Raw genomic sequence first — 57,671 nt, forward strand, 5'->3', positions numbered from 1 at the left:
GCGGAGCGGCACCGCGTGGTGGTCACCGTCGAGGACAACGGCCGTACCGGCGGCGTGGGCTCCGCCGTCGCGCAGGCGCTGCGCGACGCGGGGGTCGACGTGCCGCTGCGCGACTTCGGGATCCCGCAGCGCTTCCTGGACCACGCCCTGCGCAAGGAGATCATGGCCGAGATCGGCCTGACCGCGCCGGACATCGCCCGGCAGGTCACGGGCCTGGTCGCCAAGCTGGACGGGCGCTACGAGAGCGAGCCGGCCACCGCAGTCGACTGACTCCGGCCGTAACCGGTCACGACCGATCGCGCGGTTGCACGTCACGGGCCGGGAGATCACCCTTGAGGGGTGGGCCTCCCGGCCCGTTCGCGTACGTCGTCGCCCGTCGGAGGTGCGTCGGTGAGCAAGGACCTGAACAGCGTCTTCCGCACCAAGACGGTGGAGCAGTCCATCCGTGACACGGAGGAGCCGGAACACGCACTCCGCAAGTCGCTCTCCGCCTGGGACCTGACGGTCTTCGGTGTGGGCGTCATCATCGGCACCGGCATCTTCGTGCTCACGGGCATCGCGGCCCGGAACAATGCCGGACCCGCCACTGCCCTGGCCTTCGTGGCGGCGGGCATCGTCTGCGCCCTCGCGGCGCTCTGCTACGCCGAGTTCGCGTCCACCGTGCCGGTGGCCGGATCGGCGTACACCTTCTCGTACGCCTCGATCGGCGAGCTGCCCGCCTGGATCATCGGCTGGGACCTGGTGCTCGAATTCGCGCTGGGCACAGCGGTCGTGGCGGTCGGCTGGTCCGGGTACGTGCGCCACCTCATGCACACCAACCTCGGCTGGGACCTGCCCAAGGCGCTGGAGGGGCCGGACGCGGGAGGAAGCTTCGACCTGCTGGCCTTCCTGCTGATCCTGGTGCTGACCGTGATCCTGGTCGTCGGGACGAAGCTCTCGGCGCGGATCACGGCGATCGTGGTCGCGATCAAGGTCGCCGTGGTGCTGCTCGTCATCATCGCGGGCCTGTTCTTCATCAAGGGCGACAACTACTCGCCCTTCATCCCGCCGGCCCAGCCACAGGAGGCGGGCAACGGTCTGCACGCGCCGCTGGTCCAGTTGATGTTCGGTTACGCGCCCACCAACTTCGGCGTCATGGGCATCTTCACGGCGGCCTCCCTCATCTTCTTCGCCTTCATCGGCTTCGACGTCGTGGCCACCGCGGCGGAGGAGACGCGGAACCCCCAGCGGGACATGCCGCGCGGCATCCTCGGCTCGCTCGTGATCTGCACCTTCCTCTACGTCGCCGTGACGCTGGTGGTCACCGGCATGCAGAAGTACTCGGAGATGTCGCCGACCGCGCCACTGGCCGAAGCCTTCAAATCGGTGAACCAGCCCTTCTTCTCCGGCGCCATCAGTCTCGGTGCGGCCGTCGGTCTGATCACCGTGAGCATGATCCTGCTGCTCGGCCAGACCCGCGTGTTCTTCGCGATGAGCCGTGACGGACTGCTGCCGCGCGTCTTCTCGGTCACCCACCCCAAGTACCGGACCCCCTACCGGGCGACCATCCTGCTCGGCGGGATCATCGCCGTCGTCGCGGGCTTCACCAGCCTGGAGAAGCTCGCGGAGCTGGTGAACATCGGCACGCTGTTCGCCTTCGTGCTCGTCGCCCTCGGCGTGATCATCCTGCGCCGGACCCGCCCCGACCTGCACCGGGCGTTCCGTACCCCGTGGGTGCCGGTGATCCCGATCCTGTCGATCGCGGCCTCGCTCTGGCTGATGCTCAACCTGCCGGCCGAGACCTGGATCCGGTTCGGCATCTGGATGGTCATCGGCTTCGTCGTGTACTTCCTGTACGGCCGGCAGCACAGCCGCCTCGGCAAGTCCGGCCAGGAAGCGGAGTTCTAGGCCCGCGCCCGAGGGGCCGACGCACGAAGAAGCGGGCCGTACGGGAACAGTTCCCGTACGGCCCGCTTCCGTGTGGCCGTGCCGCGGTCTCAGCCCTTGGCGGGGGAGTTCTTGGCGTCGGCCGGGATCTTCTGGTCGGTGCGCAGGGCCTCCCAGAGCTTGCCCGCCTGCGGTTCGGCGACGACCACGCGGTTCGGGTCCACCTTGTCGTAGGCGACCGGGAGCATGATCGTCTCCATGGTGTCCGGGTCCACGCCCTTCATGCTCTGGGCGAAGTCGGCCAGGGAGGTGAGGGAGGCCAGGTCGGAGTCGGTCGTCAGCGACTTCGTACCGGCGTCGGCCAGCTTGTAGAGCCGGGCCGGGTTGCCGAGGGCGTCCTGCTTCTTGATCTCCGACAGCATCGCCATCATGAACTGCTGCTGGAGGCCTATGCGCCCGAGGTCGCTGCCGTCCCCGTAGCCGTAGCGGGTACGGACGAACTTGAGCGAGTCGGTGCCGTTCAGCCGGTGCGTGCCGGCGTCCAGCTTGAGCCCGCCCTTCGCACCGCTCATCGGCTTGTCCAGGGTGACGGTGACCCCGCCGAGCGCGTCCACCAGGCCCTTGAACCCGGCGAAGTCGACCTCGACGAAGTGGTCCACGCGGATCCCGGACATCTGCTCGACGGTCTTGACCACGCAGGCCGGACCGGCCAGCGAGTAGACCGAGTTGAACATGACCCGGTTCGCCGGCTTGACCGTCTTGCCGTCGGCGTCCTTGCATTCGGGCCGGCTGATCAGGGTGTCGCGCGGGATGCTCACCGCGGTGGCCTTGGACCGGCCCTCGGGTATGTGCACCAGCATCGCGGTGTCCGAGCGGGCGCCGCTCACGTCGCCGTGGTCGAGGTCCCCGTTGGCGCCGGCGCGCGAGTCGGAGCCGAGCACGAGGACGTTCTGCGCGCCCGCGACGACCTTCTTCGGGCGGTTGTCGCCGAGGGCCTGGTCGAGGTCGACGCTGTCGATGTTGCCGTTGAGGTGGCTGTACGCCCACCAGCCGCCGCCGGCGGCGGCGAGGACGAGCAGGGCCACCGTCAGCAGCACGATCCGCAGGGCACGCTTGCCGCCGCGCCGCCGCCTGCGCCGGGAGGAAGGAGAGGTGGCAGAGGGCAGGTCGGTCATGGAGGCAGGGCCCTTCTATTATCGATGGGGTGCATCATAAGACACACTTTCGAGTGGCTGGTTCTCTCCGGTGAGGAACCGGGCCGCTTGAGCAGGACATTCTCGGCAGAAGGGTGAAGAGCGGCGTGGTCCGAGGCAAAAGCGGAGGCCGGGGTGCCACTTCCGCCCGCGCGACGCAGGACGCACCCCCCGGCGGACCAGGGCCCCGCCCGTTCGCGCCACCGGCCGGAAACTGGCTGTTCAAGGGTGGCGACGGCCGCCTGACGGCCTACGCCTGCACCCCGCACGGCCTGCTGCGCTGGACCGAGGCCGCGGCGCCCCGCACCGGCTGGACCGGCCCGGAGGTCTTCGAGGCCGCGGGCTGGACGGGCTCCGCCGCGATGGCGCAGAGCCGCGAGGGGTACGTCCACTTCGTCGCCGTACGGGCCGGCCGGGCCGGTTCGCAGGGCCCGGACGGCCCGGATGGCCCGGACGGTTCGGGGCGGCCGGAAATCGTCGTCGCCACCCAGTTCCAGTCGGGCCGCCCCCTGACCGACTGGCACAGCCTCGGCACCCCCGCCCTGCGCGGCGGCCCCGCCGGCGACCGGCTCACCGGCCCGCCGCGCATCGCCGTCAACCAGCGCTCCGGCTCCACGCACGTCCTCGTCTCGCTGCGCCGGGGCGGCGTCCTGCGCCGCAGCCGCAACGCCGAGGGCGCGTGGGGCGGTTGGAAGCAGGTGGCCCCGGAGCCGTACGAGGGCGACGTGGCCCCGCTCATGTCGGAGGGCGGGCCGCTCGAACTGCTCGCGCTCGGCCCGGCCGGCGCCGACCGCTGGGTGGGCGTCGGCCAGGGCCGCTTCCAGCTCGCCGACCGCATCCCCACGCCGGTCCTCCCCGGCACCCCGGTCCTGTGCGAGACGGGCCCGCGCCGGGTGACGTACTTCTGGCGCTACCCGGGCGACGGGTCGCTGGTCGCCTGGCGGGCCGGGCACCAGGGCGCGCCGGGCGGCCTGATGGGCCTCGGCGGGGCCGGCGGCAAGGGCGCGCCGGGCGTGGTCCGGTCCGTCATCGGCGGCTACGACTGCACGGTGCTGGCGCAGACCGGCGCCGAGGGCGACGTCGAACTCACCGCCTACGTCACCGAGAACGAGGGCTACGGCGCCTGGTGGGCCTCCCTCGGCGGGCACGGCGCGTACGCCCCCCAGGTCGCGGTCGACGCGGCGGGCCGCATCGTCGTGGCCGCCTTCGACGCGCGGGGCGCGCTGATCTGCACCCGCCAGGACACCACTCAGCAGGGGCTGGTGTTCGGGCCCTGGGAGGCCGCCTGAGGCCGTGCGCGTGGACCTGAGCATGGCCACGCGCACGGCCTCGGAGGCCGCGCCTCAGGCCTGCCGCGGCAGCGGCGTCCGCCGGGACACCTCGATGCTGAGACCGCCGGACTCCGTGTAGTACGGGGTGGCCGTCAGCTCCATGCCCTGCGCATCGGGCGCCGCCGCGATCCGCACCGGCATCCGGGCGGTGGTGTCCAAAGCGGCGGAGCGCTTCGGGCCGAGCCGGACCTCCTGCGTCACGCCCTCGAACCCGACCGCGAGGTGGAGGTCCCAGGTGCCGGGCGGGAGCGGCCAGCCACTGGACGTCTGTCCCAGGTTGACCCGGCAGGAGAACCGGCCCATCGCCCGGGGCCGGCCCTTGGCATTGGTCAGATCGTCGTCCCGGCGGGCCGTGACGGAGCAGCTCTCCTGCGCCCCGCTCGTCCGCTCGCGCAGGACGACACGGGTGGCGCGGTCCTTCGTCGACAGCTGCTCGAAGAAGGCGAAGCCCTCCAGCAGCAGCATCGGCCCGTCCCACTGGGCCTTCTCCAGCTGATGGGTGACCGTCATGTCGGCGGTGATGTCGAACAGCTCGTCCGGCAGGGCGACCTGCGGATCGCGGAAGAACGGCAGCGTCGTGAACACCCGGCCGTTCTCGACCGTCTTGCGCACCGCCGGCCGGTCCTTGTCCGCCTCGAAGGCCGCGATCCGCTGCGCCTCGGCGAAGCGGCCCTGCGCCAGCAGGGCGAACCGTACGGCCACCATGCGCGGCAGCAGCGCCAGCGCGCCCGGGGAGGCCTGGGCGCGCAGCACCTCGGCGGCCGCCCACAGCGCCTGGTCCCGCTCCGCCGGGTCCGCGGCGGAGAGCAGCGCGGCCGCGGTCGCCCTGCCGAGTTCGACCTCCAGGTGGCGCGACTGGAGCTTGTCGCGGCGCGGCCCCTCGGGCAGCTGCGAGGCGACCAGCGCCAGCATCCGCGAAGCCAGGGCCACCCGGTCCGGCAGCGTCGCCCGCTCCGCCGGTGAGGCGCCCTTGACCACACAGGTCGCCTCGCCGACGACCGCGACGTTGTCCGCGCCGACGAGGGCGCGGGCCGTGAAGGCCTGGTCGTCGCCGATCGGCATGTCGGTGGGGAAGGCCAGCCCGCGGCGCTGGAGCAGGCTGGTGCGGAACAGCTTGTCCGGGGTCAGCGACCAGTAGACGCGCGAGGCGTACAGGTCGGTGTAGGCCTGGCTCTTGCGGAACACCGCCGTCTCGGCCGCAGGCCGGCCCGGGCCCTCCGGCTTGCCCAGCACGACGTCGGCCTCGTACGCGTCGGCCGCCGTGACCATCCGCTCCAGCGCGTCGGGCGCCAGCCGGTCGGTGGCCTCCAGGAAGATGACGTACCGTCCGCGCACCTGGCTCAGCGCCCAGTTGCGGGCCCCGGCCCCGCTCAGCCCGGGCGAGACCTGTCCCGCGCGTACGAAGGCGGGGTACTGGTGGGCCACCCGCGCCAGCACGGACCCGCTCTCGTCCGTCGACCCGTCGTCGACGCCGATGAGCTCCAGCCGGTCCGTGCCGATGGTCTGTACGAGGACGGAGGCGAGGCAGGCGTCGAGCGCGGCGGCCTGGTTGCGGACCCGGACGGCGACCGTCACGTCCTTGACGCCGGTGGGCCCGACGACGGCGGTGTTCATGATGGGGGGATCCTCGTCAGTTCTGCGGAGCGGCGGGACGGGGCCAGGGCATCTCCCCGGTGAGTTCGGGCCATTGCCAAGGCCGCGGGGCGCTCTCCGCCGGATGCTGCGGGAAGGCGCCCGGGATGTGCTCCAAGGAGCCCACGAAGACGTTCACGTGCGAGCTCAGCTGGCCGGCCGAGGCGGTGCCCACCGTGTACTCGAACCGGTCGTAGCCCGTGAAACCGGAGGCGGGGGCGTAGGTGACCCAGCCGTCCGGCGAGAGCTGCGCGCTGCCGCCGCGCGGCTGCGTCACGGAGACGGCCGTGCTGCCCGCCGGGGCCGCCGAGAGCACGTTGACGGTGCCCGGTGCGCCCGGCGCGGTCACGAGCCGCAGGCCGCGCGGGGCGGACGGGCGCACCGGCACGGGTTCGGCGGCGAGCTTTCCGGTGCGCACCAGTTTGCGGCCCGAGGCGTCCGGGATCCCCACGACCATCCGGGGCCGGATGCTGCGCGCCGCGGCCGGGTCGCCGACGCGCAGGTGCAGCACCCCCGTCGTCTGCTCCCCGGCGTCCGCGCGGGCCCGGAACCAGCGCTGGCGGGGGAAGTACTCCAGCCCCTGTACGCCGACGATCTCGCCGACGGCGCTCAGCGGCTCCTCCGGCAGGTACGCGCAGCCGCGCGCGGCGCCCTGGTCGGGGGCGACGGACAGGCCGAACTGGACGGTCTCGCCCGGGGACACGCCCCGGCGCGGGTCGGCCGAGACGTACAGGGCCGCGTACACGGTGCCCAGCGACGGGGTGTCGCCGACGGCCTGTCCGCGGAGGAGGAGGTTCACGCGCTGGACTCCTTGCGTGCCGCGGGCTCGGACACCCGGGACTTCGTACGGTGCTCGAACGTCTCCTCGTCCAGCCAGCCCATCTCCTCGTAGGAGAACCGGCGGCGGTCGAGGTCGCGGACCCACGGACGGGGGACGGCGCCCTGCTCGGTGAGGGCGCCGGCGACGAACCGGGCGCACTCGATCGCGCCTTCCGCGCGCAGGTGCACGTTGTCCCCGTCCTGGACCTTCTCCAGCAGCGGCTCACCGGGCCGCAGATGGGTGAAGACGAGCTTGGACGGCTCCGGCCCGAGCTCCTCCCACCACCGCAGGCTCTGGCCGTAGAGGTCGACGACGGGCACGTGCTCGTCCTCGGCCAGCTGCCGGGCCGCGAGCGGATAGTCGCCGAGGAAGCGGGCGACGTTGCCGTGCGCGTCCACGCGGCGCCGCTCGTACGGCAGCACGATCACCGGGTGGGCCCCGCGCTCGCGGGCGCCGTGCACGTACGCGGCCATGTGCTCCTGGAACGTGGAGAACGGCTTGGTGTGCAGGCCGGGGTCGGTCTTCCAGTCGATCTGGCCGAAGCCGAACAGCAGGCGGTCGTCCGGCTCCAGGTTGTCGAGGATCCACTGGAGCCGGCCGCGCTCGCGGAAGCTCTTCGAGCTCGCGCGGGCGCGGGCACAGTTGACCACCTCGACCGCGTCGGTGAGGAAAAGGGGCAGGGCCTGGGCCCAGCCCGCCATCGGCAGGTAGCTGTGCGGTCGGGTGACCGCCACGGAGTCGCCGGCCACGAAGATCCTCCGTGGCGCGGGCGGCCGCTCCTGCTGTCCGGGTGCGTACGTCACGCCTAGACCCCCTGGTCCTCCGTGGTCTGGATCAGTACGGACGCCAGCGCCGCCTCGAACCCGGAGCGCTGCGCCGGCGTCGTGGTCGGGTCCTGCTTGCGTACGTCGATGACGTGGCCGGTCATCTCGGAGAGCAGTACGTCCAGGGAGGTCAGGGCGACCGACTCGGACGTGAGCAGCGAGGCCGAGGGCTCCTGGCCGAAGGCCTTGGTGCGCATCGGGGTGGCCGTGCGCTCCGGGTTCACGCAGTTGACGCGGATGCCGTCCTCGGCCCACTCGTCGGCCAGCGCCTGGGTCAGGTTGACCATGGCGGCCTTGGTGGAGGAGTACAGGCTGTACTCGGCGCGGCCGCGGGTGTAGCTGCTGGAGGTGAAGAGCAGCAACTGGCCCCGGGTCTCGCTGAGGTACTTGAACGAGGTCCGGGCGATGTTGACCGGGGCGAGGTAGTTGACGTCGAGCGCCTCGCGGATCGTGGCGTTGTCGGTCTCGTCGAGGCGGCCGACGCGCAGCACGCCCGCGGTGTTGACGACGTAGTCGATGCGGCCGGTCTCGGCGTAGGCGAGGGCCAGGGCCTCCTCGACGTGGTCGAGGTTCTCCACGTGCGTACCGGTGGTGGAGCGGCCGAGCGCGAAGACGCGGGCGCCGAAGCCCTCGGCGATGCGCGAGATGTCGGCGCCGATGCCGTACGAGCCGCCGAAGACCACCATCGTCTTGCCGGCCAGCTGCTCGCGGTAGGCGGCCTCGCCGGCCTGGGCGGGCGCGGCGTGGGAGGCGAGCTGGAACAGCTTGTCGGCGATGAAGACGTCGACCGGCTGGGTGACCTTCATGTTGTAGTCGTCGCCGGTGACGATGTGGACCGGGACGTGGGGCAGGTACTTGACGACGACGGAGCAGTCGTCGGTGGCCTGGAAGAACGGGTCCGCGGCCGCCCGCTCGTAGGCGGCGCGGATCGTGGAGAGCCGGAATCCCTGCGGGGTCTGGCCGCGGCGCAGCCGGGAGCGGTCGGGGACCTCGGTGATGAACTCGCCGTCGTTGCCGTGGGTACGGGTCACGATGACGGTGTCGGAGGAGGGGATGGCGACGTCGACGGCCTGGTAGCGCTCCAGGGACTCCACGCATTCGCGCACCACGCGCTGCGAGAGCAGCGGACGGACCGCGTCGTGGAACAGGAGGTTGCAGTCCTCGCCCTCGCCGAGTCCGGCGGCCGCGGCCTCGATGGCGATCCGGGTGGTCTCGCTGCGGGTGGAGCCGCCGGCCATGACCCGGGTGACCTTGCCCAGCTTGGCCCGTTCGACGATGCGGCGGGCGTCCTCCACGTACGCGGGCGTCATCAGGAGGATCACCTCGTCGACGTCCGGCGCGTTCTCGAAGACGTGGAGCGTGTGCTCAAGGATCGGCTTTCCGGCGATCTTGAGCAGCTGCTTCGGTATTTCGAGCCCGATGCGCTGGCCGGTTCCACCAGCGAGGACGACGGCGACGGTGCGGTGGGGGACGGGCCTGGAGGACAAGGCTCCTTCTTCCTGAGTGAGGGGTGCGGCACGGCGGTGGTGCGGGGCGGCGGTCGGTTGACGGGCGGTGCGACTCGACTGCCCGGAGGAGGTCCGCCTACACGGGGTGGGGAACCTGCTCCGGGTATTCGATGGGGAAGTCGCGCAGCCCCCGCCGGTAGAGGTTGTTGGCGGCCGCGTCGAAGCGGACGATCGAGGGCGGGTACTCCTCGCCCAGGAGGTATTCCTTCAGCTGCTCGCGGTAGGGCGCCATGACGTCCTCGCGCGGGTTCAGCGTGGCCTCGATGGCCTCGGCCAGGCCGTTGCAGTCGCCGTCGAGCAGGTACGAGGCGTACGCCGTCCGCTGCTCGTTGCGGAACTGGTCGTCGGGCAGGCCGTCGAGGTTGAAGATGGCGTACGGCTTCAGGGTCGCGACGAAGTCGGAGACCACGCTGGACATGTCGCCGATGAGCAGGTCGGACTGGTTGAAGCAGTCGTACAGGGCCGGGATCCGCTCGGTCACCACGTGGTGCGCGGCCTCGGGCAGGGCGCTCCAGTACAGGGCCCCGGCCTGGTTGCGGCTGCGCCGGATGCGCGCGGTCCGCTCCTCCTCGGTGAGGTCCGGGTACTTGGAGCGGACGCCGCGCTCGGAGAGGTCGGCGATGCGCTGGTCGATCCGGGCGAGCTTCTTGGCGGCGGCCTTGGAGTCGGTGAGGTTGCGGCCGAAGCGCCGGGCGTTGTCCTCTTCGAGGAGGGCGATGACGCGGCGGTGCGCGGCGGCGGCCTCGGCGGAGCGCGAACCGGTGAGCGGGTGCGGCTTGTAGATGATGCGGATGTCGCGCTCGTAGTCGAGCAGCGCCTTGATCAGCTTCTCGCCGGCCGGGATGACCGAGGTGTAGCAGGCGTCGTCGGTCCAGCCCTCCCAGGTGGGGGCGTAGATGACGGTGGGGACGGGGGCGGCGACCTTGCCGGTCCAGCGGTGCAGGGGCATCAGCTGGGGGCGGCCGACCTCGACGATCTGGTGGTGCGACACGGCGTGCTTGATGCGCTCGTAGCGGTCGCGGCCGGCCCGGCCCGCCACCCAGATCTCGTCGAAGACCTTGCTGACCCGGTTGCTGCTCGCCAGCTTGTCGCTGTCGCCGTGGCCGATGAAGACGTGCTTGACCTCGGCGCGCTGGAGCATGTGCACGTTCTTGCCCGCGTTGCCGGGGTAGAGGGCGACCCGCAGCTCGTTCATTTCGATGCGGGCGAGGTTGTCCGCCTTCGGAATGCAGATGACGGGGACCGAGGTCGCGTCCAGGTAGCGCAGGGTGGCCCGCTCGCGCAGCACGATGATGGGCCGCAGCTCCAGCGACTCCAGTGACTCCAGCCACATGTTCACCTGGTACATGAAGTCTTTGGAGACCGCGGCGAACGTGAAGTAGAGGGCGACCTGGGGTCGATATTCGGCCAGCTGGTGGTTGAGCTCCTCGATGGCCTCGTCGGTGGTGGGCAGCTTGAGCGCGTTGCGCGCGTCGGGCACCAGCACCAGCAGCGAGAAGTAGGCGAGGAAGACGGTGGTGATCATGCCGTACGTGACGAAGCGCCAGTCGTCCGTGGCGATGGTGGCGAGGGCTCCGGCCACCAGCGGGATGTCCAGGTGCAGCGTCTTGCGGACGTGCTTGTTCATCAGGAAGGGGTGCGGCATGCGGCGGATGCCGAGCGCCTCCAGGTCCAGCCCGCGCGTGGTGAACGGCAGTTCGTTGCGCATCTTGCGGACGTGCTTGAGGAGCGCGCCGTACGCGAGCTGCAGGATGAACAGCAGGAGCAGGCCGATGGTGGTCATCTGCGACACGAACGACTCGATGTCGGCGATGGCCCCGCACAGGCCCAGCAGCAGGAACTGCCGGATGAGGAAGCGCATCGTGAGGCCGAAGCGCGAGTCGCGCAGCTTCTCCAGCGTCGGCGACTCGGTGGTGTGGAGCATGAGGTCGGCCACGTAGCTGAGTGCTGCGCAGCCGGCGAACAGGGGGAGGGAGACGAACGCGACGGCGACCAGCATGCCGACGAAGCTGAGGATGAGCCCAGAAGTGATCAGAACGCCGAGCACAGCGCGCAGCCGCTTGGAGCCCATGGTGCGGTTCCTCCCCCATGGAGGTATAAGGATCCTGTGAAGTGTCGCAGTAGTATAAGCAGCAATATGGATGGCCCTAGAACGCAGGGTTAACCGAAGGCCAATGCGCTCAGGCCGTGAAGCGATACAACGCCAGCTCACGGCGGTCCTGCGTCTTCACGGAAAAACCCACGCACAATGCCGGCCGGCCGCCGGCCATGGCGACCGCGATTCCCTCCGGCTCCCGGTACACCAGATCCGGTGCCACGGTCACGTGATGACGCCCCTGCGCCTTCCCCGTGCGTACGTCAATTGCGGAGACATAGGTATTTCCGCCGGACTTCCGCGGATTGTCCCCGTCCTTGCCGGTGTACGGGCCGCCGGTCAGCACGTAGACGTGGTCCCCGTACAGCGCGCAGCCCTGGAACCACTCCTCCTGCTTGACCTGTACCCCGGCTCTCAGGACCTGTGCGGCCTCGAAGCGCCCCGCGAGGAAGTCCGCCATCGCGTACACCGAGAACCGGTGCACCCCCTCCTCCTCGTGGCTCACCAGCACCCGCCCGCCGGGCAGGTCGAGCGCGGGGGAGACCTCGGTGGAGCCGGGCACCGGATCGAAATGGCGGACCGAGTCGTGCGAACTGTCGAGGACCGAACCGTCCTTGAACGGCACCCGGACCACGGTGCGCCCGTAGCCGCTCTCGGCGTCGGCGCGGCCCTCCACCCATATGTACGTACGCGGGCCCGTGGGCTCGACACCACAGGAAATGCCGTGGCCGAAGCCGCGCAGATACATATGCCCGAGCATTTTTCCCGAACTGCTGAGCCGGGTCACACACATATCGCCGGAGGTCTTCCGATCACCCGAGTCGACCGGCTCCTCCTCGTCGTCGAGACGGATACCGCCCTCGACGGTCTGCAGTACGTAGACCTGGCCGTTCGTATCGTCGAACGCGAAGGACTGCGGGCCCGTCGTATTGAACAGCGGAGCCTGGGGGAGCAGTTGCGCACCGGTCCGCATGTCGAACGCGCCGGCCTTCGGGCCCGTCGCCTTCGGGATGTCGTCCAGCTGGGCGTCGGCCCCGTCCCCGGCCCCGGTGCCCAGCGCCCAGGACAGCCCGCCCGCCGTGAGGCCGGCGGCCACCGCGCCGCCCGCGAACAGCAGGTTCCGGCGGCTGAAATGTGTCGTGCCATCCGCCATGGGCCGTATTCTGCCAGCCCGGACCGGAGGGTTCCGCGCCGGGCCCCCGCACCGTCCCGCGCAACGGCGGACGCCCGCCCCCCGAGCGGGGGACGGGCGTCCGGGGCGTTCAGGCGTACGGGCCTCAGGCCGGGACGCTCGCCAGGCCCGGGGCGAGGAACTTCTTGCCGTTCACGCGCTCCGAGACGCCCTCGCGGTCCAGGTACGGCGTGATGCCGCCCAGGTGGAAGGGCCAGCCGGCGCCCGTGATGAGGCAGAGGTCGATGTCCTGGGCCTCGGCCACGACACCCTCCTCCAGCATCAGGCCGATCTCCTGCGCCACCGCGTCCAGGACGCGGTCGCGGACCTGCTCCTCGGTCAGGACGGAGTCGCCCTGGACCAGGAGCGCGGCGACCTCGGGGTCCAGCTCCGGCTTGAAGCCGTTCTCGGCGGAGTAGACGTAGAAGCCGCGCTTGCCGGCCTTGACGACCGCGGCGAGGTTCGGCGAGACGGTGAAGCGCTCCGGGAAGGCGCGGTTCAGGGTCTCGGAGACGTGCAGACCGATCGCCGGTCCCACGAGCTCCAGCAGCACCAGCGGGGACATCGGCAGGCCGAGCGGCTCGATGGCCTTCTCCGCCGTGACGACCGGGGTGCCCTCGTCGATGACGTTCTGGATCTCGCCCATGAAGCGGGTCAGGATGCGGTTCACGACGAACGCCGGGGCGTCCTTGGTGAGGACCGCGGTCTTCTTCAGCTTCTTGGCGACACCGAAGGCCGTGGCCAGCGAGGCGTCGTCGGTCTGCTCGCCGCGGACGATCTCCAGCAGCGGGAGGATCGCGACCGGGTTGAAGAAGTGGAAGCCGACCACGCGCTCCGGGTGCTGGAGCTTCGAGGCCATCTCCGACACCGACAGCGAGGAGGTGTTGGTGGCGAGGATCGCGTGCGCCGGGGCGACCGCTTCGACCTCCGCGAACACCTTCTGCTTGACGGACATCTCCTCGAACACGGCCTCGATGATGAAGTCCGCGTCCGCGAAGCCCTCGGCCTTGTCCAGGACACCCGTCACCAGGGCGGTCAGGCGGTTGGCCTTGTCCTGGTTGATGCGGCCCTTGCCGAGCAGCTTCTGGATCTCGGCGTGGACGTAGCCCACACCCTTGTCCACGCGCTCCTGGTCGATGTCGGTGAGGACCACCGGCACCTCCAGGCGGCGCAGGAAGAGCAGCGCCAGCTGCGAGGCCATCAGACCCGCGCCGACGACGCCGACCTTGGTGACCGGACGGGCCAGCGACTTGTCCGGGGCACCGGCCGGGCGCTTGGCGCGCTTCTGGACCAGGTTGAAGGCGTAGATGCCCGAGCGCAGCTCGCCGCCCATGATGAGGTCGGCCAGGGCCGTGTCCTCGGCGTCGAAGCCGGCCTGGAGGTCCCCGTCCTTGGCCGCGGCGATGATGTCCAGCGCGCGGTAGGCGGCCGGAGCGGCGCCGTGCACCTTGGAGTCGGCGATGAAGCGGCCCTTGGCCACGGCCGCGTCCCAGGCCTCGCCGCGGTCGATCTCCTCGCGGACGACCTCGGTGGTGCCGTTCAGGACGTTCGCGGTCCACAGGAGCGACTGCTCCAGGAAGTCCGCGCCCTCGAACAGCGCGTCGGCGATGCCCAGGTCGAAGACCTGCTTGCCGCGCAGCTGCTTGTTCTGGTTGAGCGAGTTCTCGATGATGACCGAGACCGCGCGCTCCGCGCCGATCAGGTTCGGCAGCAGGGCGCAGCCGCCCCAGCCGGGAACCAGGCCGAGGAAGACCTCGGGGAGCGAGAAGGCCGGGATGGCCTTCGAGACGGTGCGGTAGGTGCAGTGCAGACCGACCTCGACACCGCCGCCCATCGCCGCGCCGTTGTAGTACGCGAACGTGGGGACGGCCAGCGCCGCGAGGCGCTTGAACACGTCGTGGCCGCCCTTGCCGATGGCGAGCGCCTCGTCGTGGTTCTTCAGCAGCTCGACGCCCTTGAGGTCGGCGCCGACCGCGAAGATGAACGGCTTGCCGGTGATGCCCGCGCCGACGATGGAGCCCGCGAGGGCCTCCTGCTCGACCTGGTCGATCGCCGCGTTCAGGTTGGCGAGGGACTGCGGGCCGAAGGTGGTCGGCTTGGTGTGGTCGAAACCGTTGTCCAGCGTGACGAGCGCGAAGCGCCCGGCGCCGAACGGCAGGTCCAGGTGGCGCACGTGCGCGGACGTGACGACCTCGTCCGGGAACAGCTCGGCCGCGCCCTTCAGGAGCTCAGCGGTGGTGCTCACTTGGAGTCTCCCTCGGCGTTGAAGTTGGGGTTCTCCCAGATGACCGTGGCGCCCATGCCGAAGCCGACGCACATGGTGGTCAAGCCGTAGCGGACGTGCGGCTGCTCCTCGAACTGGCGGGCCAGCTGGGTCATCAGACGGACGCCGGAGGAGGCCAGCGGGTGGCCGAACGCGATCGCGCCGCCGTACTGGTTGACGCGGGCGTCGTCGTCGGCGATGCCGTAGTGCTCCAGGAACGCGAGGACCTGGACGGCGAACGCCTCGTTGATCTCGAACAGGCCTATGTCCTCGATGGACAGGCCGGCCTGGGCGAGGGCCTTCTCGGTGGCCGGGATCGGGCCGTAGCCCATGACCTCCGGCTCGACACCCGCGAAGGAGTACGCGACGAGGCGCATCTTGACCGGGAGGTTGTTCTCGCGGGCGAAGTCCTCGGAGGCGATGATCGCGGCGGTGGCACCGTCGTTGAGACCGGCGGCGTTGCCCGCGGTGACCCGGCCGTGCGTACGGAACGGGGTCTTCAGGCCGGCCAGGTTCTCCAGCGTGGTACCCGGGCGCATCGGCTCGTCGGTGGTGACGAGGCCCCAGCCGGTCTCGCCGGCGGCCTCGTTGGTGTTGCGCACCGAGATCGGGACCAGGTCCTGCTGGATCTTGCCGTCGGCGTACGCCTTGGCGGCCTTCTCCTGCGAGCGCACGGCGTACTCGTCGGCGCGGAGCTTGGTGATCGTCGGGTACCGGTCGTGCAGGTTCTCGGCGGTCATGCCCATGAAGAGGGCGGACTCGTCGACCAGCTTCTCGGAGACGAAGCGCGGGTTCGGGTCGACGCCCTCGCCCATGGGGTGGCGGCCCATGTGCTCGACACCGCCGGCGAGGGCGACGTCGTACGCACCGAAGGCCACGCCGCCCGCGACCGCGGTCACGGCGGTCAGCGCGCCGGCGCACATGCGGTCGATGGAGTAGCCCGGCACGGACTGCGGGAGGCCCGCGAGGATGCCGGCGGTACGGCCCAGCGTCAGGCCCTGGTCACCGATCTGCGTGGTCGCGGCGATGGCGACCTCGTCGATCTTCTTGGGGTCCAGGTCCGGGTTGCGGCGCAGCAGCTCCCGGATCGCCTTCACGACGAGGTCGTCGGCGCGGGTCCCGTTGTAGATGCCCTTCGGGCCCGCCTTGCCGAACGGGGTGCGGACGCCGTCGACGAAGACGACGTCCCTGACGGTACGAGGCACGTTGGCTCTCCTCCAGGTGCGGGTGTGCACTGCTGCGCGGGGGCGGTCGGCCGATGGCTGAGCGCCCGCTCACCCGGCCATGCTACTTGCCGGTAACCGGCGTGCACACCCCCTCCGGGAGGAGCGGCGAACGTCACACTCCGGCGGGGCCGGCGGGAGCGGGAGCGGGGGCGGTGGTGGCGGAGGCCGTGGCGGGTTCGGTGCACATGGCCCTGGCCAGGGGGGCCGAGGACCGGAGCACGTCCGCCGTGAAGCGGCCGCGCCGGACGCCGAGGTGGCGCAGGGCCGGGCCGTGGTCCACCGCCACGACCGCGCCCGCCCCCGCGAGCAGCCCCTGCCAGGCCAGCGTCGCCGCCCGGCGGGCCGGCGCCGGCAGGGGTGCCAGGGCCTCCCGCAGCCGCCGGCAGTGGAAGGGGACGTGGCGTTCCTCGTCCGCCAGGATCCGCCCCGCGACCTCCGCGACCAGCGGATCCGGGGCCCCGTCCCGCACCGCCCGGTAGTACCGCAGGGCCACGGCCTCCGCCACCATCAGGACGAGCAGCTCCACCCGCAGTCCCAGCAGCCGGCGCAGCCGTACGAACACCGCGTCGCTCCAGTGTCCGGCCAGGGTCCCGGCCCCGCCCGCCGCCAGGAGCAGCGCCAGCATCCGCGCGTGGTTCTGCTCCTCCGCCACGAAGAGCCGTACGGCCCGCGCGTACACCGGGTCCCCGGCCCGGTCCGCCTTGCCGATCAGGGCCGAGCCGTCCCCGTCCTCGCCCACCTGGAACCGCTGGAGGCTGCGCACGAGCGCCGGATCGAGGGCGGCCCCCCGCTCCCACCCCGGGTCCCCGATCGCCGCGCGGCGCTCCCGCTCGGCCTCGAAGTCCCCCACCCATGTTTCGTATCCGCTATTGAGCATGTTCAAAAGCTAGTCGTGTTTGAGCGCGTTCAAAAGATGTCGGGTGGCCCTGTTGCGGAACCGGGACGAAAAGAGCCCCCGGCCAACGGCCGGGGGCTCTGCGTGATGTGGTGCCGCGTCAGGCGGTCGCCGCCAGTGCGCGTACCAGCGCCGGCGTCACCTGCTCGATCTGCCACGGGCGCGCGCCGTGACCCGCGAGGGTCTGCGCCACCGCCTCCGGCTCCAGCCGCTGCGGCGGCTCCCAGCACAGCCGGCGGACCGTGTCCGGGGTGATCAGGTTCTCCTGGGGCAGGTTCAGCCCCTCCGCGAGCGCCGACACGGCGGTCCGCGCCGCCGCCAGCCGCGCCGCGGCCGCCGGGTCCTTGTCCGCCCAGGAGCGCGGCGGCGGCGGACCCGCCGGGGTCGCCCCCGGCTGCGGCAACTCGTTCTCGGACAGGGCCTTCGCCCGGTCGACGGCCGCCATCCACTGCTCCAGCTGGCGCCTGCCCATCCGCTGCCCGTACCCGGGCAGGGCCGACAGCGCGTGCACGTTCGCCGGCAGCGCGAGGGCGGCCTCGACGATCGCGGCGTCCCCCAGCACCTTGCCGGGCGACACGTCACGCCGCTGCGCGATCCGGTCCCGGGACTCCCACAGCTCCCGTACGACGGCCATCTGCCGGCGCCGGCGCACCTTGTGCATCCCGGACGTACGGCGCCACGGATCCTTGCGCGGCGGCGCGGGCGGGGCGGCGGCGATGGCGTCGAACTCCTGGCGGGCCCATTCCAGCTTGCCCTGCCGGTCCAGTTCCTTCTCCAGCGCGTCCCGAAGGTCCACCAGCAGCTCCACGTCGAGCGCGGCGTAGCGCAGCCAGGGCTCGGGGAGGGGGCGGGTGGACCAGTCGACGGCGGAGTGGCCCTTCTCCAGCGCGTAGCCGAGCACGCTCTCGACCATCGCGCCCAGTCCGACGCGGGGGAAGCCGGCGAGGCGGCCGGCCAGCTCGGTGTCGAACAGGGAGGTGGGCACCATGCCTATTTCGCGCAGGCACGGCAGGTCCTGGGTGGCGGCGTGCAGGATCCACTCGGTTCCGGACAGGGCCTCGCCCAGCGCGGACAGGTCGGGACAGCCGACCGGGTCGATCAGCGCGGATCCCGCGCCCTCGCGGCGCAACTGCACCAGGTAGGCGCGCTGGCCGTAGCGGTAGCCGGAGGCGCGCTCGGCGTCGACGGCCACGGGCCCGGTGCCCGCGGCGAAGGCCGCGACCACCCGGGCGAGGGCGTCCTCGTCGGCGACCACCGGAGGGATCCCCTCGCGGGGCTCCAGCAACGGAATCGGCGCCTTTTCGACGTCGTCCGGGGGGCCGCCCCCGGTGGTGGTGCGCAGGTCTGCTGCGGTCTCTTGGGCGTCGGTCACCGCTCAAGGGTATCCGTGGATACGGCGCACCCGTCGCCGGAACGTTCCGGCGACGGGTGCGGGGCGCGGGCGAGGGTGTTTCTCCGGGTTCGCCGGGAGTTCGCCCGGGAGCCGCCGGCCGGTGCGGGGCGCCGGCCCGGGTGAGCCGGCCCGGGCGTGCCGGCGGGCGGGTTGTCAGTGGATGATCCCGGTCCGCAGGGCGACGGCGACCATGCCGGCGCGGTCACCGGTGCCCAGCTTGCGGGCGATGCGGGCGAGGTGGGACTTGACGGTCAGGGCGGACAGGCCCATCGAGACGCCGATGGCCTTGTTGGACTGGCCCTCCGCGACGAGGCGCAGGACCTCGACCTCGCGGCCGGAGAGCTCGCGGTAGCCGCCCGGGTGGCTCGGGGCACCCGGGGGGCGGCGGTGCATACGGGCGGCGGCGGCACCGATGGGGGCGGCGCCGGGCCGGGTGGGGAGCCCGATGTTGGTCCGCGTGCCGGTGACGACGTAGCCCTTCACGCCGCCCGCGAGGGCGTTGCGCACGGCACCGATGTCGTCGGCGGCGGACAGGGCCAGGCCGTTCGGCCAGCCGGCGGCCCGCGTCTCGGAGAGCAGGGTGAGACCGGAACCGTCGGGCAGGTGTACGTCGGCCACGCAGATGTCGCGCGGGCTGCCGACGCGGGGGCGGGCCTCCGCGATGGACGACGCCTCGATGACGTCACGTACTCCGAGGGCCCACAGATGGCGGGTCACGGTGGAACGGACGCGCGGGTCGGCCACGACGACCATGGCCGTCGGCTTGTTCGGGCGGTAGGCGACCAGGCTTGCGGGCTGCTCGAGAAGAACGGACACCTAGGCCTCCTGGGGGAGTGGCGGGACGGCCGGCTCGGGGAAGGAAGCCGGTGCGAACCGTGCGGATGGTCACTGACTCCTTCGGCACGTCACCCGCCCGGCTTTAGGGAATGATCACGATTTGGTGAGTAACAATTCGGGCAATTCGGACGCACGATCGATCATCGGGTGATCAGAAGCCCACAACGGGCGCCCGGTTCCGACACGCGGCCGCCGGAGCTCGATCGGCCGTTCTACGGGGCGCAGCGCATTCGGCGGCCTCGGTGGCCGGTGGCGACCGCGCCGCCGCCGTACGGGCGCACGGCTACGGGTGGTGCGGTCCGCGCCGCTGTGGCAGGGACACCACGCCCGTCCCGGAGTCCGTCGGCCCGACCGGCGGCAGCCCCGCGATCTGGCACAGCAGCTCGCACCACGCCGACAGGTGCGCCGAGGTGTCCGGGACCCCGCCGACGCCCTCGCGGGGCGTCCACGAGGCCCTGATCTCGATCTGGGTGGCCGGCCGCCGCTCCGAGAGCCCGCCGAAGTAGTGCGAGCTCGCCATGGTCACGGTCCCGCTCGCCTCCCCGTACGCCAGGCCGCGCGCCTCCAGCGCCCCGGTCAGCCAGGACCAGCACACCTCGGGGAGGAGGGGGTCGGCGGCCATCTCGGGTTCGAGTTCGGCGCGTACGAGCGTCACCAGGCGGAAGGTCCCGTGCCAGGCCTCGTGGCCGGAGGGGTCGTGGAGCAGGATGAGCCGGCCGTCGGCCAGATCGTCCTCGCCGTCCACGACCGCGGCTTCGAGGGCGTAGGCGTGCGGGGCCAGGCGCTGGGGCGGTCTGGCGGGGTCGATCTCGATCCCCGGCCGCAGGCGGGCCTTCTTCAAGCCCTCGACCGCCCGCCGGAACGGGAGCGGGACGGAGCTCTCCTTCGCGCTGTCCATACCGTCAGCGCCATCTGAAAATCGTCCCTGAGCCGCAGCCATGCGGGGAAGACTAGGCGGAACGAGCGTCCGTGCGGCGCAGGGACACCCGCGCCGGGCCGGGCACTTCTTCATACGTGCGAAGATTTGGCGCGTGAGCGCCAACGACCTTCCCCTCGCGCACGGCTCCGCCGGCGCCGGGGAGACCCCATTCCAGGGCCAGCCGAGTCAGACGTACGATTCCGCCTTCCTGAAGGCGTGCCGACGGGAGCCGGTGCCCCACACCCCGGTGTGGTTCATGCGGCAGGCCGGGCGCTCGCTCCCCGAGTACCGCAAGGTGCGCGAGGGGACCCAGATGCTGGAGTCGTGCATGCGGCCCGACCTGGTCACGGAGATCACGCTCCAGCCGGTCCGCCGCCACAACGTCGACGCGGCGATCTTCTTCTCCGACATCGTGGTCCCGCTCAAGGCCATCGGTGTCGACCTGGACATCAAGCCGGGCATCGGCCCGGTCGTCGCCCAGCCCATCCGCCGCCGCGAGGACCTCGCACAGCTGCGCGACCTCACCCCGGAGGACGTCTCGTACGTCACCGAGGCGATCGGCATGCTCACGGGTGAACTCGGCGCCACGCCGTTGATCGGCTTCGCCGGTGCGCCTTTCACCCTCGCGAGCTACCTGGTCGAGGGCGGCCCGTCGAAGAACCACGAGCACACCAAGGCCCTGATGTACGGCGACCCGCAGCTCTGGGCCGACCTGCTGGACCGCCTCGCGGACATCACCTCGGCCTTCCTCAAGGTCCAGATCGAGGCCGGCGCCTCCGCGATCCAGCTCTTCGACTCCTGGGTCGGCGCGCTCGCCCCGGCGGACTACCGCCGCTCGGTGATGCCGGCCTCGGCCAAGGTCTTGGAGTCCGTCTCCTCGTACGGGGTCCCGCGCATCCACTTCGGCGTGGGCACGGGCGAGCTGCTCGGCCTGATGGGCGAGGCCGGCGCGGACGTCGTGGGCGTCGACTACCGGGTCGCGCTGGACGAGGCGGCCCGCCGCGTCGGCCCCGGCAAGGCGCTCCAGGGCAACCTGGACCCGGCGGTGCTCTTCTCCACCGAGGAGGCCGTACGGGCGAAGACGGACGAGGTCCTCGCGGCCGCGTCGGGCCTGGAGGGCCACGTCTTCAACCTGGGCCACGGCGTCCTGCCCACCACCCCCCCGGACGCCCTGACCCGCCTGGTCGACTACGTCCACACGCGGACGGCCCGCTGAACCGGACGGGCTCGGCAAGATCGCAGACGTCGGTACCGTGCCCTGCATGACATGGCACGGACCGACGTTTCGCATATCCGACGGAGAACAGATCGACGGGACCTGGTGTCTCGTGTGGCGCAGGTACGACCTGATCGCCGAGGACCGCCCCGATCACCACCCCGAGCACCTCTTCGTCTACGCGGACGGCCGTGTCACCCCCGGCCGCTTCGATTCGACCGACCTGGCCGGGCTGGGGAAGCTGCTGGCATCGGGGGAGATCGCGCTGGACCCGGCGGCCGAACGGCAGTGGCCCGCCGATGCGCCGAAGTGGAAGTCCCGCCGGCCGGAGCCGCGGACCGACGGGAGTTTCCTCCGGGAGGTCGCCGACGAGATCGCGCGGCTGGCCGGCCGGCCCACGAGCGCCGACCTCCTCCGGGAGGCCGTCCGCGCCCACCTGCGCGAGACGACCGAGACCAGCCGGGCCCAGCTCCGGGACGCCTATCTCGCCGTCCCCGCGCACCGGCGGGTCTACGTCCTGGGCGACATGGAGCGCCAGGACCGGCCGCTGCGGATCCTCACCACGGACATCGGGCGGGCCGTCGACGGGGACGGACCGGTGGTGACGCAAGAGATGCACCGAAGTGCGCTCGATTACTTCGCCGCAGTCGACGACGCCGTCGAACGCGCCGAAGCGGAGGGGACCGCCCGCTACGCCGACGAACCCGACGGAGCCCCGCGGCCCCCGGTCGTCCTCCGCGAGGTCGTGTACCCGAACGGCAAGCCCGCCGAACCCGGCGACTTCGTCCTGCGCAACGACCACGAGTCCCCGCTCACGTACGCGGGACGGACCTACCCCACGGTGCTCCACGGGTACTGGGCCCTCTCCTCGGCCGACCCCGCCGACCACGACCGGATCCGCGCCTGTGCGACGGCCCGGGAGGCGCAGGAGACGGGCGGACGGGCGGCGCGGCGCGCGGACTGGCCGGCCGTGCGGCTCGCGGTCATGGCCGGGCTGCTGCGGGCCAAGTTCGAGCAGCACCCCCGGTTCGCCGAGATCCTGCTCGCCACGGGGGAGGCGGGCATCCACTACACCGGCTTCTCCGAGGCCCCCTTCTGGCGCGCGGACGGCCCCCGCGGTGGCCCCAACTGGACCGGCCGCCTGCTGGAGCTGGTCCGGTCCGAACTGCGCGCCGCGAGCCCGGGCCGGGCCGGGCCGGGCGGACCGGGGCCTCAGGCGGCGGCCCGCACCGCCGAGACCGCCTTGCGGGCCGCCACCAGGACGGGGTCCCAGACCGGGGAGAAGGGCGGGGCGTAGCCGAGGTCCAGGGAGACGACCTGGTCCACCGTCATGCCCGCCGTCAGGGCGACCGCCGCGATGTCCACCCGCTTCGCGGAGCCGGCGCCGCCGACGATCTGGACTCCGAGCAGGCGGCCCGTGCGGAGTTCCGCGAGCATCTTCACCGTCATCTCCGTGGCCGTCGGGTAGTAGCCCGCCGTCGTCGTCGAGGTGATCGTTGCCGTCACGAAGCGCAGCCCCGCCGCCAGGGCGTCCTTCTCGCGCAGGCCCGTACGGGCGATCTCCAGGTCGCAGACCTTGCTCACCGCCGTGCCCACCACCCCGGGGAAGGTGGCGTAGCCGCCGCCCACGCCCGAACCGATCACCTGGCCGTGCTTGTTGGCGTGCGTGCCCAGCGGGATGTGCCGCATGCACCCCGCCACCAGGTCCAGGACCTCGACGCAGTCGCCGCCCGACCAGATGTTCTCGTGGCCCCGCACCCGCATCGACAGGTCCGTCAGGATGCCGCCGGACCCGCCCAGCGGCAGCCCCGCCGCGCGCGCCAGCGCCGTACGGGGCTCGACGCCGATGCCGAGCACCACCACGTCCGCCGGGTACTCGTCGCCCGCCGCCGTGGCCACCGCGCGCACCGCGCCCCGGTCGTCCGTGAGGATCTTCGTGACCTCCGCCCCGGACACCGTGCGGATCCCCATCCGGTTCATCGCGGTGTGCACGAGGGCGCCCATGTCCGGGTCCAGCGTGGCCATCGGCTGCGGTCCGCGGTGCAAGGCCGTGACCTCGTACCCGCGCCCGACCAGCGCCTCCGCCATCTCCACGCCGATGTAGCCGGCGCCGACGACGACCGCCGTGCGGCCCTGCGCGGCCTCCGTCCGCTCCAGCGTGTCCATGAGGCGCTGGCCGTCGTCCAGGGTCTGGACGCCGTGCACCCCGTGCGCGCCGATCCCGGGCAGCCGGGGCCGGACGGGCCGGGCGCCCGTGGCCAGGACGAGCTTGTCGTAGCCCGTCCAGGCCTCGGATCCGGAATCCAGATCGCGGGTGCGGACCCGGCCCCCGGGGACATCGAGCTCGACCACCTCCGTGCGCATGCGCAGGTCGATGTCCCGGGCGCGGTGCTCCTCGGGCGTACGGGCGATCAGGTCGTCCCGGCCGGGGACCTGGCCGCCGATCCAGTACGGGATCCCGCACGCGGAGTACGAGGTGAAGTGCCCGCGCTCGAAGGCCGTGATCTCCAGCTCCGCCGGGCCCTTGAGCCGCCGGGCCTGGGACGCGGCGGACATCCCCGCCGCGTCACCACCGACCACCACCAGTCGTTCCGTCGCCATCGTCCGCCCCGTTCTGCGTGCTCCGCGCGCACGCGCACAGCCGTCTCGTGGAGAACACGCTACGGGCGGAAGGCCTGTTCAGTCGGAGACCCCCGCGGTTTCCGTCGGGTCAGCGGGCCGGGCCGCCGGGATCGTCTTCGGGGTCAGGCCCGTCTTCGGCTTCGCCGGGCGCAGCCGCCGGTACACGCGCAGGGCCACCAGCACCAGTGCGGCCGTCACCGCGAACGGGAGCACGACGGCGACCGCCAGGGCGAGGTAGCGCAGGATCGTCGTGAAGGCGTTCCAGCCCTTGCCCAGGGCGGCCGTGAAGGAGGGCTCCTCGTCCTTCTTCTTCTCCGCCTTCGGGGCCGGCTCCGAGACCTCCATCGTGATCGTGCCCATCGAGGTCTGGTCCTTCAGGGCCGTCTGCTGCGCGAGCAGCGACTCCAGGTCCGACTGGCGCTTGCTCAGCTCGCTCTCCAGCATCACCACGTCGGCGAGGGCCGTGGCCTTGTCCATCATGTCCCGCACCCGGGCCACGCTCGCCTGCTGCGATTTGACCCGGCTGTCGACGTCGGCGACCTTCTCCGTCACGTCCTGCGCCTCGACCTTGCGGTTCAGCAGCCTGCCGCTGCCCTCCATGGCGCCGAGCACCGCGTCGAAGCGCTCGCCCGGCACGCGCAGGGTCAGCGTCGAGGTCATCCGGCCGTCCGTGCCGCGCCGGGTCGACTCGTTGCCCACGTACCCGCCCGCGCCCTCCGCCGCCGTACGGGCCGCGGCCAGGGCCTTCTGCGCGTCCGCCGTCTCCAGGGCGAGCGTGGCCGTACGGATGACGTGCGGGCGTACGGCGGCCGGCTGCTGCCCGTTCTTGGCCGCGTCGGAGCCCGCGGACCCGGCGGCCGCCGGGGGAGCCGCGGCGGCTCCCGGCTTGCCCGGGGCCGCCCCTTCCGGGGCGCGGACCGCGGCCTTGTCGGCGGAGGCGGAGCCCGCCGCGTCCTGGCCGGCGGAGCACCCGGTGAGCGCGAGCGCCCCGGCCAGGGAAAGCCCGGCCACAGCGGCGGCGCCGCGGCGGCGTACCGCGGTGCCTCTGGTGCTGAGGATGGTGCGCATCGGTGGTCCCCCCGAGGGTCGGCTGATGTCGCCGGTGAGACGCAAAGGGTCCCGCCGCGGGTTTCGCTCCGGCGGTTCCGGGCTGATCCCGATGCGGTCACGGTCCGGCCTCGGTGATCGTCCGCAGCACGGTCTGAGACGATGTGTCCATGCACGAAGCGGACATGCGTACGGACGGCCCTGCCGCCGCCACCGGCGAAGGCGCCCCGGCCCGCCACGCGGTCGTCATCGGCGGCGGCATCGCCGGTCTCGCGGCGGCCCACCGGCTGCTCGCCGACGGCCTGCGCGTCACGCTCCTGGAGGCCGGCCCGCGCCTCGGCGGCAAGCTGCTCGCCGGCGAACTCGCCGGCGCCCCCGTCGACCTCGGCGCCGAATCCGTGCTCGCCCGCCGCCCCGAGGCCCTGGAGCTGGCCCGGGCCGTGGGCCTCGGCGAGGCCCTCCAGCCGCCCGCCACCGCCACCGCCCACCTGTGGACCCGCGGCGCGCTGCGGCCCATGCCGCGCGGCCATGTCATGGGCGTCCCCGGCGACCTGGCCCCACTGGCCGCCTCCGGGGTGCTCTCCGCCGAGGGACTGGCCCGCATCGAGGCCGAACGCGAGCTGGCGCCCACCGAGATCGGCGAGGACGTCGCGGTCGGCGAGTACGTGGCCGCCCGCCTCGGCCACGAGGTCGTCGACCGCCTGGTGGAGCCCCTCCTCGGCGGGGTCTACGCCGGCAACGCCTACCGCATCTCCATGCGCGCCGCCGTCCCGCAGCTCTTCGAGGCCGCCCGTACGCACGCCTCGCTGGGCGAGGGCGTACGCGAACTCCAGGACCGGGCGGCCGCGCAACAGGCCGGGCAGGCCGGCCGGCCCGTCTTCTCCGGCATCGACGGCGGCATCGGCCGGCTCCCGCAGGCCGTGGCCGAGGCCTGCCGGGCGGCCGGGGCGCGGATCGCCACCGGTACCCCGGTGCGCGAGCTCGTCGGTACGGACGGGGGCTGGAAGGTCGTCACCGACGGCGAGGCGATCGACGCCGACGCCGTGGTCCTGGCCGTCCCGGCCGGGCCCGCCGCCCGGCTGCTGGACGGGCTCGCGCCGGCCGCGGCCACCGAGCTGCGGACCGTCGAGTACGCCTCCATGGCCCTGGTGACGATGGCCTTCCGCCGCTCCGAGCTGCCCGCCGCGATCACGGACGGCGGGGCCAGCGGATTCCTCGTACCGCCCGTGGACGGGCGGACCATCAAGGCCTCCACCTTCTCCAGCAACAAGTGGGCCTGGGCCGGGGCCGATCCCGGGCTCTTCCTGCTGCGCACCTCGGTCGGCCGGTACGGCGACGAGGGGGACCTGGGACGCGAGGACTCCGAGCTGGTCGACGTCTCGCTGCGCGACCTCGGCGAGGCCGTGGGCCTCGCGGCCCGGCCGGTCGCCGCCACCGTCACCCGCTGGGACGGCGGACTGCCCCAGTACCCGGTCGGCCACCTGGCCCGGGTCGAGCGGATCCGCTCCGCCGTCGCGGCCCTGCCCGGCCTCGCGGTGTGCGGGGCGCTGTACGACGGCGTGGGGATCCCGGCCTGCATCGCGAGCGCCGGAAGGGCCGCCGACGTGGTGAAGGCCACGTTTGCCGCGATTTCCGCGTAAGGCACCCCTGGCACCGACCACTGATCAGCACACGGGACAATGGACACATGACTGCACCAGAGAAGATTCCCAACGCGGGGAAGAAGGCGAAGGACCTCAACGAGGTCATCCGCTACACCCTGTGGTCCGTCTTCAAGCTGAAGGACGTTCTCCCCAGTCTTGACGCTGACCGCGCCGGCTACGCCGACGAGGTCCAGGAGCTGTTCGACCAGCTGGCCGCCAAGGACATCACCGTCCGCGGCACCTATGACGTCTCCGGCCTGCGCGCCGACGCGGACATCATGATCTGGTGGCACGCCGAGACCTCGGACGAGCTGCAGACCGCGTACAACCTGTTCCGCCGCACCAAGCTCGGCCGCGTGCTGGAGCCGGTGTGGTCGAACATGGCCCTGCACCGTCCGGCCGAGTTCAACAAGTCGCACATCCCGGCCTTCCTGGCCGACGAGGTCGCCCGCGACTACGTCAGCGTCTACCCCTTCGTGCGCTCGTACGACTGGTACCTGCTGCCCGACGAGGACCGCCGCCGCATGCTCGCCGACCACGGCAAGATGGCCCGCGGCTACCCGGACGTCCGTGCCAACACCGTCGCGTCCTTCTCGCTGGGCGACTACGAGTGGATGCTGGCCTTCGAGGCCGACGAGCTGTACCGCATCGTCGACCTCATGCGTCACCTGCGCGCCTCCGAGGCCCGTATGCACGTCCGTGAAGAGGTGCCCTTCTACACCGGGCGCCGCAAGTCCGTCGCCGATCTGGTGGCCGGACTCGCCTGATACCTCCCCTGGGGGGAAGGAACCGGAAGACGCCCTCTTGACTGGGGGGCGGCCTCCGGTGGATCGGGAGGCTGGTCCGGATGACGGCCTGACCCCCGAAACGGCGCAGCCGGAGATCCCGCCCGGAAGTTCAGACGACAGGCGGCAGCAGAGCCCTGGGTACCTTCCCGGTGCCTCTTGCTGCCCGGTCGTCCAGCGACACCGGTGCGGGCTCCGGATGCGGCGCACACGTGACACGCCACCCTGAGGTGTCACCCGTCAACAAGTACCGCTCCACGTGACGGTCCACGCAGTCATTGCGTCCGCCGACCACTCCGTGGGCACCCGCCCCCTTCTCCGTGACCAGCGCCGCCTCGGCGCCGAGCCGGCGCTGCAGCTCCAGCGCACCCGGGTACGGGGTGGCCCCGTCCCGTTCCGCCGCGACGATCAGCGTGCGGGGGAGCGCCGCCGCTCCCGCGCCGACCGGGGCCGGCCGCGCGCCGACCGCCACCGGCTGCTGCCGTCCGTGGACGGGCCAATACGCGCACGGCAGGTTCAGGAAGGCGTTGGCCCAGGTCTCGAAGGGTGCCCGGCGGGCCAGTTCGGTGTTGTCGCGGTCCCAGGTCTCCCACTCGGCGGGCCAGGCGGCGTCGTTGCACAGCACCGCCGTGTACACCGCCCGCGCGTTCTCGCGCGAGGCCGCCGACTCCGGGTCCGGGCGGGCCTGTTCGGCCAGCGGGCCCGCATCACCGGCCAGGAACGCGCTGAGCGCGGCCGCCCGCTCCGGCCAGACGTCGTCGTAGTACGCCGCCTGGAGGAAGGCGGCCTGGAGCTCGCCGGTCCCCACCGCCCCGCCCGCAGGAGTGCGGGCCACCGCCTCCCGGACGCGCTCGTAACTCGCCTGCACCGCCTCCGGGGTGGTGCCGAGGCGGTACGCGGCGTGGTGACGGGCGGCCCAGGCGCGGAAGTCGTACCAGCGCCGCTCGAACCCCGCGGCCTGGCCGAGGTTGTTGACGTACCAGATGCGGCGCGGGTCGGGGTCGACCGCGGAGTCGAGGACCATCCGGCGGACCCGGCCGGGGTGGACGGTGGCGTAGACGGCGCCCAGGTAGGTGCCGTACGAGGCGCCGAAGAAGGTCAGCTTCTCCTCGCCGAGCGCGGCGCGCAGTACGTGCAGGTCGCGGACGTTGTCGAGGGTCGTGTAGTACGCCAGCGCCGCGCCGGCCCGCTGCGCGCAGCCGCGGGCGTACTCCCGGGCCCCGGCGACGCGCTGCTGCTTGTACGCGGCCGAGGGCTCGGCCGGGACCTGGGTCGGTCCCTTCGCCCGGACGGCGGGGTCCTCGCAGGACAGCGGGGCGGAACGGCCGACTCCGCGCGGGGCGTAGCCGACGAGGTCGTACGCGGCGCCGATCCGCTGCCACTCGGGGAGGTCGGCGACGAGCGGGAAGAACATCCCGGAGGCGCCGGGGCCGCCGGGGTTGTAGACGAGAGCGCCCTGCCGTGCGGCCCCTCCGCGCCGGGTCGCGGCGACCCGGCTGACGGTGAGCGAGATCCGGGGACCGTCGGGCCGCGCGTAGTCGAGCGGCACCCGCAGGGTCGCGCACCGCACGGACGAGGGCAGCTCCTCGACGGCGGGGCAGGCCCGGAAGTCCAGCGCGCCGCTCGGACGGGCTCCGGCCGCCTTCGCCGCACGGGCCGCCACGAGTTCGGCCCCCGCGTCCGCGGCGGCCGTACTGGCCGCGGTGGAGTGGGCGTGGGCGTGGGGGGACGGGATGCACAGGGTGAGGGAGAGGACCGCCGCGGCGACTCCGCAGCGGGCGAGCGGAGTCAGCATCACGGACCGCCTTCATCTCTTCGGATGAAGCGATCAGATGCGCTGAACGGGGTTCTTGTACAGGACCGCCGCCCGGTGTCGGGAGCAATCCCCCCGTTGCCTAGGCCAGTGCCGCCCGGAGGGCGGGATCCGTCAGCACGCGGACCCCGCGCAGCGCCACCGCCGTCAGGGAGTCCCCCTCGCCCTGCTCCCGGTCCAGCGCGACGAGCAGCCGCTGCCCGGCCGGGGAGGCCCACGCGGAGTACGGGTAGGTCTCGAAGCGGGCGATGGCCAGGCACCCCAGCGTGAGCAGCAGCGGCATCGAGAACCAGCTCAGGATCACGGCCCAGGTGGTCCCGTCCGCCGGAAGGCACAGCGCGGCCGTCGCCGTCGCCGCCACCATCGCGGCCGCCCGCCGCACTGCCCGGACCCCGCCGGCCACGGCGCTGCGGGCGGCGGCCGGCAGCGCCAGGCCCGCCGCGTCCAGCCGGTCCGCGAGGATCCGTACGGCCTCGTCCCGGGCCGCCGCGCCGCGTACGGCGACCACCGGAGCCTGCCCGTCCGGCCCGAACGCGCCGAGCACCGACCGCTCGTGCGGATCCCGCCCCAACGGGTCGACGACGGTCGCCCAGCCCGTGTGGGCCAGCAGCAGCCGGCTGCCCCGCTGCATGGAGAGCAGCGTCAGCTCGGCGACCCGCCGGGGGCCGCCGGCGAGGTAGGCGGCCTCGTACAGGTTCAGTTCGTCAGGGCGGTGTCCGGCGCCCGCACCGCCGTCGGGCGGAGCGGGCGCCGGCACCGAGGCCACGACGGCGGCCCTCAGCAGGAGGGCGCACGACGCCAGCACCCCCGCCCAGGCCGTCAGGAGGAGCAGGACCCAGAACATGGCTGACTCCCACGAGGTGGAGAAGTGCCCGGTCAGGAACTGCTGCCGCAGCTCGAACCGGACGAACTGCCGCAACTCGAACTGCTGCTGGAGCAACTGGAACCACTGGAGCAACTGGAACCGCTGGAACAACTCGATCCGCTGGAACAACCCGAACCACCGGAACCGCCGGAGCAGCCGGAACCGCTGCTCCCACAGCTGCTGGAGGAGGAGCCGCCGTCACTGCTCGCGCACCATACGACGGGCAGGACCGCCGCGGAAGACCCGCAGTGGTCACCCGAGGACGAGGAGGACGAAGACGAGGAGGACGAGGGGGAGCCGCGCCGGGCGCCCCGTGCCTGCGCCGCCGCCAGCCCGGTGCTCCGCGCGGCCGGTACCAGCTGCTCCCGCAGGTGCGGATCCCGCAGCCCCCTGAGCCCGTACAGGGCCGTCTGCACGTGCGGGGTCCGGTCGTTCACGTAGTGCGTGCGGATCTCGCGCAGCGCGGCCTGCCCCGCCGGGGCGAGCCGCTGCCGGGCCTTGGCGGCGAGGACGCATCCCAGGACGATCCCGCCCGCCAGCGCCGGGAGCACCTTGAAGACGAACGGCACCTGGGGACCGGGATCGAGCGCCAGCGCCACGAACGTGAGCGGCAGCGAGACCACCACCCACACCGCGCAGACCACGACCTGGGCCAGCGCCCAGCGCCGCCACTTCCGCCCGGAGCCGGGCACCGCGAGCAGCCCGCGGGCGGCGAGCGCGTCGCCGGTCTCCTGGACGGCGGGGTCGAGCATGGCGGCGTACCGCACCTGGTAGAGCCAGCCGGACGGTGCCCGGCGCAGGGCCTCGAACACGGCCCGTTCGGCGATGTCGCCGGCCCGGGCTCCGGGCCGCAGCGCGACGATCCCCGGACCGCCGACCACCAGCCGGCCGTCCCCGAGCAGCGAGACGAGCGCGCTGTCCACGACCGCGCCGGGGCCGCCGGCCATGAAGGCGGCCTCGGACAGATCGTGCAGGCGCGGCGCGGGGCCGGCCGGGCGCGGCCGGGAGCGCCGTACGCCGCGGACCAGCAGGAGGGTGGAGACGACGACGGCGATCCAGATCGCGAGGGCGAGAACGTTCATGCCGCACGCCCCACGAGGGCCCGGGCCCAGCGCACGATCCGGCGCGGCGGCCGCGCCCCGACCCGGTCCCGCCACCAGGAGGTCAGCCGGCGCCGCGCGGCGGGGTCGGCGGGCAGGTCCCGGATCAGCAGGTGCTCGGCGAAGTCGAGGGCGTCGCGCCGGTATCCGGCGGTCATGGGCCGGCTGCGGGCGTACCCGACGAAGGCCTCGCGGTACGGGGCCTCACCACCCAGGATCCCGGGCAGCTCGGGCGCCAGCTTCGCGACGACCCCGGCCCGCTTGGCGGCCAGCGCCCGCGCCTGCACCCGTACCCGCTCCCGGTCGAACCCCTCGGGCGCCTGCGCCCCCGCGACGAGCGCGGCGAGCAGCGCACCCTGCTCCTCCCCGACGCGGGCCCGCTTCCGCGTCCCCGCCGGCGTGAGCGGCGAGGCGCCCGGGGCGGAGCCCCGGGGCACGGCGCAGGAGCGGGCGGGGGAGTGCTCAGCCGGGTCCACCGGGTCCACCGGGTCCACCGGGCTCACCGGGCCCACCACCCCACGGATGGCGGCGAGTTCCCCGGCCAGCTCCGCCTCCGCGGGGAAATCGTCGTCCCGCTCCAGCAGCACGCCCGCCGGGGCGACCCGCTTGCGCAGCTCCGCCAGGACGTCCAGCACCACCGCGGGCACCGGATGCGCATGCGTGTCGTGCCACACCCCGTCCCGCTCCACGCCCCCGGCGACGTGCACGTACGCGAGCGCCTCCAGCGGGATCGCGTCCAGCACGGCGAACGGGTCCTCGCCCCGGTTCACCCGGTTCGTGTGCAGGTTGGCGACGTCGATCAGCAGCCGGACCCCCGTACGCTCCACCAGCTCCGTCAGGAACCGTCCCTCCGTCAGCTCCTCCCCGGGCCACGAGACCAGCGCGGCGATGTTCTCCAGCGCCAGCGGCACCGGCAGGGCCTCCTGCGCGATCCGGACGTTCTCGCACAGCACGTCCAGCGCGTCCCGCGTCCGGCGCACCGGCAGCAGGTGCCCGGCCTCCAGCGCCGGCGAGGACGTCCGTACGAACGCGATGTGCTCCGTGACGAGCGGCGCCCCCAGCGCGAGGGCCCGCTCCCCGAGCGCGGCCAGCTTCGCGGCGTCGGGCCGCTCGGCGCCGCCGAGGCCCAGCGAGACCCCGTGCGGTACGACGCGCACCCCGCGCTCGCGCAGCCGCAGCAGCGAGGCGGGCAGGTGGCCGGAACAGATGTTCTCGGCCACCACCTCGACCCAGTCCAGCCCCGGCAGCCGCTCCACCGCGTCAGCGATCTCCGGCCGCCATCCGATGCCCACCCCCAGGTGCGCCATGGTGTTCATGTCCCCTCGCCCCCTCTCGACGGTCGTGTGCCGATGTGATGGCCCCGACGGAGTCGGGCCAACCGCGGACAGGGACGTTCAGAGCAACATTTGAGGTTGCGGGCCGGCGCCCTCGGAACGGGCGGGTTCAGGGCGAGACGCCCCCGGCGAGCCGGGTCCGCAGCGCCGGATGGTCCGCGACCACCGTCGCCGAGCCGGGCGCGATCTCCGTGAACCCGGCGTCCCGGACCACCGGCAGACCGCTGCCGCTCAGCTCCGCCCACCGCTCGCGCGGGGCCGTCCGTACGGCCAGCCGGAAGCCGCAGTCCTGCCAGGCGGTGCGCTCGGCGCCGGTCAGCTCCCACCACGCCAGCTGCGCCGCGTGCCCGGCCTGGGCCATCGCCTTGCCGGCGGACATCTCCAGCTCCGGGTTGAGCCACAGCACCGCGGTCCCGGGCGCGGCCGGTGCGACCGGCTCCGGGTCGTCCAGGTCGGTCCCCGAGACCTGGAGCTTCGCGAGCTCCTTGGGCCAGCCGTCCAACGGCACCGGCGGGAAGACCCGTACCTCGGCCATGTCACCGTGCACCGTGACACCGGGCAGGGTCCCGGCCTTGCGCCACTCCGCCCCGCGCGCCCGCCGCACCACCTTCCGGATGCGTGCGTCCTGCCAGTCGCGTACCGCCTCGGCCCACTCGCCCTCGCCGTGGGCCCGCTCGTCGGTCAGCAGGACCAGCACGGCGCGGGCCGCCGTCTCCAGCGCGTCGGTCCGGGCGGGAGGTTCGGCCTTCTCGATCCGCACGACCAGGGGCAGGACGAACTGCGGTGCCTCGTCGCGGACGGCGTGCTCCTGCCGGAAGGGGCTGTCCGCCCCCACCGCCGGTACCTCTGGAGTGTGGTTCTGGTGCTGGCTGCTCATCCCGCCAAGGATGCCAGGCTCCCCCTTCAGGATGATGCTGCGGGGGCCCCGGCCGGGCGAAGATCGAGCGCATGAAGAGCGACCTTTTTGCGTCCGAGAACCTCGCCCAGCCCGCTGCCGCCCCCGGCATGACCCTCCAGAACGCCAAGTCCGTGAAGTACACCGTCAACGGTGAAATGCTCGCCCGGCAGGGCTCGATGGTCGCCTTCCGCGGAAACCTCCAGTTCGAGCGCAAGGGCCAGGGCATAGGCGGCATGCTCAAGCGCGCCGTCACCGGCGAGGGCCTCGCGCTGATGTCCGTACGCGGGCAGGGCGAGGCCTGGTTCGCGCACCAGGCGGGCAACTGCTTCATCATCGACTTCGAGCCGGGCGACGCGCTGACCATCAACGGGCGCAACGTGCTCTGTTTCGACCCGACGCTCTCCTACGAGATAAAGATGCTGAAGGGCGCCGGTATGACCGGTGGCGGCCTCTTCAACAGCCTCTTCACCGGTACCGGCAAGCTCGCCGTGATCTGCGACGGCCACCCGATCATCATTCCGGTCACCGCGCAGAACCCGGTGTACGTGGACACCGACGCGGTGGTCGGCTGGAGCGCCCGGCTGGAGACGGGCCTGCACCGCTCCCAGTCCGTCGGCTCGATGATCCGCGGCGGCTCCGGCGAGGCCGTGCAGCTGATGCTGCGCGGCGAGGGCTTCGTCATCGTCCGGCCCAGCGAGGTCACCGAGGCGGCGGCCGCGCACTGAGACCCGACTGCGCGGCGGAGCCGAGTACGCTCGCGGGCATGGAGGAAGTGGACGCGCCGACCGGGACCGAGTCGTACTGCACCGCCCCGGCGGCGCCCGCCGGGAGGGTGCCCGGGCCGCCGTACGCGGACTGCGTGGAGTGCGGCAAGCCCACCGAGTACGGGGTCGCGACCCCGGGCCGGGTGCTGTGCCCGGTGTGCGAGTGGCAGGACGCGCAGCGCTCGGCCTGTTCCGGCTGAGGCCGCGCCGCCACGGCGCCGCCACCGCGCCCGCTTCCCGGTGGGCTACTTCCCGATCAGCTCGGAGACCTTCACGAAGCGGTAGCCGCGCTTGCGCAGCTCCGGGACGATCTTGTGGATGGCCTCCTCGGTGACGGGGGCGGCGCTGCGCGTGCAGTGCATGACCACCACCGAGCCGGGCTTCACACCGGTGAGCACCTGCTCGGCCACCGCGTCCGGGTCCTTGGCGAAGGCGTCCCCGCTGACCACGTCCCACTGGACGGGCGTGACCTTGGCCGTGGAGACGGCCCGCAGCGCCTGGTCGTCGTAGCAGCCGCCGGGGAAGCGGAAGTACGGGACCGTGTTGAGCGCACCCGCCGTGCGGAAGGCGGCGAAGGCCCGGTCCACATCGGCCCGGGCGGCGGCCGCGTCGAGCGCGGGGAGCCCGTAGCAGGGCGAGGTGAAGGCGTGGTGGCTGTACGAGTGGTTCGCGATCTCGAAGTTCGGGTCGGTGCCGATGGCCTTGGCCTGGTCCGGGTACTGCTCGGCCCAGCGGCCGGTCATGAAGATCGTCGAGGGCACCTTCAGCGTGCGCAGGGTCGAGATGAGCTGCGGGTTGTCGAAGTGCTCCCCGTCCGCGGCGCGCTGCCCCTGGTCGGAGGTCATGTCGGCGTCGAAGGTCAGCGCGACGGTCTTGTCGGTCTGCTGCTTCGCCCGCTCGAAGACGGGGGTCAGGCCGTTCGGCCCGGGGGCCAGGGTCGGGGCCTTGGCGGGCGGCGGGGCGGCGGCCGGGGAGGAGCCGGTGGCCTGCGGCGCGCCGGCCGAAGCCGTGGCGGAGGGCGGAGCGGAGGCCCCGGGGGTGCCCATGCGGGCGGCCTGGTGGCCGGGGCCGGATGCGGAGCTGCCGCTACCGCCTCCGCATCCGGTGAGGGCGGTGCAGAGAGCGGCACTGAGGGCGGCCGCGACCACCACATTGCGCACAGAAAGGGTCACGGACGCAAAATATATGACCATCTGCCAAGCAGATCGCAGCGGCGCCGGGGCAGGCATACGAATCGCCCGCCCGTGTGACGGGCATCAGGTCTCCAGCAGTCGCTTCCGGCTCTCCTCCACGTCGAAACCGGCCTGCGGATAGCGCGGATCCAGCTCCTCCAGATGCTCCAGCAGCAGCTTGCAGATCGCCCAGTTGCGGTACCACTTCCGGTTCGCCGGGACCACGTACCAGGGCGCGGCGTCGGTGGAGCAGCGCTGCAGGGCCAGCTCGTACGCGTGCTGGTACTCGGGCCACAGGACGCGGTCCTCGATGTCGCCCGGGCTGAACTTCCAGTGCTTGTCGGGGTTGTCCAGCCGTTCCAGCAGCCGCTCGCGCTGCTCCTCGTAGCCGATGTGGAGGAAGACCTTGACCAGCGTGACGCCGTCGTCCGCGAGGGACTGCTCGAACCGGTTGATCTGGGCGTAGCGGCGGTTCAGCTGACTGCGCGACACCAGCTCGCGGACACGGGCGATGAGGACGTCCTCGTAGTGCGAGCGGTCGAAGATGCCGATCTCGCCCGCCGGGGGGAGGGCCTTCCTGATGCGCCAGAGGAAGGGGTGCTCGCGCTCCTCCTGCGTGGGCGTCTTGAAGGACCTGACCCGGCAGCCGGCTGGGTTGAGGAGGCCGATCACGTGTTTCACCGTGCCGCCCTTGCCGCTGGTGTCCGTGCCCTGGAGGACGAGCAGGACCCGGCGGCGGTCGCCCGCGGTGCTCGCCGCGTACAGCCGCTCCTGGAGGGCGGCGAGTGGCCCGGCCAGCGCGGCGGTGGCGGCGAGGCCCGCGGCCTTGCCGGCCGGGCCGCCGGGGGTCGAGGCGGGATCGAAGGCGCCGAGGTCGAGGCGCTCGCCGACCGGCGCGCGGAGCAACGGGCGCAGGGGGGCGTCCTCGGCGTCCTTGTTCTTCCGGCCGGACTTCTTGCCGCTCTTCGTGCCGCTCTTCTTGCCCTCGTCGGCCTTCTTGCTCTCCTTGGTCACAGCCACCTACCCCGATCCGGTCGATTCCTCCGATGATCCATCAGAACGGACGGGGTCGCGAGGGCGCGGCGGCCGGGCGGCGGGGCCGGCAGGTCAGTGCCAGGGCCCCGTCACGGCGAAGGTGGTCCCCGGGGCGTAGGCGTTGACGTACATCGTCCGCCCGTCGGGGGAGAAGGTGACCCCGGCGAACTCGCCCCACTCCGGCGTCCCGGGCCGGCCGATGTCCTCGGCGCCCCGGGCCATCGGGTAGACCTCGCCGCCCGGCGTGAGGCCGAAGACGTACTGCGCCCCGCCGCCGTCCTCGCACACCATCAGGCCGCCGTCCGGGGCCAGGCAGATGTTGTCGGGGGAGTCCCCGGGCAACTGGATGTCGGTCGCCGGACCGAAGAGCACGTCCAGCCGGATCGTGGAGCGCCGCGGGTCGTGGAACCAGACCTGGCCGTGATGGTCGGCGGGCGCCCCTTCGAGGCGGCGGGCGTAGCTGGAGACGAAGTGGACGCCTCCGTCGCCCCAGTAACAGCCCTCCAGTTTCTGCGCGTGGGTGATCCCGCCCGGACCGAAGTCCTGCAACCGGATGGGGGTCCGCGCCGCCGAGGGGTCCGGCACGGGGACCCACTCGACCGGGAACTCGGCGCCGGGCTCGGCCACGACGGAGAGGTCGGCCAGCCCCGGGACGCGCATGGCGTGGAGGGTGCCGCCGGCCCGCAGGGAGCCGGGGCCGGCGAGAGGCCGCGCGGGCAGGAAGCGGTAGAAGAGACCGAAGGGCCGGATGAAGGCGTCCTCGGTCTCGTAGACGGTCCCGCGGTACGGGTCGACGGCGACGGCCTCGTGCGCGAAGCGGCCCATCGCGGTGAGCGGGACGGCTCCGCAGCGGTACGGGTCGGCGGGATCGACCTCGAAGACGTAGCCGTGGTCCTCGGTGTAGCCGGAGGTCCCGGCGCGGTCCTCGGTCTCCTCGCAGCTGAGCCAGGTGTTCCAGGGGGTCCGGCCGCCCGCGCAGTTGACGGCGGTGCCGGCGAGGGCGACGCGCTCGGCGGTGACGGTACCGTCCCGGTCGAGCTCCAGGACGGTGCAGCCGCCGAGGGCGTGGGGGTCGTACGTGAGGCCCTCGACGGCGGGGACGCGCAGGGCGGCGGTGGTGCGGTTCTCGTGGTTGCGGACGAGGCGGACGCGGCCGGAGCCGGCGTCGAAGGCGGCCATGCCGTCACAGTTGGCCGGTACGGGGCCTTCGCCGGAGCGCAGGGGGTCGCCGGCGCGGGAGAGCACGCGGTAGCGGAACCCGGCGGGCAGGTCGAGCAGCTTGCGGGGGTCGGGCACCAGCGGGCCGTACCCCTGCCGCGGCAGCGGGACGGCGCGGGAGCTGCCGGCGAAGACGGAGCCGAGGGCTCCGCTGAAGGCGATCGAGGCGAGCAGGGTGCGGCGGGTGAGAGACATCGGCGGCTCCCGGGGCGAGGGGGGTGACGGGCCCGTGGTACCACGAGCCCCTACCCCCCCGCCTCGGACGCGCCGGGTCGCCGGACCGCTAGATCAGCTCCGCGCTCAGGGTGATCGTCGTGCCGGTCAGCGCCTGGCTGACCGGGCAGTTCTTCTTGGCGTCCTCGGCGGCGGCGGCGAAGCCCTCCGCGTCCAGGCCGGGAACCTCGGCGCGCACCGACAGGTGGATGCCGGTGATGCCCTCGCCCGGCTGGAAGGTCACGTCGGCCTTGGTCTCCACCCGGGTGGGAGGGGTGCCGGCCCCGTCGAGGCCGTGCGAGAGGGCCATCGAGTAGCAGCTGGAGTGCGCGGCGGCGATCAGCTCTTCCGGGCTGGTCTTGCCGTTCGCGGCCTCGGCGCGCGAGGGCCAGGAGACGTCGAACGAACCCTGACCCGAGGAGTCGAGGGTGACGACACCGGCACCCTTGAGCAGGTTGCCTTCCCAGTTGGTGTGCGCGGTACGCGTGGTGGCCATGGTGGATCCCTTCGGAAGATGTGGGGAACTGCCGGACCGCCCCGGTGACGGGTCGGGCCGGCGTCCCCAAACCTACTGGGACACCAGGGGTTTCGCGTCGCGCGCCAGTGCGGTGAGCCTTGAGATGGCCCGGAAGTACTTCTTGCGGTAGCCGCCGTTCAGCATTTCTTCACTGAAGAGCCCGTCGAAGGGGACGCCGGACGCCAGGACCGGTATCTCCCGGTCGTACAGGCGGTCGGCGAGGACCACGAGGCGCAGCGCCGTCGACTGGTCCGGCACCGGGCCGACGTCGGTCAGGCAGACCGCCGCCACGCCGTCCGTGAGGGCGCCGTACCGGCTGGGGTGGACCTTGGCCAGGTGCTCCAGCAGCCCCGGGAAGTCGTCCAGGCTCGCGCCCTCGGTCGCGTACGCGGCCTTCGTGACCTGCTCGTCCGAGAACGGGGCCGGGGCCTGCGGCAGCCCGCGGTGGCGGTAGTCCTGGCCGTCGATGCGCAGCGGGCGGAAGTGCGCCGAGAGCCCCTGGATCTCCCGCAGGAAGTCCGCGGCGGCGAACCGGCCCTCGCCGAGCTTGCCGGGCAGGGTGTTGGAGGTGGCGGCCAGCGCCACGCCCTGCTCGACCAGCCTGCTCAGCAGCGAGGAGACGAGGACGGTGTCGCCGGGGTCGTCCAGCTCGAACTCGTCGATGCACAGGAGGCGGTGGCCGCCCAGCGTCTGGACCGTCTGCTGGAAGCCCAGTGCCCCGACCAGGTTGGTCAGTTCCACGAAGGTGCCGAAGGCCTTGAGCGCGGGCTCGGCCGGGGTGGCGTGCCAGAGGGAGGCCAGCAGGTGGGTCTTGCCGACTCCGTAGCCGCCGTCGAGGTAGACCCCGCGCGGGCCGGTGGCGACCGGGGCCTTCTTCGCGAACCAGCGGCGCTTTGCGCCGCCGCTCGCGTGGGCCCCGCCCAGCCCGGCGGCGAAGCCGCTGAGCACGGTGACGGCCTCGGTCTGGCTCGGCTGACCGGGGTCGGGGTCGTACGTGTCGAAGCGCACCGAGTCGAAACGCGGAGGCGGCACCATCTCGGCCACCAGCCGCTCGGCGGGCACCCGCGGCTCGCGGGCGCACAGGGCCTGCGGCCCGGCCTCGGCCGGGCCGGCTATCGGGGGTCGCCCGTAGGTGGATCCGGAGGTTGAGAGTGATGTTGACACAGCTCTTAACTCTACGGGGCGTGGCACACTGCACCGATGCGACGCCTGTTCCCTGTGACCGATCAGACATCGGCCGACCCGACATCGGCCCCCGCGGACCGCAGTGACCGCGAGTGGTCGCTGGACGAGCTGGCGGAGGCGTACGCGTACCCCGCGCTCGGCCCGGAGGGGCACTGGCTGCGGGCCAACATGGTCTCCACCCTGGACGGCGCGGCCCAGCACGACGGGCGCTCGCAGCCGATCTCCAGCGAGACCGACATGCGGATCTTCGGCACCCTGCGGGCGCTGGCCGATGTGGTGGTGGTCGGCGCCGAAACGGTTCGCCAGGAGGGGTACCGCCCGGCGCGGGCCCGGGAGGCCTTCGCGGCCCGGCGCGCGGCCGCCGGACAGGGCCCCGCCCCCGCCATCGCGGTGGTCACGGCGAGCCTGGACCTGGATTTCTCGCTGCCCCTGTTCACCTCCCCCCTCGTGCCGACCCTCGTGGTGACCGGGGCGGCCGCACCCGCCGAACGGGTGGCGGCGGCCGCCTCGGCCGGGGCCGAGGTCGTACTGGCGGGCGACGGGGCGGCCGTGGATCCGGCCCGGATCGTACGGGAGCTGGCGGACCGGGGGCTGCGCCGCCAGCTCACCGAGGGCGGTCCCCGGCTGCTGGGGCAGTTCGTGGCCGCCGACGCGCTGGACGAGCTGTGCCTGACGATCTCGCCGATGCTGGCCGCGGGCGGGGCCCAGCGGATCTCCGGAGGGCCCCCGGTGGCCGTGCCGCACCGGCTCGCGCCCGCCTCCGTACTGGAGGAGGCCGGGTTCCTCTACACGAGCTACCGTCGGATCTGAGAAGGAGCGGAATTTGTTGTTCCGCTTAGCTTCCGGTGGGCACATACCTGGGCAGATATATCCACGCAAGGTTCCGCGTGAGCGGGGCAGGATGGTTTCCGCAGGGGCCGGCCGACCGGCCCTGGCCCATGAAGGAGAGGGCGTCCGTGTTCACGAGCGTTTTGATGATCGAGCAGCCGCTGACCAGCGTCGACGTGGACTTCGTCACCAGCCTGCACGGGGACGACCCGGTCTCCTTCCTCGTCCTCATGCAGCCCCGGGGCGACCAGGACCGGCTGCTGCGCGCCATCGACGACGTGGCACTCGGCGAGATCCCCGACGCGCTCCGCGAGGCCGACGTACCGGAGGGCCACGCCGCCCGCGGCCCGGCCGAGCAGGCACTCGTCCACTCCCTGGAGGCCCTGCGCAAGAAGGGCGCCAAGGCCAGCGGGCAGATCATCGAGAACCACCCGCTCGACAAGCTCAGGGCCGTCGTCGAGGAGTCGAACGCCGACGAGGTGATCGTCCTGACCGCCCCGCACTTCGTCGAGGAGTTCTTCCACCGGGACTGGGCCTCCCGCGCGCGCCACAAGGTCGGGGTTCCGGTGCTCAAGCTCTTCGCCCACAACGAATAGGCTGGCGTCCGACACACGCGCCGGGACGTACCGGCCGGGGGGCACCGCCCCCTGCCACGTCCCGCGTACTGATTCCGTACCGACCCGCACCTTGGGGAGATCCCGTATGACGCCGCCCGGCCTGCCGAACGCCATGGAACGCCCGCACTTCATCGGCATCGGCGGCGCCGGGATGTCCGGCATCGCGAAGATCCTCGCCCAGCGCGGCGCGCGGGTCGCCGGCAGCGACGCCAAGGACTCCGAGACCGCCCAGGCGCTGCGCGCCCACGGCGCCACGGTCCACATCGGGCACGCGGCCGGGCACCTCGCCCCCGACGCCACCTGCGTCGTCGTCTCCAGCGCCATCCGCGCCGACAACCCGGAGCTGGCGCGCGCCGCCGAGCTCGGCGTCCCCGTCGTGCACCGCTCCGACGCCCTGGCCGCCCTGATGGACGGCCTGCGGCCGATCGCCGTCGCCGGTACGCACGGCAAGACCACCACCACCTCGATGCTGGCGGTGTCGCTGTCGGCGCTGGGCCTGGACCCCTCGTACGCGATCGGCGGGGACCTGGACGCCCCCGGATCCAACGCCCACCACGGTGAGGGCGACGTCTTCGTGGCGGAGGCGGACGAGAGCGACCGCAGCTTCCACAAGTACACCCCGCAGGTCGCGATCATCTTGAACGCGGAGCTCGACCACCACGCGAACTACGCGTCGATGGACGAGATCTACGAGTCCTTCGAGACCTTCGTCGGCAAGATCGAGCCCGGTGGCACCCTGGTCGTCGCCCACGGGCAGGAGGGCGCCGCCGAGATCGCCGCCCGGGTCCGCGGCACGGAGGGCCTGCGCGTCGTCACGTACGGCGAGGAGGAGGGCGCCGACGTCCGGATCACGAAGATCACCCCGCGCGGTCTGACCAGCGAGGTCACCGTGGTCATCGACGGCCGGATGCTCACCTTCACCGTCTCCGTGCCCGGCCGCCACTACGCGCACAACGCCGTCGCCGCCCTCGCCGCCGGTGTGGCCCTCGGCATCCCGGCGCACAACCTGGCCTCCGCCCTCGGCAAGTACACCGGCGTCAAGCGCCGCCTCCAGCTCAAGGGCGAGGCCTCGGGCGTGCAGGTCATCGACTCCTACGCGCACCACCCGACCGAGATGACCGCCGACCTGGAGGCCATCCGCGGCGCCGCCGGGGACTCGCGGATCCTGGTCGTCTTCCAGCCGCACCTCTTCTCCCGCACCCAGGAGCTGGGCAAGGAGATGGGCCAGGCCCTCGCCCTCGCCGACTCCGCGGTGGTCCTCGACATCTACCCGGCCCGCGAGGACCCGATCCCCGGCATCACCAGCGAGATCATCATCGCGGCCGCCCGCAGCGCCGGCGCCGACGTCACCGCCGAGCACGACAAGGCCGAGGTCGCCGACGTCATCGCGGGAATGGCGAAGCCCGGTGATCTCGTTCTCACCATGGGCGCGGGTGACGTCACGGACCTGGGTCCGGCGATCCTGGCCCGCCTGGCGGACTGAGAACGAGGGAGCGGGAGAGTCATGTCGTACGAGGTCGAGAAGACGGACGAGCAGTGGCAGGCGGAGCTGACGCCGTCCGAGTACCAGGTGCTGCGCCTGGCGGGCACCGAGCCGGCGTTCCACGGTGAGTACACCGACACCAAGACGGCCGGCGTCTACTCCTGTCGCGCCTGTGGCTCCGAGCTCTTCCGCTCCACCGAGAAGTTCGAGTCGCACTGCGGCTGGCCGTCCTTCTACGACCCGAAGGACTCCGACGCCGTCGAGCTGAAGACGGACGCCTCGCACGGCATGGTCCGCACCGAGGTCCTCTGCGCGAAGTGCGGCTCCCACCTCGGACACGTGTTCGAGGGTGAGGGCTATCCCACCCCCACCGACCAGCGCTACTGCATCAACTCCATCTCGCTGCGCCTGGCGCCCGACGAGGGCTGAGCGAAGGGCGGCCGCGCGGGGGTCCCGGTCAGGCCCCCGCCCGGTCCAGGGCCGGGAGGAACTGGTCGTAGAAGGCCGTCTTGAGCTGCAGCGAGCGCTCCGTCAGCTCCCTGAAGCAGTCGCTCGACTCCTCCCGGGCCAGGAGTTCCACCACCCGCGCGGCCAGACGGTCGGAGTGGGAGCCGGAGAGCGGCGTCGCCCCCGCGAGGGGCCGGGTCTTCGCGTCATGCACGTGGTGCGGGTGGTAGAAGCGCGAGCGGTCCTTCCCCGCGGGGGAGAACCGGGGCCCCATCCGCTCCCACAGCCGTCCGTACTCCACCGAGACCAGGACCTCGCCCCAGAACCGCAGCACCGTGAGCAGCCGCAGGTCGCCGTTGTCGTGGGCGCCGGATTCGGCGATCAGCTCGAAGGCGTCGCCGAGGGCGCGCCGCGTCGCGGCGGTCGGCCTCGATGCGACCAGGGCGTCCCTGGAGACCCCGAGCCGGCGCAGGTCGTGCGTCATGTCCTCGCGGTGCGAGGGCGTGTGCCCGTTCCCTCCCGGGTACTCCTCGCGCAGCAGGACACGGGCGATCCGCCGGCCCGTCCCGTCGCGCAGCAGGTCGATCGCCAGATCGTAGAACGGGGTGAAGGCGAGGGAGGCGAAGCGCCGCTGGAGCAGGAGGGCGCGGAAGTCCTCGTCCGCCAGCAGCGCGATGTTCGCCAGGACCGGGTGCTCCCTGAACCGCGCGATCAGCGCGTCCTCGAACGCGTCCAGCTCGTGCATGGCCATGGCTCGTACCCCTCCGCGGTTCACAGGCCGATGTTCCCGATGGAGTTGCGCCAGTCGCCCAGGTCCACGTCGTGACCGATGCGCCACAGGGTGTCGAGCTCCTTGCGCACCTCCGCGCCCATGACGGTGTCGTCGCCGTCGATCTCGGTCTGGGTGGAGTCGATGGCGAGCTGCCCGTGCAGGAACGAACTCACCAGGAAGTGGCCGTCGACCTTGAACACGGCGATCGAGGGAAGGGAGTTGTACACGCGCACCCGCAGCTGTGACCGGCGCTCCGGCCGGATTCCCAGGCAGAGCTCGGCGAGGCCGGCCAGGCACCGCTCCACGCTCGCCTTCACGTCCACCGCGAGGGCGCGATCGCGTACGGCCGTCAGCGCCTCGTCGCGCAATCCCGCCGCGGGCGACGACGGGTGCAGCAGCATGATGCGCACCGGCACCTGCCGGTCGACGATCGCCTTGCGCAGCGCGGGCTCGATGTGCTCCAGATTGGGGATCCAGGTCTGCAGGATGACGACCTCCTGGACGGCGTCGTTCGCGTACCGCGTGAACTCGTCCTCGGGGAAGCGCCGGTGGACCCGGACCACCCCGCTGTAGTGCTCCTGCTTGAGCCGCTGCGCGACCGAGTCGATGTCCAGCTTGGAGAGGTGCGCCTCGATGTTCGCGTCCAGCGCGCCGACTTGTGCCTGGACGTCGTCGAGCTTCCTCAGGCGGTCGATCTCCAGCAGGAGGAACACCGTGACCGTGCTCAGGATGAGCAGCGTGACCTTGGGGAGCGCACCCCCGGGCGCCAACGCGTCGAGCCAGCCGAAGAGATCCGCGAGCAGCACCACGACACCGGACGCGGCCATCAGGCCCAGCGCGATCCGTTCCGCCCGATAGCGAAAATCACCGCTCATGCCGCACCGGCCCCCGGCGTGCCGTCATGGGCGACGGCCTTGCCCCGAGCTCCCGTCCCGGAGGCGTGTTCGGCGCGGGACCGGTCTCAGATGAGGCTGTGGCGGACGGCACGGGCCACGGCGTGGGCGCGGTTGCGGGCCTGGAGGCGGGACATGAGTTCATAGATCACGTTCTTGATCGTGTGCTCCGAGCAGGACAGGGTGCGGGCGATCACCGCGTTGCCGTGGCCCTCCGCCATCAGCGTGAGCACCGCGGTCTGGCGGGCCGTGAGCCGGGGGGCGTCGGGCGGGGCCGCCGCGGACCGGGTGGCCGGGGTGCTCGCGGAAGGGGCTCCGGGGGAGGGGGCTCCGGCCGAGGTGGCCGCGCCGAGCAGGCGGACCAGGGCCGGGTAGGGCATCAGGCCGTCCCCGGCCTGGCGCAGCAGGGTCAGCCGGTCCGGGGCCGCGGGGATCCGTACGGGCGCGAGCTCGTGGAGCTCGCGTACCTCGTGGAGCTCGCGTACGTCGTGCAGCTCGCGCGTCTCGCGCGTCTCGCGCGTCAGTTCGGCCACGGCGCTCACAGCAGGCCCACCCGCATCGCGTAGGCGACCGCGTGGGCGCGGTTGCGGAGCCGGAACCGCTGGGTGATGTCGTGGACGACGCTCGTCACGGTCCGCGGCGAGTAACACAGCTGCTTGGCTATCTCGTTCGTCTCGTGGCCGTCGGCGACCAGCCGCAGCACACTGCGCTCCCGGTCGCTCAGGCCCGCCGCAGCCCACGGGTCCGTGCCCCCGTCGGAGCCGCCGGCCGCCCGGCCGCCGGCGCCGGAGCGCTCCAGCAGCCGGTCCAGGAGGTCCGGCGGCAGCGTGCAGTCGCCCCGGGAGGCCGCCAGTACGGCGCGCGAGAGGCGGGTGACGTCCGCCTCCCGGCGGCGCAGCAGGCCGCGGGCGCCGGCCGCGATGGCGTGCAGGGCGCCGTCGGGGGCCAACTCGCCCGCCACCAGCACCACATCGGGGCGGGCCGGGGTGTCGCGGACGGTGCGCAGGACGTCGAGCTCGGGCCGGCCGACCTGGTCCACGGTCATGACCACGACCCGCGGGGCCTCGCCCGCGGCGGTCAGGGAGACCTCGGGGCAGGCGAACAGGGTGCTCTTGGTTCCGGCTTCCAGCACGGGGTCGAATGCGACGACGTCGACAGGGACGGGTACTCCCACCAGGTCCTCCGATGATCATCCGCCGGCCGGTGTGCCGGACAGGGCGGAAGGGGCACTGCACACAGGCTGCGGGTGGGGGGCCGGGAGCGGCATCGGGTCGCAGCCCCCACATTTGTGAAGGGCCGCTTCCACGGGCGCGGTTCCCCTACGGCCACGGGGTGTCCGGCGGGCCGGGCGCAAGCCCGTGTACTGGTCGTACCCGGGATTTCGCCCGGTGCGGCGAACGCGCGTGCCGGACGTCGCGGGCGGGCGGGACTTCGCGGACGCCCCCCGGGCCCTCCGGCGCGTCCACGACCTGCCGGAACCCGTACGCCGGGGCCCGGCCGGAGGCCTCCGCACCACCCCTGCCCGCAGGCCCGCGGCCCCCGTGGGGGGCGGGCCCACGGAATATGGGGGATCGGCCCCCATGTGCGCGGGCCCCGCACTCTGCGAGTTTTCTCCTGTGACCAACACCGCCACCACCGTCGAAGAATCCCAGGTCGGCGGCCTGGCCCCCTCCTGGTGGGCCCGGGCCCTGAACCTGCGGGAGCGGCTCGCCGCCCCGGGTGCCCCGGTACCCGCGCCGGCCGACGCCCCCCACAGCCGACCGGCCTCCTGGTCCCTGGGTGACGCGGACGGATTCGCGGCCCGGCTGGCGAGCCTGGGTGTCACGCAGGACGCGGCGTACGCCCTCGCGGCGGAGGCCCCCGGCCGGCTGGCCGCCCGTGCGGCCAAGCCCGAATGGGCCCGCTCCGTCGAGCGGATGGTGGCCGCGGCCCCCGCCGAGGTCCCGGCCGCGTCCCCCGCCGGTGCCCCCGACGAGCTCCCGGCGGCGGACGCGGAAGGCGCCGCGGTGTTCCTGCCCGCGCTGCGCCCCCTGATCGGCTGTGCCTGGGAGCGGGCGGCCGCCCGCCTCCACCTCGCCGAGGGCGAACTCGACGTCGTACGGGCCGCCTTCGAGGAGCGCCTCGGCGACCGGCTGGTCCGCCAGTGCGCCCGCACCCTGGTTCGCGAGCTCCACCGGGCCCGGGCCGAAGGCCTGTTGGCGGGGGAGGGCCCGCGCGAGCGGTTCGCGGACTTCGTGGGCCGGCTCGGCACCCGCCAGGGCCTCGCCGGGCTGTTCACCCGCCACCCGGTGCTGGCCCGGATGCTCGGCCAGGCCTGCGGACAGGCGGCCGAGGCCACCGTGGAGCTGTTCGCCCGCTTCACCGCCGACCGCCCGCAGATCGTCGCGGGCCTGCTGGACGGCACGGACCCGGGGGCCCTCGTACGGGTGGACCTCGGCCGGGGCGACGTCCACCAGGGCAACCGGTCCGTGGCCCTGCTGAGCTTCGCCGGCGGCGCGACCGTCGTCTACAAGCCCCGCCCGCTCGACCAGCACGTCCTGCTGGACCGGACGGTCGGCTGGGCCAACGCCAAGGTGGCGGGTCTGGGCCTGCGGACCCCGCGTTCGGTGCGCGGCGAGGGCTACGGCTGGCTGGAGTTCATCGAGCACGGCTGGTGCTCCACGCCCACCGAACTGGACCGCTTCTACCGGCGCCAGGGCGCGCTGCTCGCCCTGCTCTACGCGATCGACGGCGTGGACATGCACTACGAGAACGTCATCGCCTGCGGTGACCAGCCGGTGCTGGTGGACGCCGAGACCCTGCTGCACGCCGGGCTGCCGACGGCCGTGACCTGCGGCTCCGACCCGGCTGCGGAGGCCCTGGAGGCCTCGGTGTACCGCACCTGCCTGCTGCCGAGCCTGCTGATCGGCGAGAACGGCGCCATGGACATCTCGGCCCTCGGCGGCGGGGACGGCGGCTCCTACCCGAGCGACGGACTGCGCTGGGAGGCCGCCGGAACGGACGGGATGCGGCTGCTGCGCGCCCCGGTGGCCACCGGGGCCGGACAGAACCGGCCGGGCCCGCAGGGCAGGACGGCCGGCCACGCCGACCACCGCGCGGCGCTGCTGGAGGGGTTCCGCGCCGGATACGACGCGATCACCGAGCACCGGGCGGAACTGCTGGGCACCGGGACGGCCGACGGAGGGCTGCTGGCCCGCTGGGCCACCAGCCCGGGGCGCCTGATCGCCCGCTCGACCCGCCTCTACACGACCCTGCTCGACGAGTCCACCCACCCCGACCTGCTGCGCGACGCGCTGACCCGGGACACCGTGCTCGCCGTGCTCTGGACGGAGTCCGAGCACGACCCGGCGCGCCGGCGGCTGATCGAGGACGAGATCGCCGACCTGTGGTCCGGGGACGTGCCCCTCTTCTTCCACCACCCCTCGGACACCGCGCTGACGACCTCCCGGGGCAGCCGCCTCGACGGGGTGCTGCCGGCCCCGAGCCTGCACGCCGCCCGGGCCAAGATCGCCGCGATGGGTGAGGTGGACCGCCACGACCAGGAGTGGATCATCTCGGCCACGCTCGCCGTCACCGGGGCCAACCTCAGCGTCGGCGGCCCGCGTTCGACCCTGGCGGGTCCCGCCGGGCCGGTGGTCGTCCCCGAGCCCTCCCGGCTGCTGGCCGCGGCCTGCGGGATCGCCGACGAGATCGCGGCCCGGGCGGTGCACGGCGCGGACCGCGTCAACTGGCTGGGCCTGGAGCAGGTCTGCGGAGACCACTGGGCCGTCCTGCCGATGGGCGGCGGGCTCGCCCAGGGCTACTGCGGGGTCGCGCTCTTCCTGGCCCAGCTCGGCGCCCTGACCGGGGCCGAGCGGTACACCGCGCTGGCCCGGCAGGCCGTACGGCCGCTGCCCGCGCTGCTCGCCGCGCTCGCCGCCGACCCCGAGCTGGGGGCCGCGGTGGGACCCGGCGCCCTGCACGGGATCGGCGGCATCGTCTACACGCTGGCCCGGCTGGCCCCGCTGCTCGGCGGGGACCTGGCCGGCGCTCTGCCCGACGCGCTCGCCGCCCTGGAACGCGCCGCCCTGGCGGAGGGGGAGGAAGGCGCCGAAGGGCCGGCCGGGGTGGCCGACGGTCTCGCCGGAGCCCTGGCCGCCGCGGTCGCCGCGCAGCGCACGTACGGGTCCGTGGCGCGGGACGTGGCCCGGCGGCTCGCCGACCGGCTGCTGGTCCGGGCCGAGAAGATCCTCGCCGAACAGCGCCCCGCGGCCCCCGGCTTCGCCCACGGCGACGCCGGCATCGGCTGGGCCCTGCTGCGCCACGCCGCCTCCCTGGAGGAGGCGGGGGAGCCGGGGGCCGCGTACGCCCGGGCCGGCGCGGCCCTGCTGCGCCCCGCGCTGGACGAGGCCCTGCTGCGCCCCGCCGACCTCGACTGGCACGAGGGCCTCGCGGGCACCGCGCTGGCGGCCGCCGCCGTACTCGGGAGCGACGCATGCGGAGCCGACGCGCCGGGGATCACCGGGCAGCCGGTCCCGGTGGCGGAACTCGACCGGTGCGCGGCGCTGTTGGGCGCACCCAGCACCTCACCCGACCTCGGCCTGCACCGCGGCGCCCTCGGATCCCTGGAACTGCTCGGCCTGCTCGCCGGGCAGGGGCACGAGGGGGCCGGGGCCGCCCTCGGCCACCGCGCCGGGGAGGTTCTCGGCCGACTTGAGGATCACGGCCACCGCTGCGGCACCCCCGACCACGTACCGTCCCCCGGCTTCCTCACCGGCCTCTCCGGCATCGGATACGCCCTGCTCAGGCTGGGCTTCCCGGCGAGCGTCCCGTCCGTCCTGCTCCTCGAAACCGCATAGCGCACCGCGCACTTCGGCACTTCAGCACTGAGCACCACTCCCCTCAGGCATCGAGAAAGGTACTCACCACCATGCAGAAGCCCCAGGTCAACGCCCAGTCCGTCGCCGCCGCCGAGGCCGCCGCAACGGCCGCCGCCGAGGCGCGGACCGAGGACCCGGCCGGCGGGATCACCCTGTCGGGACGGAACAAGGCGTGTGCCCGGGCCCGTGCCCTGGCCGGTGTGGTGCTCACCAGCGGCATCGTCATCACCCTGAGCACGATCGACACGAGCGTCTCGGCCCCGAACGTCACCTGGTAGCGCGTGTCCGATCTTCTCCGGATCTCTCCCGGATCTTCACCCCGCCCCTGTTCGAAACGGCCAACTTTCGTCGCACAATCGGCCGATCCCATGAACTAGATTGCGGACATGCGTTCCCGTTCGCGGTACATCGTCGGTCGTGACCCGCAACTGCGTGAGATCAAGCAGGCACTGACCGAAGCGGGAGAAGGCCGCGGCGGGGTGGTCTTCCTGGTCGGCGAGGCCGGAATCGGGAAATCGAGGCTCGCCGCCGAAGCGGTGGGCATGGCCTTCGGCATGGGCGTGCGGGCCCTGCGCGGCCGCAGCAGCACCACCGGCCCCACCGTCCCTTTCCGGCCACTCACCGAAGCGCTGATGTCGCTCTTCCGCAGCGGCGAACCCCTGGACGACCTGCCGCTCGGTCCCTACCGGCCCGCGCTCGGCAGGATCATCCCGGACTGGAGCAGCGACGCCCAGAACAACAGCTCCATGGTCATCCTCGGCGAGGCCGTCCTGCGGCTGCTCATCGCCACCGGCAAGGAGCACGGCCAGCTCCTGCTCCTGGAGGACCTGCACGACGCCGACCCCGAGACGCTCGCGGTCGTCGAATACCTGGTGGACAACCTGGAGTACACGAACGTGGTGCTCCTGGCCACCATCCGTACGGAGCCCTGCGACGCACTCGACATGGCCGACTCGGCCCGGAGGCGCGGCGTGGGGACCGTACTGGAACTCGCCCCGCTCACCCGACCCGAGGTCGGCGCGGTCATCGCCGCCCAGCTGGACACCGAACCCGAACTCGTCCCGCAGGCGGCCCTGGAACGGCTCTGGGACGACAGTGCCGGCAGCCCCTTCCTCGTCGAAGAACTCCTCCAGGGCATGATCGGCAGCGGCGCCCTCGTCCGCTTCGAGGACGGCTGGCGGGTCGTCGGCGACCTGCGCAGCGACGTGTCCACCGCCCTCGCCCGGGGCATCCTGCGGCGCATCGACCGCCTCGGCCCGCAGGGACTGACCCTGCTCTCCGCGGCCGCCGTCATCGGCCGCCGCTTCCCGCTCACCGTGCTCCAGCGGATGACCGGCATCGACGACCGCGGCCTGCTCAGCCACCTGCACGCCGGCGTCGCCGCCCAGCTCGTCGTCCCCGACGAACCCGCCCCCGACTGGTACGCGTTCCGCCACTCGCTCACCGCCGAGGCCCTGCACACCCAGCTCACGCCCGGCAACCGCGCGCAGATGTCGGGCCGCGCCGCCGACGCCGTGCAGGCGCTCTACCCCGACCTCGAAGGCGACTGGTGCCCCCTGGTCGCCGAGCTGCGCTCCCAGGCCGGCGACGACGCCGAGGCCGGGCGCCTGTTCACCACCGCCGGCCTGCGCGCCCTCGCGGCCGGGGGGATCGGCTCCGCGATCACCCTGCTCAGCCGGGCCGAACGGCTGCTCGCCGCCAGCCAGGACCCCGCCGGGCGCACCGACGCCCTCGAAGCCCTGCTGCCCGCGCTCGCCGAAGCCGGGGACTTCTCGCGGGCCTTCGGCTTCGCGGAGAACCTGCACACCCTCGGCGGCAGCGGCCTGAGCGCCACCCGCCTCGCCGCGCTGCACACCCGGCTCGCCAAGGTGGCCCACACCGCGGGCCGCTGGGAGGACGGCAACAGACAGATAACCCAGGCCAGATCTCTCCTCGGCGCCCACCCCGACGAGCGCACCACCGCCTCGATCGACGTGACCGCCGCCTACCTCGCGCTCGACACCCCCGGTCCCGACCGCACCCAACTGGCGGAGAAACTGGGCAACTCGGCCCTCCAGGCAGCCCAGCGCCACGGCCTGGCCACCGTCGCCTGCCAAGCGCTGGAACTCCTGGCCACCCTCGCCCGCGAACGGGACTTCGACGAGGCCACCGCCCTGCTGGAATCGGCCCTGCAGACCGCCGAACAGCACCAGCTGCCGCTCCAGCGCATGTACGCGCTGACCCGGATCGGCGGCAACTACTGGCTCACCGAAGGCTCCACGGCCCCGCTGCTGGCCGCCCGGAGCGAGGCCCAGCGGCTCGGCTCGGCCACCATCGTCCACACCATCGACGGCATCATGATCCTCGACGCCGTCCTGCGGGGCGAGTTCACCGCAGCGCAGCGGTCCGCCGAGGAGTGCCTGGCCGTCGTACAGCGCCTGCGGCTGGCCCCGGCCACCCGCTACGTCCTCATGGCGCGGGCCACGCTGGCCGCCCACCGGGGCGACCGGCCCGCGATGGAGAGCGCGCTCGCGACCTTCGCCGGATGCGACGGCGCCGGCTCCCAGGAGGAACCGCTGACCCTCGGCCTCGCGCGGGCCTTCTGCGCGCTGATGGAGGAGGACCGGCCCGCCGCCGTCGGTGAACTGCGTGCCGTCGCCGACATGGAGGACACCAACCCCAGTACGTACTACCTCAGCGGGCGGTACGGCATCGGCCTGCTCCTGGACGTGCTGTCGGGGGAGGCCGACCGCGCCGCGTACGAGGAGATCGCCGCGACCGCACCCGGCCGGATGCGCTGGAACCGGCAGTTCGTCCTGTTCGCCGGCGCCGTCCTGCTGGGCCGCGAACGCCGCCCCGAGGAGGCCGCGGCCGCCGTGGCCGAGGCCCTGCGCGTCGCCGCCCCGTACGCCACCGCCCTCCACCTGGCCCTGAGGATGATCGCCGACGCGGCGTACGAGGACGGCTGGGGCGAGCCGGTGGCCTGGCTGCGCCAGGCCGAGGAGCACTTCCACCAGGGCGGGGTGGCCACCGTCGCGGGCGCCTGCCGCGCGGCCCTGCGCCGGATGGGCGCCCCGGGCCGCCAGCGCCGTACGGGTTCGAGCACGATTCCGGACGTGCTGCGCGCCCAGGGCGTCACGGTCCGCGAGTACGAGGTCTTCCGGCTCCTCGCGGAACGGCTGGGCAACAAGGACATCGCCGACCGCCTCTACATCTCCCCGCGGACGGTCGAGAAGCACATCGCCGCCCTCGCCGCCAAGACCGGTCGTGCCAACCGGGCCGCGCTCTGCGAACTCTCGGCGTCCCTGGAGGCGTCGGGGAGCTGACGGACCGGACACGGTCACCGCATCTCGCGCACCGTGCGCGAGCCGAGGATGCCGATCGCCGTCACCGCCAGGACCGCCGCCGAGACCGCGAACATCGGGGCGGTGCCCGACTGTGCCAGGGCACCGCACAGGACCAGGGAGAGCGGGGCCACCGCGTAGCCGATCACCATGTCCACCGAGATCACCCGGCTCAGCACCGGGCCGTCGATCGTGCGCTGGATCCAGCTGAGGCCGAAGACCCCCTGGAAACCCATCCCGAAGCCCATCGCGAGCACCGTCGCGAGGGCCCCCGCCGTGTTGCCGACGAAGCCGAGCAGGCCCGTGCCGATCGCCAGCCAGCCCGCCAGCGCGGCGATCAGCAGGCCGATCCGCGGGCGGCTGCTCACGGCGCCGCCGACCAGGGTCCCCAGCATGGCCCCGCCGGCCAGCGCGCCGTTGAGCAGGCCGAGGGTGGCCGAGCCGCCGTGCAGGTCGACCTTGGCCAGGGTGGCGAAGCCGACGGTGAACGGCCCCGCCTGGCAGAAGGTCACCGCCGCGTCGACGGCCAGGATCGTACGGATCCGCGGGTCCTCGAAGGCGTACCGCAGCCCGGCGCGGATCCGGGCGCCCAGCGAGAGCGGGGGCTCGGGCGGGGCGGCGCCCGCGGCCGGGCCCTTCTCCTCCTCGGCGGGGCGCGGCAGCGGGCGGATCCCCGCCACGCACACACCGCAGAGCGCGAAGCACACCCCGTCGACGATGAAGGCGACGGAGGCGTTGGAGAAGGCCACCACCATGCCGCCCACGGCCGGGCCGAGCACGGCCGCCACTTTCGTGCCGACCGCGAGCAGGGCATTGGCCGGGGCGAGCTGCTCCTTGCCGACGACCGACGGCAGGATCGACGCCCGGGCCGGCTGGAAGAAGGCGTCGACCGCCCCGAAGGCGGCGGCGGCGCAGCACAGCATCCACAGCGTCAGGGATCCGGCGAGGCCGGCCAGGCCCACGCCCGCCATCAGGGCGGCCCGGGCCCAGCTGGAGAGCTTCATCAGGGTCCGCGGGGACCACTTGTCGCTGAGGGAGCCGCCGACCAGCGTCAGCAGGGCCCGCGGCACCGCCTGGAAGGCGAGGACGTAACCGAGGGCCAGCGTGGACTGCGTGAGACCGAGCGTGATCCAGGAGAAGGCGATGTAGCTGAACCCGTCGCCGAGCAGGGACAGCGACTGTCCGAGCCACAGCAGCCGGAACGAGGGCAGCCGGGCGGGGGCGCTCAGCCGGTCCCGCGCGTCCACCAGGGTCGAAGCCATGAACAACATCCCATCCGTAGGGCCGGCCGTGGTCAGTAGCGGACGGGCAGGGCCGTCAGCGCGCGGTTGAGCAGGGACGGCTGCCAGGTGTGCTGCCCGCCGAGCAGCTCCAGCCCCGGGTACTCGCGGACCAGTACGTCCACCACCGCTCCCGCCACCAGCCGGGCGAAGGCCGCCCCGATGCAGAAGTGCGCGCCGAAGCCGAACCCGAGGTGCGAGGCGCTGCCGCGCCGGACGTCGAACGCGTCCGGGGCGGCGAAGCGGGCGGGATCCCGGTTGGCGGCCGCCGTGACCAGGAAGAGCCGGTCCTCGGCGCGGACGGGGCGCCCGTCGAGGTCGAAGTCGCGCGCGGCGGTGCGGATGGACATCTTGGAGGGGCCGTCGAAGCGCATGGCCTCCTCCACCGCCATCGGCACCAGCGCCGTCGGGTCCTCCCGTACGGCGGCCAGCTGCTCGGGGTGCTCCAGCAGGGCGAGCACGGCGTTGACGATGAGGTTGCTCGTGGTCTCGCCGCCGGCGAAGGCCATCTGGGTCAGCATCCCGACGAACTCCTCCTCGCTGACCGACTTCCCGATCTGGCCGCCCGCCAGGACGGCGCTGATCAGGTCGTCCTTGGGGTCGGCGCGGCGCTGCTTCACCAGGTCGGCGAGGTAGTCGTCGAGGTTGACCAGGGACTGGAGCGAGGTGCGGTACTCGCGCTCCTCCTGGGCGGCCCCGAGGACCAGGTCGCCGACGCGGGCGTTCCAGTACCAGAAGGAGGGGCCGTGCGCCTGGGGGACGCCCAGCCAGCGGGCGAAGACGAGTGCGGGCAGCGGCCGGGCGATGTCGGCGACCAGGTCCCCGATCCGGCCGGGGACGGCCCGGCGGGTGAGCATGGCGCGGGTGGCGCGCTCGACGAAGGCCCGGTAGCGGCCGATGGAGCGGGCCGCGAACTGCTCCTGGAAGACCTGGCGCAGCCGCCGGTGCTGCGGGGCGTCGTTGAACACCATCCAGCGGGACAGGATCCCGAAGGCCCGCTCGGCGTCCTCGCGGGCGCCCTCCGGCACGGCGTCCATCAGCGGGCGCACCCGCTCGGCGGAGACGGCGGGGGCGCGCAGGCAGTGCATCAGCTGGGCGTGCCCGGTGACGAGCCAGGCCCGGTGCATGGCGGACCAGTACACGGGGTCGTGGTCGCGCAGGGAGTTGAGGTACCCGTACGGGTCCGCGTTGACGGCGGGGTCGAGGAGGTAGCGCTCGGCGAAGGGGGCCGCGGGGGCAGCCGGGGCCGCCTGGCTCGTACGGGTCGCGGGGGCCGGCGGTCCGGCCGGCGGGGCGGTCCGGCCGGTGACCGGGCACACCAGGGGGGACGGCTCCGCGGTGGCGGTGGCGGCGGTGGCGGTGTTCGTGTTCGTGGTCAGGACGGTCATCGGCGTGCCTCCGACTGGATCCGGCCGAGCGCAGCAGCGGTCTTGTGCATCAGCCGTTCGGACATCATGGACATGTGGTCGCCTTCGGTGACGTGGACGGTCAGTCCGCCGAGCGCGATCTCGCGCCAGCGTTCGACGTAGGTGCGGAAGTCCACGTCCAGCCCGGGCATCGGTTCGCCGTCGGGCAGTTCCGCGGCCGCGCTGCCCACCAGGAGGTGGACACGGCCGGGGTAGGGGCGCAGTTCGTACGCGGACAGGGCGGTCAGCAGCGAGTGCCAGACCTCGATGGGGGCCTGCTCCACCAGGGCCGCCTCGCCGGGGCTCATGCCGGCCCCCAGCAGCAGGGTGGTGAGCTCGGCCACGGCCGCCTCCCGCTCCGCCGAGGGCGGCAGCGTACGGAGGCGGTCGCGCATCCGCAGCCCCCGCTCCATGTCCCGGCCGACCGCCGCGAGGCGTTCGCGGGACGCCGGGTGGGGCAGGTGCGGTTCGATCAGGGTCAGCGGGGCGACCGTGTGACCGGCCGCGTGCAGCTGGGTGGCCATCTCCAGGGCGATGTTGGCGCCCATGGACCAGCCGAGCAGGTCGTGGGGTCCGTGCCCGCCGTGGGCGGCGAGCTCGGCGGCGTAGTTGGCCGCGATCCCGGCGATGGTGGTCGGGTCCACCCCGCCGAGCAGGCCGCGGGCCTGGAAGGCGCGGACCGGCCGGCCGGGCGGCAGGGCCCGCGCGAGCGGCACGTACCAGGCGCCGCTGCCGCCGCTGGGGTGCACGCACCACAGCGGGGCGCCGTCGCCCTCGCGCAGCCGGACCTCGGAGATGACGGCCCTGGCGCCGGCGGACGCCTCCTCGGCGGCCGCCGCCTGCGTGGCGCGGGCGGCGAGCCGGGCGATCGTGGGCAGTTCGAGGAGGTCCCGTACGGAGACGCTCAGCCCCCGGGCGGCCGCCTGCGCGGCGACCCGGACGGTCGAGAGCGAACTGCCGCCGAGGGCGAAGAAGTCGTCGTGGACACCGACCTGCTCGATGCCGAGCACCGTGCGCCACACCTCGGCGAGCACCACCTCGGCCGGCGTGCCGGGCGCGACGTAGTCGGTGGCGCTGCCCAGCCGGTCGGCCGCGGGCAGCGGCAGGGCCTTCTTGTCCACCTTGCCGCTGCTGTTGACCGGCATCGCGTCGAGGAAGACGAACCGCGCGGGGACCATGTACGCGGGCACCTTGGCCCGCAGCGCCTGGCGGAAGGGCTCGACGACGGGCGCTGCGCCCGCCTCGGGCACCACGTACGCCACCAGCGCCGGCTCCGGAAGGTCGCGCCGCAGCAGGACCACCGCCTGCTGCACCTCGGGCAGTTCGCGCAGCCCGTGCTCGATCTCGCCGAGCTCGATGCGGAACCCGCGCAGTTTCACCTGGCTGTCGCGGCGGCCGAGGACCTCCACCGCGCCGTCGGGCAGCTGGACGCCGATGTCGCCGGTGCGGCACAGCCGCCCGCCGGGGGCCCCGTACGGGTCGGGGACGAAGGCGGCGGCGGTCAGGTCGGGGCGGTTCACATAGCCCCGGCCGATGGCGCGCCCGCCGAGGTAGACCTCGCCCTGCACCCCCACGGGGACCGGCTGGAGGTCCTCGTCGAGTACGTAGACCTGCGTGTTCCTTATGGGCCAGCCGATCGGCGGGCGCTTGCAGTCGGGCTTCAGCAGGGTGGAGACGGACCAGACGGTCGTCTCGGTGAGCCCGTAGACGTTGTAGAACCGCCGTCCGTGCGCCCACTTCTGGGCCAGTTCGGCCGGGCAGGCCTCGCCGCACACCTGGAGGATCCGCAGGGCCGGGAAGCGGTCCTCGCCCAGGGCCGCCAGGGCGCTCGGGGCCAGCATCGCGACCGTGATCCCGTAGTCGAGCAGGGTGTCCGCCAGGTCGGCACCCGCGCGCAGTGCCTCTCTGGGCGGGGTGCACAGCTGGGCGCCGTTCGCCAGGGCCCAGGTCAGGTCCAGGATGGAGACGTCGAAGCTGAGGGAGGCGAACTGGAGCACCCGGTCCTCGGCGGTCACGGGGAACAGATCGCGCTGCCCCTCCAGCATGTTGGTCAGGCTGTGGTGCTGGATGGTGACGCCCTTGGGCGTGCCCGTGGAGCCGGAGGTGTAGAGGACGTAGGCGGCGTTGTCCGCGGTGACGGGCGGCGCGGGAACCGGCGCGCCGACGGGAGCGGCCCAGGTCTGCGGGTCGTCCACGACCAGGGTCGGTCCGTCGAAGGGCACGACCCCGAGCAGCGAGGACTGGGTGATCAGCACCGGCATCCCGCTGTCCTCGACGATGAACTTCAGCCGGTCGGCGGGGTGCTGCGACTCCAGCGGCAGGAACGCGCCGCCCGCCCGCAGTACCCCGAGCACCGCCCGGAC

The 57,671-nt window shown here is 73.1% G+C and carries 48 protein-coding genes (2 of these 48 cut by a window edge); 16 read left to right on the top strand and 32 right to left on the bottom strand.

Translation table 11 applies throughout. The features are described 5' to 3' along the window. On the top strand, positions 1-270 hold the final stretch of the coding sequence (gene dxs, locus AB0M92_RS15690; protein ID WP_366102678.1) for a 1-deoxy-D-xylulose-5-phosphate synthase. Its footprint begins 1,647 nt before the window's first position; only the last 270 of its 1,917 coding nucleotides appear in the window; its start codon lies beyond the left edge, outside the window; it ends in the stop codon at positions 268-270. A gap of 120 nt (positions 271-390) precedes the next feature. Then, the gene (locus AB0M92_RS15695; RefSeq protein ID WP_366102679.1) at positions 391-1,887 is read left to right on the top strand and encodes an amino acid permease; all 1,497 of its coding nucleotides are present in this window, start codon (positions 391-393) and stop codon (positions 1,885-1,887) included. Positions 1,888-1,976: 89 nt separating this feature from the next. Here AB0M92_RS15695 and AB0M92_RS15700 read toward each other — a convergent pair whose 3' ends face one another. After that, on the bottom strand, positions 1,977-3,041 hold the full coding sequence (locus tag AB0M92_RS15700) for an LCP family protein (RefSeq protein ID WP_366102680.1): 1,065 nt from the start codon (positions 3,039-3,041) through the stop codon (positions 1,977-1,979). A 125-nt stretch (positions 3,042-3,166) separates the two neighbouring features. Between AB0M92_RS15700 and AB0M92_RS15705 the strand changes: the two genes are divergently transcribed. Beyond that, complete coding sequence (locus tag AB0M92_RS15705) at positions 3,167-4,348, top strand: hypothetical protein (protein WP_366102681.1); 1,182 nt, start codon at positions 3,167-3,169, stop codon at positions 4,346-4,348. Between the two features lie 54 nt (positions 4,349-4,402). Here AB0M92_RS15705 and AB0M92_RS15710 read toward each other — a convergent pair whose 3' ends face one another. The 12 genes from AB0M92_RS15710 to AB0M92_RS15765 all read right to left on the bottom strand — a co-directional run bounded on the left by AB0M92_RS15710 (position 4,403) and on the right by AB0M92_RS15765 (position 19,994). Beyond that, positions 4,403-6,004 (bottom strand): glycosyltransferase family 2 protein, encoded by a 1,602-nt coding sequence (locus AB0M92_RS15710; protein WP_366102682.1) that lies wholly within the window; start codon positions 6,002-6,004, stop codon positions 4,403-4,405. A 16-nt stretch (positions 6,005-6,020) separates the two neighbouring features. Then, positions 6,021-6,821, bottom strand: a complete 801-nt coding sequence (locus tag AB0M92_RS15715) for an Ig-like domain-containing protein (RefSeq protein WP_366102683.1) — start codon at positions 6,819-6,821, stop codon at positions 6,021-6,023. After that, positions 6,818-7,645 (bottom strand): rhamnogalacturonan acetylesterase, encoded by an 828-nt coding sequence (locus tag AB0M92_RS15720; RefSeq protein WP_366102684.1) that lies wholly within the window; start codon positions 7,643-7,645, stop codon positions 6,818-6,820. Before AB0M92_RS15720 ends, AB0M92_RS15715 begins: the two co-directional genes overlap by 4 nt. Before the next feature lie 2 nt (positions 7,646-7,647). Then, a complete protein-coding gene (locus AB0M92_RS15725) occupies positions 7,648-9,153 on the bottom strand; it encodes a bifunctional cytidylyltransferase/SDR family oxidoreductase (RefSeq protein WP_366102685.1) in 1,506 nt (501 codons plus the stop codon). A gap of 97 nt (positions 9,154-9,250) precedes the next feature. Further along, positions 9,251-11,245 (bottom strand): hypothetical protein, encoded by a 1,995-nt coding sequence (locus AB0M92_RS15730; protein WP_366102686.1) that lies wholly within the window; start codon positions 11,243-11,245, stop codon positions 9,251-9,253. Positions 11,246-11,354: 109 nt separating this feature from the next. Continuing rightward, positions 11,355-12,422: a signaling protein gene (locus AB0M92_RS15735; RefSeq protein WP_366102687.1), complete on the bottom strand. Its 1,068-nt coding sequence runs from the start codon at positions 12,420-12,422 to the stop codon at positions 11,355-11,357. 124 nt (positions 12,423-12,546) lie between these two features. Then, positions 12,547-14,685 carry a 3-hydroxyacyl-CoA dehydrogenase NAD-binding domain-containing protein gene (locus tag AB0M92_RS15740; RefSeq protein ID WP_366102688.1) on the bottom strand — a complete coding sequence of 713 codons (2,139 nt, stop codon included), beginning with the start codon at positions 14,683-14,685 and terminating at the stop codon, positions 12,547-12,549. Then, the gene (locus AB0M92_RS15745) at positions 14,682-15,908 is read right to left on the bottom strand and encodes an acetyl-CoA C-acyltransferase (protein ID WP_366102689.1); all 1,227 of its coding nucleotides are present in this window, start codon (positions 15,906-15,908) and stop codon (positions 14,682-14,684) included. The genes AB0M92_RS15740 and AB0M92_RS15745 overlap by 4 nt, the downstream gene beginning before the upstream one ends. Before the next feature lie 133 nt (positions 15,909-16,041). After that, positions 16,042-16,806, bottom strand: a complete 765-nt coding sequence (locus AB0M92_RS15750; protein WP_366102690.1) for a ferritin-like domain-containing protein — start codon at positions 16,804-16,806, stop codon at positions 16,042-16,044. A gap of 118 nt (positions 16,807-16,924) precedes the next feature. Further along, the gene (locus AB0M92_RS15755) at positions 16,925-18,196 is read right to left on the bottom strand and encodes a ribonuclease D (RefSeq protein WP_366102691.1); all 1,272 of its coding nucleotides are present in this window, start codon (positions 18,194-18,196) and stop codon (positions 16,925-16,927) included. Positions 18,197-18,370: 174 nt separating this feature from the next. Next, entirely contained in the window at positions 18,371-19,033 is a 663-nt protein-coding gene (locus AB0M92_RS15760) for a response regulator transcription factor (protein WP_007267191.1), read from the bottom strand. Positions 19,034-19,337: 304 nt separating this feature from the next. Then, a complete protein-coding gene (locus tag AB0M92_RS15765; protein ID WP_366102692.1) occupies positions 19,338-19,994 on the bottom strand; it encodes a DUF3000 domain-containing protein in 657 nt (218 codons plus the stop codon). Positions 19,995-20,181: 187 nt separating this feature from the next. Between AB0M92_RS15765 and hemE the strand changes: the two genes are divergently transcribed. Both hemE and AB0M92_RS15775 read left to right on the top strand, forming a co-directional pair. Further along, positions 20,182-21,189: a uroporphyrinogen decarboxylase gene (gene hemE, locus AB0M92_RS15770; RefSeq protein ID WP_366102765.1), complete on the top strand. Its 1,008-nt coding sequence runs from the start codon at positions 20,182-20,184 to the stop codon at positions 21,187-21,189. Positions 21,190-21,235: 46 nt separating this feature from the next. Then, positions 21,236-22,486 carry an NADAR family protein gene (locus tag AB0M92_RS15775; RefSeq protein WP_366102693.1) on the top strand — a complete coding sequence of 417 codons (1,251 nt, stop codon included), beginning with the start codon at positions 21,236-21,238 and terminating at the stop codon, positions 22,484-22,486. Here the strand turns inward: AB0M92_RS15775 and AB0M92_RS15780 are convergent. Both AB0M92_RS15780 and AB0M92_RS15785 read right to left on the bottom strand, forming a co-directional pair. After that, positions 22,402-23,790: an FAD-dependent oxidoreductase gene (locus tag AB0M92_RS15780; RefSeq protein WP_366102694.1), complete on the bottom strand. Its 1,389-nt coding sequence runs from the start codon at positions 23,788-23,790 to the stop codon at positions 22,402-22,404. The genes AB0M92_RS15775 and AB0M92_RS15780 overlap by 85 nt on opposite strands. A 78-nt stretch (positions 23,791-23,868) precedes the next feature. After that, positions 23,869-24,879, bottom strand: a complete 1,011-nt coding sequence (locus tag AB0M92_RS15785; protein ID WP_366102695.1) for a DUF4349 domain-containing protein — start codon at positions 24,877-24,879, stop codon at positions 23,869-23,871. 164 nt (positions 24,880-25,043) lie between these two features. Here AB0M92_RS15785 and hemG point away from each other — a divergent pair, with 164 nt between their 5' ends. Further along, entirely contained in the window at positions 25,044-26,498 is a 1,455-nt protein-coding gene (gene hemG, locus AB0M92_RS15790) for a protoporphyrinogen oxidase (RefSeq protein WP_366102766.1), read from the top strand. Between the two features lie 47 nt (positions 26,499-26,545). Next, positions 26,546-27,268, top strand: a complete 723-nt coding sequence (gene hemQ / locus AB0M92_RS15795) for a hydrogen peroxide-dependent heme synthase (protein ID WP_366102696.1) — start codon at positions 26,546-26,548, stop codon at positions 27,266-27,268. Between the two features lie 130 nt (positions 27,269-27,398). On the opposite strand, the gene AB0M92_RS15800 is transcribed toward hemQ, so the two are convergent. From AB0M92_RS15800 to AB0M92_RS15820, 5 genes are all read right to left on the bottom strand, one after another. After that, the gene (locus AB0M92_RS15800) at positions 27,399-29,081 is read right to left on the bottom strand and encodes an alpha/beta fold hydrolase (protein ID WP_366102697.1); all 1,683 of its coding nucleotides are present in this window, start codon (positions 29,079-29,081) and stop codon (positions 27,399-27,401) included. A 100-nt stretch (positions 29,082-29,181) separates the two neighbouring features. After that, complete coding sequence (locus AB0M92_RS15805) at positions 29,182-29,943, bottom strand: TIGR04222 domain-containing membrane protein (RefSeq protein ID WP_366102767.1); 762 nt, start codon at positions 29,941-29,943, stop codon at positions 29,182-29,184. A 32-nt stretch (positions 29,944-29,975) separates the two neighbouring features. Beyond that, positions 29,976-31,046: a TIGR04222 domain-containing membrane protein gene (locus AB0M92_RS15810; RefSeq protein ID WP_366102698.1), complete on the bottom strand. Its 1,071-nt coding sequence runs from the start codon at positions 31,044-31,046 to the stop codon at positions 29,976-29,978. Then, positions 31,043-32,371 carry a DUF692 domain-containing protein gene (locus AB0M92_RS15815; RefSeq protein WP_366102768.1) on the bottom strand — a complete coding sequence of 443 codons (1,329 nt, stop codon included), beginning with the start codon at positions 32,369-32,371 and terminating at the stop codon, positions 31,043-31,045. The genes AB0M92_RS15810 and AB0M92_RS15815 overlap by 4 nt, the downstream gene beginning before the upstream one ends. Positions 32,372-32,507: 136 nt before the next feature. Beyond that, positions 32,508-33,275 (bottom strand): aminoacyl-tRNA hydrolase, encoded by a 768-nt coding sequence (locus AB0M92_RS15820; protein WP_366102699.1) that lies wholly within the window; start codon positions 33,273-33,275, stop codon positions 32,508-32,510. 71 nt (positions 33,276-33,346) lie between these two features. On the opposite strand from AB0M92_RS15820, the gene AB0M92_RS15825 reads away from it, so the two are divergent. Both AB0M92_RS15825 and AB0M92_RS15830 read left to right on the top strand, forming a co-directional pair. After that, on the top strand, positions 33,347-34,021 hold the full coding sequence (locus AB0M92_RS15825; protein ID WP_366102700.1) for an AIM24 family protein: 675 nt from the start codon (positions 33,347-33,349) through the stop codon (positions 34,019-34,021). A 38-nt stretch (positions 34,022-34,059) separates the two neighbouring features. Further along, positions 34,060-34,260 (top strand): hypothetical protein, encoded by a 201-nt coding sequence (locus tag AB0M92_RS15830; RefSeq protein ID WP_366102701.1) that lies wholly within the window; start codon positions 34,060-34,062, stop codon positions 34,258-34,260. A 45-nt stretch (positions 34,261-34,305) separates the two neighbouring features. Here the strand turns inward: AB0M92_RS15830 and AB0M92_RS15835 are convergent, their stop codons facing one another. The 5 genes from AB0M92_RS15835 to zapE all read right to left on the bottom strand — a co-directional run bounded on the left by AB0M92_RS15835 (position 34,306) and on the right by zapE (position 39,379). Next, complete coding sequence (locus AB0M92_RS15835; protein ID WP_366102702.1) at positions 34,306-35,232, bottom strand: polysaccharide deacetylase family protein; 927 nt, start codon at positions 35,230-35,232, stop codon at positions 34,306-34,308. Between the two features lie 84 nt (positions 35,233-35,316). Beyond that, entirely contained in the window at positions 35,317-36,246 is a 930-nt protein-coding gene (locus AB0M92_RS15840) for a PPK2 family polyphosphate kinase (RefSeq protein ID WP_366102769.1), read from the bottom strand. A gap of 93 nt (positions 36,247-36,339) precedes the next feature. Continuing rightward, positions 36,340-37,680, bottom strand: coding sequence for an alkaline phosphatase PhoX (locus AB0M92_RS15845; protein WP_366102703.1), 1,341 nt, complete (start codon positions 37,678-37,680; stop codon positions 36,340-36,342). Positions 37,681-37,768: 88 nt separating this feature from the next. Continuing rightward, the gene (locus AB0M92_RS15850) at positions 37,769-38,194 is read right to left on the bottom strand and encodes an OsmC family protein (RefSeq protein WP_366102704.1); all 426 of its coding nucleotides are present in this window, start codon (positions 38,192-38,194) and stop codon (positions 37,769-37,771) included. A 72-nt stretch (positions 38,195-38,266) separates the two neighbouring features. Continuing rightward, positions 38,267-39,379 (bottom strand): cell division protein ZapE, encoded by a 1,113-nt coding sequence (zapE, locus tag AB0M92_RS15855; protein ID WP_366102705.1) that lies wholly within the window; start codon positions 39,377-39,379, stop codon positions 38,267-38,269. 36 nt (positions 39,380-39,415) lie between these two features. Between zapE and AB0M92_RS15860 the strand changes: the two genes are divergently transcribed. The 4 genes from AB0M92_RS15860 (at position 39,416) to msrB (ending at position 42,757) form a co-directional block, all read left to right on the top strand. Continuing rightward, a complete protein-coding gene (locus AB0M92_RS15860; protein WP_366102706.1) occupies positions 39,416-40,210 on the top strand; it encodes a pyrimidine reductase family protein in 795 nt (264 codons plus the stop codon). A gap of 146 nt (positions 40,211-40,356) precedes the next feature. Further along, on the top strand, positions 40,357-40,824 hold the full coding sequence (locus tag AB0M92_RS15865; RefSeq protein WP_366102707.1) for an indole-3-glycerol phosphate synthase: 468 nt from the start codon (positions 40,357-40,359) through the stop codon (positions 40,822-40,824). 106 nt (positions 40,825-40,930) lie between these two features. Beyond that, positions 40,931-42,328 carry a UDP-N-acetylmuramate--L-alanine ligase gene (gene murC / locus AB0M92_RS15870; RefSeq protein ID WP_366102708.1) on the top strand — a complete coding sequence of 466 codons (1,398 nt, stop codon included), beginning with the start codon at positions 40,931-40,933 and terminating at the stop codon, positions 42,326-42,328. A gap of 21 nt (positions 42,329-42,349) precedes the next feature. Beyond that, positions 42,350-42,757 (top strand): peptide-methionine (R)-S-oxide reductase MsrB, encoded by a 408-nt coding sequence (gene msrB / locus AB0M92_RS15875; RefSeq protein WP_366102709.1) that lies wholly within the window; start codon positions 42,350-42,352, stop codon positions 42,755-42,757. Positions 42,758-42,785: 28 nt separating this feature from the next. Here msrB and AB0M92_RS15880 read toward each other — a convergent pair whose 3' ends face one another. From AB0M92_RS15880 to AB0M92_RS15895, 4 genes are all read right to left on the bottom strand, one after another. Then, positions 42,786-43,526: a hypothetical protein gene (locus AB0M92_RS15880; RefSeq protein WP_366102710.1), complete on the bottom strand. Its 741-nt coding sequence runs from the start codon at positions 43,524-43,526 to the stop codon at positions 42,786-42,788. 20 nt (positions 43,527-43,546) lie between these two features. Further along, positions 43,547-44,422 carry a hypothetical protein gene (locus tag AB0M92_RS15885; protein ID WP_366102711.1) on the bottom strand — a complete coding sequence of 292 codons (876 nt, stop codon included), beginning with the start codon at positions 44,420-44,422 and terminating at the stop codon, positions 43,547-43,549. Between the two features lie 86 nt (positions 44,423-44,508). Further along, positions 44,509-44,973, bottom strand: a complete 465-nt coding sequence (locus AB0M92_RS15890) for a LuxR C-terminal-related transcriptional regulator (protein ID WP_366102712.1) — start codon at positions 44,971-44,973, stop codon at positions 44,509-44,511. Between the two features lie 5 nt (positions 44,974-44,978). Next, positions 44,979-45,614: a LuxR C-terminal-related transcriptional regulator gene (locus AB0M92_RS15895; RefSeq protein WP_366102714.1), complete on the bottom strand. Its 636-nt coding sequence runs from the start codon at positions 45,612-45,614 to the stop codon at positions 44,979-44,981. Positions 45,615-46,056: 442 nt separating this feature from the next. Here AB0M92_RS15895 and AB0M92_RS15900 point away from each other — a divergent pair, with 442 nt between their 5' ends. From AB0M92_RS15900 to AB0M92_RS15910, 3 genes are all read left to right on the top strand, one after another. Then, on the top strand, positions 46,057-49,278 hold the full coding sequence (locus tag AB0M92_RS15900; RefSeq protein ID WP_366102715.1) for a type 2 lanthipeptide synthetase LanM family protein: 3,222 nt from the start codon (positions 46,057-46,059) through the stop codon (positions 49,276-49,278). A 71-nt stretch (positions 49,279-49,349) separates the two neighbouring features. Beyond that, positions 49,350-49,577 (top strand): hypothetical protein, encoded by a 228-nt coding sequence (locus tag AB0M92_RS15905; RefSeq protein ID WP_366102716.1) that lies wholly within the window; start codon positions 49,350-49,352, stop codon positions 49,575-49,577. A 108-nt stretch (positions 49,578-49,685) separates the two neighbouring features. Next, positions 49,686-52,604: an AAA family ATPase gene (locus AB0M92_RS15910; RefSeq protein WP_366102717.1), complete on the top strand. Its 2,919-nt coding sequence runs from the start codon at positions 49,686-49,688 to the stop codon at positions 52,602-52,604. A gap of 14 nt (positions 52,605-52,618) precedes the next feature. Here the strand turns inward: AB0M92_RS15910 and AB0M92_RS15915 are convergent, their stop codons facing one another. The 3 genes in view from AB0M92_RS15915 to AB0M92_RS15925 are tightly spaced (at most 32 nt apart) and all read right to left on the bottom strand, a layout consistent with a single transcriptional unit that may run on beyond the window. Next, positions 52,619-53,884, bottom strand: a complete 1,266-nt coding sequence (locus tag AB0M92_RS15915) for an MFS transporter (protein ID WP_366102718.1) — start codon at positions 53,882-53,884, stop codon at positions 52,619-52,621. Positions 53,885-53,916: 32 nt separating this feature from the next. Beyond that, positions 53,917-55,290, bottom strand: a complete 1,374-nt coding sequence (locus AB0M92_RS15920; RefSeq protein WP_366102719.1) for a cytochrome P450 — start codon at positions 55,288-55,290, stop codon at positions 53,917-53,919. Continuing rightward, a protein-coding gene (locus AB0M92_RS15925) for an amino acid adenylation domain-containing protein (protein ID WP_366102720.1) crosses the window boundary here: on the bottom strand, positions 55,287-57,671 show its end. It continues 4,944 nt past the right edge of the window; 2,385 of the gene's 7,329 nt are visible here — the last part of the coding sequence; its start codon lies off the right edge, out of view; the stop codon is at positions 55,287-55,289. Before AB0M92_RS15925 ends, AB0M92_RS15920 begins: the two co-directional genes overlap by 4 nt.

Origin of the sequence: Streptomyces sp. NPDC051582 (assembly GCF_040681715.1) — a bacterium.
Taxonomy (GTDB): Bacteria; Actinomycetota; Actinomycetes; order Streptomycetales; family Streptomycetaceae; genus Streptomyces.

Coding starts and splice junctions, on each gene's coding strand:
- AB0M92_RS15700 (WP_366102680.1), bottom strand. CDS start 3,041: ATGACCGACCTGCCCTCTGCCACCTCTCCTTCCTCCCGGCGCAGGCGG.
- AB0M92_RS15710 (WP_366102682.1), bottom strand. CDS start 6,004: ATGAACACCGCCGTCGTCGGGCCCACCGGCGTCAAGGACGTGACGGTC.
- AB0M92_RS15730 (WP_366102686.1), bottom strand. CDS start 11,245: ATGGGCTCCAAGCGGCTGCGCGCTGTGCTCGGCGTTCTGATCACTTCT.
- AB0M92_RS15735 (WP_366102687.1), bottom strand. CDS start 12,422: ATGGCGGATGGCACGACACATTTCAGCCGCCGGAACCTGCTGTTCGCG.
- AB0M92_RS15750 (WP_366102690.1), bottom strand. CDS start 16,806: ATGCTCAATAGCGGATACGAAACATGGGTGGGGGACTTCGAGGCCGAG.
- AB0M92_RS15765 (WP_366102692.1), bottom strand. CDS start 19,994: ATGGCTGCGGCTCAGGGACGATTTTCAGATGGCGCTGACGGTATGGAC.
- AB0M92_RS15775 (WP_366102693.1), top strand. CDS start 21,236: ATGACATGGCACGGACCGACGTTTCGCATATCCGACGGAGAACAGATC.
- AB0M92_RS15780 (WP_366102694.1), bottom strand. CDS start 23,790: ATGGCGACGGAACGACTGGTGGTGGTCGGTGGTGACGCGGCGGGGATG.
- AB0M92_RS15785 (WP_366102695.1), bottom strand. CDS start 24,879: ATGCGCACCATCCTCAGCACCAGAGGCACCGCGGTACGCCGCCGCGGC.
- hemG (WP_366102766.1), top strand. CDS start 25,044: ATGCGTACGGACGGCCCTGCCGCCGCCACCGGCGAAGGCGCCCCGGCC.
- hemQ (WP_366102696.1), top strand. CDS start 26,546: ATGACTGCACCAGAGAAGATTCCCAACGCGGGGAAGAAGGCGAAGGAC.
- AB0M92_RS15800 (WP_366102697.1), bottom strand. CDS start 29,081: ATGCTGACTCCGCTCGCCCGCTGCGGAGTCGCCGCGGCGGTCCTCTCC.
- AB0M92_RS15805 (WP_366102767.1), bottom strand. CDS start 29,943: ATGTTCTGGGTCCTGCTCCTCCTGACGGCCTGGGCGGGGGTGCTGGCG.
- AB0M92_RS15810 (WP_366102698.1), bottom strand. CDS start 31,046: ATGAACGTTCTCGCCCTCGCGATCTGGATCGCCGTCGTCGTCTCCACC.
- AB0M92_RS15815 (WP_366102768.1), bottom strand. CDS start 32,371: ATGGCGCACCTGGGGGTGGGCATCGGATGGCGGCCGGAGATCGCTGAC.
- AB0M92_RS15820 (WP_366102699.1), bottom strand. CDS start 33,275: ATGAGCAGCCAGCACCAGAACCACACTCCAGAGGTACCGGCGGTGGGG.
- AB0M92_RS15825 (WP_366102700.1), top strand. CDS start 33,347: ATGAAGAGCGACCTTTTTGCGTCCGAGAACCTCGCCCAGCCCGCTGCC.
- AB0M92_RS15830 (WP_366102701.1), top strand. CDS start 34,060: ATGGAGGAAGTGGACGCGCCGACCGGGACCGAGTCGTACTGCACCGCC.
- AB0M92_RS15845 (WP_366102703.1), bottom strand. CDS start 37,680: ATGTCTCTCACCCGCCGCACCCTGCTCGCCTCGATCGCCTTCAGCGGA.
- AB0M92_RS15850 (WP_366102704.1), bottom strand. CDS start 38,194: ATGGCCACCACGCGTACCGCGCACACCAACTGGGAAGGCAACCTGCTC.
- AB0M92_RS15860 (WP_366102706.1), top strand. CDS start 39,416: ATGCGACGCCTGTTCCCTGTGACCGATCAGACATCGGCCGACCCGACA.
- murC (WP_366102708.1), top strand. CDS start 40,931: ATGACGCCGCCCGGCCTGCCGAACGCCATGGAACGCCCGCACTTCATC.
- msrB (WP_366102709.1), top strand. CDS start 42,350: ATGTCGTACGAGGTCGAGAAGACGGACGAGCAGTGGCAGGCGGAGCTG.
- AB0M92_RS15880 (WP_366102710.1), bottom strand. CDS start 43,526: ATGGCCATGCACGAGCTGGACGCGTTCGAGGACGCGCTGATCGCGCGG.
- AB0M92_RS15885 (WP_366102711.1), bottom strand. CDS start 44,422: ATGAGCGGTGATTTTCGCTATCGGGCGGAACGGATCGCGCTGGGCCTG.
- AB0M92_RS15905 (WP_366102716.1), top strand. CDS start 49,350: ATGCAGAAGCCCCAGGTCAACGCCCAGTCCGTCGCCGCCGCCGAGGCC.
- AB0M92_RS15910 (WP_366102717.1), top strand. CDS start 49,686: ATGCGTTCCCGTTCGCGGTACATCGTCGGTCGTGACCCGCAACTGCGT.
- AB0M92_RS15915 (WP_366102718.1), bottom strand. CDS start 53,884: ATGGCTTCGACCCTGGTGGACGCGCGGGACCGGCTGAGCGCCCCCGCC.
- AB0M92_RS15920 (WP_366102719.1), bottom strand. CDS start 55,290: ATGACCGTCCTGACCACGAACACGAACACCGCCACCGCCGCCACCGCC.